31 protein-coding genes and 2 pseudogenes are annotated in these 42,945 nt (G+C 73.9%); 31 read left to right on the top strand and 2 right to left on the bottom strand.

Translation table 11 applies throughout. From position 1 onward, the window contains the following. The first annotated feature begins 164 nt into the window (after positions 1-164). The 3 genes from ACIQVD_RS07495 to ACIQVD_RS07505 all read left to right on the top strand — a co-directional run bounded on the left by ACIQVD_RS07495 (position 165) and on the right by ACIQVD_RS07505 (position 2,731). Entirely contained in the window at positions 165-1,076 is a 912-nt protein-coding gene (locus ACIQVD_RS07495; RefSeq protein ID WP_402286649.1) for a DUF6891 domain-containing protein, read from the top strand. Between the two features lie 170 nt (positions 1,077-1,246). After that, positions 1,247-2,026, top strand: coding sequence for a ferritin-like domain-containing protein (locus ACIQVD_RS07500; protein WP_400681670.1), 780 nt, complete (start codon positions 1,247-1,249; stop codon positions 2,024-2,026). Positions 2,027-2,071: 45 nt separating this feature from the next. Beyond that, the gene (locus tag ACIQVD_RS07505; RefSeq protein WP_100836273.1) at positions 2,072-2,731 is read left to right on the top strand and encodes a trimeric intracellular cation channel family protein; all 660 of its coding nucleotides are present in this window, start codon (positions 2,072-2,074) and stop codon (positions 2,729-2,731) included. On the opposite strand, the gene ACIQVD_RS07510 is transcribed toward ACIQVD_RS07505, so the two are convergent. Further along, a complete protein-coding gene (locus ACIQVD_RS07510) occupies positions 2,667-3,488 on the bottom strand; it encodes an IclR family transcriptional regulator (RefSeq protein ID WP_400681668.1) in 822 nt (273 codons plus the stop codon). The two genes, ACIQVD_RS07505 and ACIQVD_RS07510, sit on opposite strands and share 65 nt — an antisense overlap. 105 nt (positions 3,489-3,593) lie before the next feature. On the opposite strand from ACIQVD_RS07510, the gene ACIQVD_RS07515 reads away from it, so the two are divergent. The 28 genes and pseudogenes from ACIQVD_RS07515 (at position 3,594) to cimA (ending at position 42,756) form a co-directional block, all read left to right on the top strand. Then, on the top strand, positions 3,594-4,775 hold the full coding sequence (locus ACIQVD_RS07515; RefSeq protein ID WP_400681667.1) for a cysteine desulfurase family protein: 1,182 nt from the start codon (positions 3,594-3,596) through the stop codon (positions 4,773-4,775). Positions 4,776-4,914: 139 nt separating this feature from the next. Beyond that, positions 4,915-5,406, top strand: coding sequence for a MarR family winged helix-turn-helix transcriptional regulator (locus ACIQVD_RS07520; RefSeq protein WP_100836270.1), 492 nt, complete (start codon positions 4,915-4,917; stop codon positions 5,404-5,406). Positions 5,407-5,554: 148 nt separating this feature from the next. Then, entirely contained in the window at positions 5,555-6,970 is a 1,416-nt protein-coding gene (locus tag ACIQVD_RS07525) for an MFS transporter (RefSeq protein ID WP_400681666.1), read from the top strand. A 42-nt stretch (positions 6,971-7,012) separates the two neighbouring features. Further along, the gene (gene mnmA, locus ACIQVD_RS07530) at positions 7,013-8,146 is read left to right on the top strand and encodes a tRNA 2-thiouridine(34) synthase MnmA (RefSeq protein ID WP_400681664.1); all 1,134 of its coding nucleotides are present in this window, start codon (positions 7,013-7,015) and stop codon (positions 8,144-8,146) included. An 80-nt stretch (positions 8,147-8,226) separates the two neighbouring features. Beyond that, positions 8,227-8,763: a TIGR00730 family Rossman fold protein gene (locus ACIQVD_RS07535; protein WP_100836266.1), complete on the top strand. Its 537-nt coding sequence runs from the start codon at positions 8,227-8,229 to the stop codon at positions 8,761-8,763. Between the two features lie 11 nt (positions 8,764-8,774). Further along, positions 8,775-9,464, top strand: coding sequence for an SDR family oxidoreductase (locus ACIQVD_RS07540; RefSeq protein WP_400681659.1), 690 nt, complete (start codon positions 8,775-8,777; stop codon positions 9,462-9,464). 207 nt (positions 9,465-9,671) lie between these two features. Continuing rightward, positions 9,672-11,873, top strand: a complete 2,202-nt coding sequence (locus ACIQVD_RS07545) for a right-handed parallel beta-helix repeat-containing protein (protein WP_402286656.1) — start codon at positions 9,672-9,674, stop codon at positions 11,871-11,873. Between the two features lie 144 nt (positions 11,874-12,017). After that, entirely contained in the window at positions 12,018-13,001 is a 984-nt protein-coding gene (locus ACIQVD_RS07550; RefSeq protein WP_400682627.1) for a methionine synthase, read from the top strand. Further along, entirely contained in the window at positions 12,998-15,436 is a 2,439-nt protein-coding gene (gene ligA, locus ACIQVD_RS07555) for an NAD-dependent DNA ligase LigA (RefSeq protein WP_400681655.1), read from the top strand. Before ACIQVD_RS07550 ends, ligA begins: the two co-directional genes overlap by 4 nt. A 365-nt stretch (positions 15,437-15,801) precedes the next feature. Beyond that, positions 15,802-17,328: pseudogene (locus ACIQVD_RS07560) on the top strand (putative bifunctional diguanylate cyclase/phosphodiesterase); the annotation flags it as partial. A 167-nt stretch (positions 17,329-17,495) separates the two neighbouring features. Next, positions 17,496-17,792 carry an Asp-tRNA(Asn)/Glu-tRNA(Gln) amidotransferase subunit GatC gene (gene gatC / locus ACIQVD_RS07565; protein ID WP_400681653.1) on the top strand — a complete coding sequence of 99 codons (297 nt, stop codon included), beginning with the start codon at positions 17,496-17,498 and terminating at the stop codon, positions 17,790-17,792. 5 nt (positions 17,793-17,797) lie between these two features. Further along, positions 17,798-19,291 carry an Asp-tRNA(Asn)/Glu-tRNA(Gln) amidotransferase subunit GatA gene (gatA, locus tag ACIQVD_RS07570; RefSeq protein ID WP_400681651.1) on the top strand — a complete coding sequence of 498 codons (1,494 nt, stop codon included), beginning with the start codon at positions 17,798-17,800 and terminating at the stop codon, positions 19,289-19,291. After that, positions 19,288-19,527, top strand: coding sequence for a hypothetical protein (locus ACIQVD_RS07575; protein WP_100836260.1), 240 nt, complete (start codon positions 19,288-19,290; stop codon positions 19,525-19,527). The genes gatA and ACIQVD_RS07575 overlap by 4 nt, the downstream gene beginning before the upstream one ends. A 26-nt stretch (positions 19,528-19,553) precedes the next feature. Next, on the top strand, positions 19,554-21,053 hold the full coding sequence (gene gatB, locus ACIQVD_RS07580; RefSeq protein WP_402286662.1) for an Asp-tRNA(Asn)/Glu-tRNA(Gln) amidotransferase subunit GatB: 1,500 nt from the start codon (positions 19,554-19,556) through the stop codon (positions 21,051-21,053). A 191-nt stretch (positions 21,054-21,244) separates the two neighbouring features. Further along, entirely contained in the window at positions 21,245-21,478 is a 234-nt protein-coding gene (locus ACIQVD_RS07585) for a hypothetical protein (RefSeq protein ID WP_402286664.1), read from the top strand. Positions 21,479-21,552: 74 nt separating this feature from the next. Then, on the top strand, positions 21,553-24,582 hold the full coding sequence (locus ACIQVD_RS07590) for an AAA family ATPase (protein ID WP_402286666.1): 3,030 nt from the start codon (positions 21,553-21,555) through the stop codon (positions 24,580-24,582). Positions 24,583-24,881: 299 nt separating this feature from the next. Then, a complete protein-coding gene (locus tag ACIQVD_RS07595; RefSeq protein WP_402286668.1) occupies positions 24,882-27,911 on the top strand; it encodes a putative bifunctional diguanylate cyclase/phosphodiesterase in 3,030 nt (1,009 codons plus the stop codon). 272 nt (positions 27,912-28,183) lie between these two features. Further along, a complete protein-coding gene (locus ACIQVD_RS07600; RefSeq protein WP_400681634.1) occupies positions 28,184-30,034 on the top strand; it encodes an acetolactate synthase large subunit in 1,851 nt (616 codons plus the stop codon). 23 nt (positions 30,035-30,057) lie between these two features. Further along, positions 30,058-30,582 (top strand): acetolactate synthase small subunit, encoded by a 525-nt coding sequence (ilvN, locus tag ACIQVD_RS07605; protein ID WP_100838483.1) that lies wholly within the window; start codon positions 30,058-30,060, stop codon positions 30,580-30,582. A gap of 108 nt (positions 30,583-30,690) precedes the next feature. Then, positions 30,691-31,689 carry a ketol-acid reductoisomerase gene (ilvC, locus tag ACIQVD_RS07610; protein ID WP_033214860.1) on the top strand — a complete coding sequence of 333 codons (999 nt, stop codon included), beginning with the start codon at positions 30,691-30,693 and terminating at the stop codon, positions 31,687-31,689. A gap of 214 nt (positions 31,690-31,903) precedes the next feature. Further along, positions 31,904-33,484, top strand: coding sequence for a phosphoglycerate dehydrogenase (gene serA / locus ACIQVD_RS07615; protein ID WP_111556141.1), 1,581 nt, complete (start codon positions 31,904-31,906; stop codon positions 33,482-33,484). 279 nt (positions 33,485-33,763) lie between these two features. Further along, positions 33,764-33,934: a hypothetical protein gene (locus ACIQVD_RS07620; RefSeq protein WP_400681632.1), complete on the top strand. Its 171-nt coding sequence runs from the start codon at positions 33,764-33,766 to the stop codon at positions 33,932-33,934. 95 nt (positions 33,935-34,029) lie between these two features. Further along, entirely contained in the window at positions 34,030-37,158 is a 3,129-nt protein-coding gene (locus ACIQVD_RS07625) for a S8 family serine peptidase (RefSeq protein WP_402286671.1), read from the top strand. Positions 37,159-37,186: 28 nt separating this feature from the next. Further along, positions 37,187-37,768: a Uma2 family endonuclease gene (locus tag ACIQVD_RS07630; protein ID WP_402286674.1), complete on the top strand. Its 582-nt coding sequence runs from the start codon at positions 37,187-37,189 to the stop codon at positions 37,766-37,768. 63 nt (positions 37,769-37,831) lie between these two features. Beyond that, the gene (locus ACIQVD_RS07635; protein WP_111556143.1) at positions 37,832-38,869 is read left to right on the top strand and encodes a 3-isopropylmalate dehydrogenase; all 1,038 of its coding nucleotides are present in this window, start codon (positions 37,832-37,834) and stop codon (positions 38,867-38,869) included. A gap of 174 nt (positions 38,870-39,043) precedes the next feature. Further along, the gene (locus ACIQVD_RS07640; RefSeq protein ID WP_400681620.1) at positions 39,044-40,156 is read left to right on the top strand and encodes a branched-chain amino acid aminotransferase; all 1,113 of its coding nucleotides are present in this window, start codon (positions 39,044-39,046) and stop codon (positions 40,154-40,156) included. A 99-nt stretch (positions 40,157-40,255) separates the two neighbouring features. Further along, positions 40,256-40,822: a Uma2 family endonuclease gene (locus tag ACIQVD_RS07645; protein WP_400681618.1), complete on the top strand. Its 567-nt coding sequence runs from the start codon at positions 40,256-40,258 to the stop codon at positions 40,820-40,822. Between the two features lie 329 nt (positions 40,823-41,151). After that, positions 41,152-42,756, top strand: a complete 1,605-nt coding sequence (gene cimA / locus ACIQVD_RS07650) for a citramalate synthase (RefSeq protein WP_402286678.1) — start codon at positions 41,152-41,154, stop codon at positions 42,754-42,756. Positions 42,757-42,846: 90 nt separating this feature from the next. On the opposite strand, the pseudogene ACIQVD_RS07655 reads toward cimA, so the two are convergent. Then, positions 42,847-42,945, bottom strand: a pseudogene (locus ACIQVD_RS07655) (ATP-binding protein); the annotation flags it as partial.

Genomic DNA, 42,945 nt, shown 5'->3' on the forward strand with positions numbered 1-42,945 from the left:
CGGGCCCGCGGGGGCCCGCCCCGCGCCGGGCTCCCCGGGCGGGGCCCCCCCCCCCCCCCCCCCCCCCCCCCGGGGGCCCCCCGGGGGCCCCCCCCCCCCCCCCCCGGGGCCCCCCCCGCGGCCGTGCCCGGGCCCTGACAGTGGCGGGTGGCAGGGTGGGGGCCATGCTGGAGATCGCGGTCAGGGACCAGGACGACGTGGTACGGGTGCGGGTGTCGGAGGACGAACTCGCCGACCTGGTGGAGGACATGGCGCATTGGCCGGGTGCCTTCCTGGTCCTCCAGCGGGTGCCCGACCTGCCGGACACCTACGCCCAGACCTGCCCGGAGGACGAGACCCTGACGGTCGAGTACCGGGACGGCGCGCAGTCCCGGCACTACCGGACGCGGGTGGCCGAGCCGGAGCGGGTCGCCGAGCTGCTCATCGGCTGGGCCCGGCAGGACGCCGACTGGGCGGCGGGGGAGGAGTGGGAGCGGATCGACTTCGGGCCCGACCCGGAGCCCGCGCCGCTGGAGCTGTCCGGGCAGGACGAGGAGGCCCTGGTCGCCGAGGTGCGGCGGCTGCTGGTCGGCGGGTACGCGACGCTGGACCAGGCGGCCGAGGTGGCGGAGGAGTTCCTGGTGAACCGGGAGCACCGACCGGTGAGCAAGGCCCAGGCCAGGCAACTGGCCGACCGGATGTGGCTGGAGCGGGTCGCCGAGCAGCGCGCCTGGACGGGCGAGACCGACCCGGAGCGGCTGACCCGGGCGTTCGCGGCCCTGGAGGCGGCCGGGATCACCGCCCGGGAGGACTTCACCTGCTGCCGCAACTGCGGCAACGCCGAGATCGGCGCTGAGAACCCGCAGGCCCGGGGCTTCGTCTACTTCCACTCCCAGGGCACCGCGGCGGTGGCCGGCGGCGGCGACCTGACGCTGTACTACGGCGGCTTCGACGACTCCGCGGAGACCACTGCCGCCGTCGGCCGGGAGGTCGTCGCGGCGGTCCGGGCGGTCGGCCTGCGGACCGACTGGGACGGCGACCCGGGGCGGGCGATCCGGGCGACCGGCCTGGACTGGCGGCGCCGGCTGGTCGGCTAGGCCCCGTCCGGCGTCGCGCGCCCGGCAAGACCGGCCGGACAGGGCCTGGCCCCCCGCAGGGCAGGCTGTCCTTCGTCCGGCGCAGCACCCGGCCGGAGCTGTTGCCGGGGGCGGGGGCGGTGCCTTGACTGGAGCGGAACGTCCCGGCTCCCGTGCGAGGGTAGGTCACCATGCTGTCGGCCCGCAGTCTGTTCCAGGAGATCCACGACGACGACCAGGCGTTCCGGCTGTTCTGCTCGATCGCCGCGAAGGGCGAGGACCAGGGCGGCTGGGAGAACGGCCGGATCGCCCGGCTGGTGCCCGACCCGGAGCTGGCCCCCAAGGTGGCCCGGCACGGCGCGGACGAGGACAAGCACGGGCGGATCTTCAAGGCGCTGATGCACAAGCGCGGCCTGACCGAGCGGGACGTCCCGGACGACACCGACTACACGATGATCCTGGAGCGGCAGGGCATCGGCCTGGCGCACGCCCGGCTGCGCCGGGACGAGCCGCTGACCGAGCAGGACGTCATCACGTACCTGGCGCACAGCCGGGTGACCGAGCAGCGCGCCGCCGAGCAGATGCTGATGCTGAAGCGGATCTTCGGCGACCACCCGGAGCTGGGCCGGGCGGTGCGGATGATCTCCAACGACGAGGACAACCACCTGGCGTTCTGCCACGAGGAGCTGCTGCGGCTGGCGTACCACGGGCACGGGCGGGCGATCCTGGACACCCTGCAGTCCACCGCCCGGGCGGAGATCCGCACCTACCGGGACGTCAGCCTGGCCGTGATGGCGCACCTGGGGGAGCTGCTGCGCTGGCCGCGGGCGAAGTCGGCGGCGCTGGCGGCCGGCATCCACGCGGTGTACGGGTACGAACGGGCGGGCGGCTGGCGGCGGATGACCACGCTGCGGATGCCGGCCCGGCTGAACGCGCTGGGCGGGCCCGCGCCGCACGAGCAGTTCGCCTGACCGCCCGGGGGCCGGCCGCGGGGGGACGGCGTGCAGACTGACCAGGTGACGTCCGAGATCTTCCCGCACACCGTCCAGCAGGTCCTCGACCTGGTGGGCATCTTCGTGTTCGCGCTGTCCGGCGGCCTGATGGCCGTCCGCAAGAACATGGACATCTTCGGCATCTGCGTGCTGGCCGAGGCGACCGCGCTGGGCGGCGGCGTCCTGCGGGACCTGGTGATCGGGGCGCTGCCGGTGGCCGCGTTCACCAGCTTCGGGTACTTCCCGACCCCGCTGGTGGCCGGGGTGGTGGTGTTCTTCCTGCACCCCGAGGTGGAGCGGATCAACCGGGCGGTGATGGTGCTGGACGCCGCGGGCCTGGGCCTGTTCTGCGTCACCGGCACCATCAAGGCGCACGCCTACGGGCTCGGCGCGGTCGCCTCGGTGGCCTGCGGCATGCTGACCGCCGCGGGCGGCGGCGTGATCCGCGACCTGCTGGCGATGGAGCCGCCCTCGCTGCTGCGCTGGGACCGCGAGATCTACGCCGTCCCGGCGCTGGTCGGCTCCGCCGTGGTGGCGGTGCTGATCGGGATCGGGCGGCTGACCCCGCTGAACGCCTCGCTGGCCGCGGTGGTCGCGTTCACCATGCGGATGCTGGCGCTCAGGTACGGCTGGCGCGCACCGCGTGCTTGGCACCGCAACGGTTCTCGCACCAGCGAGGAGTAGGCGAGCCGCCGTACGCCAGCGAGATCGCCTCCACCGTGCACAGCAGCTCCGGCAGCAGCTTGCTCAGCTCGGTCACCGAGGCGATCCGGACCGGCGCGGAGATCGAGCAGGCGGCGATGGCGGTGCCCTCGGTGCCGGCGATCGGGGCGGCGATGCAGTTCACCGACTCCTGGTACTCGGCCTGGTCCACCGCCCAGCCGCGGCGGCGCACCTCGGACAGCTCGGCCCGGAACTCCTCCGGGCCGCGGATCGACTGCGGGGTGCGGGCCGGGAAGTCCACCTCGGCCAGGAACGCGGTCAGCTTCTCGGCCGGAAGGTCGGCCAGCAGCACCTTGCCCGCCGCGGTGGCCACCGCGGGCGCCCGTCGGCCGATCCGGCTGGCCTCGCCGAGCCAGCTGCGGCCGTGGTCCGGGTACCTGGCCTCGACCTTGTCGAGGTACAGCACCTCGTCCTCCTCCAGCACCGACAGGTGCACGGTGTGCCCGTAGCGCTCGTTGAGCACCGCCAGGTACGGGGCGGCGACCTGCCGGATGTCGATGCCCTCCAGCGCCTGGTGGGCGAGCGCGAACAGCCGGCCGCCGAGGCGGTAGCGCTGGTCGGACTGCCGGTGCACGAAACCGTGCTCCTGCAGGGTGCGCAGCAGCCGCAGCGCGGTGGACTTGTGCACGCCGATCTTCGCGGCGGCCTGCTCCAGCGACGCCGGGCCCTCACCGAGCGACGCCAGGATGGTCAGCGCGCGGTCGACCGTCTGGGACAACGGCCTCTCCCCTCTCACAGCATCGTGGCCGGAAGGGTAACGGCGCGTTGCAGAGGGTGCAATGGCCAAATCGTGACTCTGCGGCCGCCTACACTGGTTCCCGCTATGGCTTACCTCGACCACGCCGCCACCACCCCGATGCTGCCCGAGTCGGTCGCCGCGATGACGGCGCAGTTCGGCGCCGTCGGCAACGCCTCCTCGCTGCACGCCGCCGGGCGGCGCGCCCGCCGGGTGGTCGAGGAGTCCCGGGAGTCGCTCGGCGAGTCGCTGGGCGCCCGCCCCAGCGAGATCGTGTTCACCGGGGGCGGCACCGAGTCCGACAACCTGGCGGTCAAGGGCCTCTACTGGGCCCGGCGCGACGCCGACCCGGCCCGCCGCCGGGTGCTCAGCAGCCCGGTCGAGCACCACGCGGTGCTGGACGCGGTGCACTGGCTGGCCGAGCACGAGGGCGCCGAGGTCGAGTACCTGCCGGTCGACGCGCTCGGCCGGGTGCACCCCGAGGCGCTGCGGGAGGCGATCGAGCGGGCCCCGGAGACGGTCGCGCTGGTCACCGTGATGTGGGCCAACAACGAGGTCGGCACCGTCCAGCCGATCCGCGAACTCGCCGCCGTCGCCGCCGAGTTCGAAGTGCCGATGCACTCCGACGCGGTGCAGGCGCTGGGCCAGGTGCCGGTCTCCTTCGCGGACTCCGGGCTGACCGCGCTCACCGTCACCGGCCACAAGGTCGGCGGCCCGTACGGGGTCGGCGCGCTGCTGCTGGCCCGCTCCGCCAAGCCCGTCCCGCTGCTGCACGGCGGCGGCCAGGAGCGCGACGTCCGCTCCGGCACGCTGGACGTGCCCGGCGCCGCCGGGTTCGCGGTGGCCGCCGGGCTGGCCGTCGAGCGGCAGCCCGGGTACGCGGCCGCGACCGGCGCGCTGCGCGACGAGCTGCTGGCCGTGGTCCGCTCGGCCGCGCCGGACGCGGTGCTCAACGGCGACCCGGGCGCGGACGGGCGGCTGCCCGCCAACGCGCACTTCTCCTTCCCCGGCTGCGAGGGCGACGCGCTGCTGATGCTGCTGGACGCGGCCGGCGTGGAGTGCTCCACCGGCTCGGCCTGCTCGGCCGGCGTCCCCCAGCCCAGCCACGTGCTGCTGGCGATGGGCGTCGACCCGGGCCTGGCCCGCGCCTCGCTGCGCTTCTCGCTCGGGCACACCTCCACCGCCGCGGACGTGGCGGCGCTGGCCGCCGCGCTGCCCGGCGCGGTGGAGCGGGCCCGGCGGGCCGGGCTGGTGCGCGCCGCGCGCTGAGCGGGCCGTCCGCCGGGCGGGTCGTCCGCCGGGCGGGTCTTCTGCTGGGCGCGTTGCCCGGGCGGGCCGTCCGGGCGGGTCGCCCGGGTGGGGTTCCGTTTGCGACGGGACCTTCTGCTTCGGGACGTACGCTGGGGGCATGAACGCACCCCTGCCCGAGCGCACCGTCCGTGACCTCACCGGGCTGCTGGCCCAGGCCGCGCACGCCATGAACACCCGCCTGTCGCTGGCCCTGGCCGAGATCGACAGCTCCCCGCGCAAGCACTGCGTACTGCTGCACGCCATGGAGGCCGAGCGCACCCAGTCGCAGCTGGCCGCGATCGCCGGGCTGGACAAGACCACCATGGTGGTCACCGCCGACGAGCTGGAGCGGGACGGCCTGGCCGAGCGCCACCCGTCCGCGACCGACCGGCGGGTGAAGGTCATCCGGGTCACCCCCGCGGGCGCGGAGCTGGTGCGGCGCGGCGAGGTGATCGTCGACCGGGTGCACGGGGAGGCGCTGGGCGAGCTGTCGGCGGGGGAGCGGCAGGTCTTCGTGGACGCGCTGGACCGGCTGCAGCAGGCGGCGGAGTTCCCGATGGTCGGCGAGGGGGGCGTGGTGCGCCGACCGCGGCGGTCCCGCCAGGGATAGGCCGGGGGCGGGTCGGGGACGGGCCGGGGGGAGGCCGGGGAGTCGCCCGCGAGTACGTTCCGTTCTGGATCGTCTATTACGAAACTATCTGCTACGGTCTCTCTTATCGGGGGAGCGCGCCCGCGCGTCCCCGGGAGGGAGAAGACCCATGTCCGAGAACTCGTCCCGCGCCCGCTGGCTGGCCCTCGCGGTGGTGTGCGCCGGGATGCTGATGGTGATCCTGGACGGGTCGATCACCACCGTCGCGCTGCCCGCCATCCAGGCCGACCTGCACATCGGACCGGCCGGACTGGCCTGGGTGGTGGATGCCTACGTGGTCGCCTTCGGCGGACTGCTGCTGCTCGCCGGACGGCTCGGCGACCTGCTCGGCCGTCGCCGGACCTACCTCGCCGGGATCGCCGGCTTCACCGCCGCCTCCGTGCTGTGCGGCCTCGCGGCGAACCCCGGGACACTGATCGCCGCCCGCTTCCTCCAGGGCGCCGGCGGGGCGCTGGCCTCCGCCGTCGGCCTCGGCATGGTGGTCGCGCTCTTCCCCGACCCCGCCGAGCGGGCCAAGGCGTTCGGCGCGGTCGGCTTCACCGGCGCGACCGGCGCCTCGATCGGCCAGGTGCTCGGCGGCGTCCTCACCCAGGGCCTCGGCTGGCACTGGATCTTCTTCATCAACCTGCCGATCGGCGCCGCCGCCCTGCTCGCGGGCCTGCGCCTGCTGGCCGACGACCGCGGCCCCGGTCTGCGGGCGGGCGCCGACGCCCCCGGCGCCGTCCTGGTCACCGGCGGACTGATGCTCGGCGTCTACACCATCGTCGAGGGCGGCCCGGCCGGCTGGACCTCCGCCCGCACCCTGGCCACCGGCGCCGCCGCGCTCGTCCTGCTCGCCGCCTTCCTGCTCCGGCAGACCCGCACCGCGACCCCGCTGCTCCCGCTGCGGGTCCTCGCCCGGCGCACCACCGCGCTCGCCAACCTGATCCAACTCCTCATGCTGGCCGCACTGTTCGGCTTCCAGATCCTGCTCGCCCTGTACCTCCAGCAGGTCCAGCACTACGGCGCCCTGGCCACCGGACTGGCCATGCTGCCCGCCGCCCTCACCATCGGCGCGGTCTCCCTGCTGCTCGCCGCCCGCACCATCGCCCGGCTCGGCGAACGCCGCACCCTGCTGCTCGGCCTGGCCCTGCTCACCGTCGGCATCGGCCTGCTCACCCGGCTCCCGGCCGGCCGCCTCGACTACGCCGCCGACGTCCTGCCCACCCTGCTCAGCGCGGCCGGGTTCGGCCTCGCCACCACCGCCCTCACCGCCCTCGGCATGGCCGAGGCCGGCCCCGCCGACGCCGGACTGCTCTCCGGCCTGCTCACCACCACCCAGCAGGTCGGCGCCGCGCTCGGCGTCGCCGTCCTCAGCGCACTGGCCGCCGACCGCGGCGTCGGCGGGTTCCACCTCGCCTTCGGCACCGGCGCCGGGCTCCTGCTCGCCGCCCTGCTGCTGGCCCTCGCGCTGCCCCGGCACCGCCGCCCGGCCGCCCCCGCCGGACCGGCCGCCGCCGATTCCCCCGCCCTGGTCCGGCACTGACCGTCGAGGGCGCCGGGCACCCCCGTTACGCTTGGAGGCACCATGACTGACTTCCCCGGCGCCCCGACCACCCCGTCCACCGGCCGCCTGCGCGTGCTCGCCGCGATGTCCGGCGGCGTCGACTCCGCCGTCGCCGCCGCCCGGGCCGTCGAGGCCGGCCACGAGGTGACCGGCGTCCACCTGGCGCTCGCCAGCAACCCGCAGTCCTTCCGCACCGGCGCCCGCGGCTGCTGCACCCTGGAGGACTCCCGGGACGCCCGCCGCGCCGCCGACGTGATCGGCATCCCGTTCTACGTCTGGGACCTGGCCGAGCGCTTCCGCGAGGACGTGATCGAGGACTTCGTCGCCGAGTACGCCGCCGGGCGCACCCCCAACCCGTGCCTGCGCTGCAACGAGAAGATCAAGTTCGCCGCGCTGCTCGACAAGGCGGTCGCGCTCGGCTTCGACGCCGTCTGCACCGGCCACTACGCCCGGATCGTCGACCACCCCGACGGCACCCGCGAACTGCACCGCGCCGTCGACGCCGCCAAGGACCAGTCCTACGTGCTCGGCGTGCTCGACGCCGAACAGCTCGCCCACTCGCTCTTCCCGCTCGGCGACACCACCAAGGACGTCATCCGCGAAGAGGCCGGACGGCGCGGCCTCGCCGTCGCCAAGAAGCCCGACAGCCACGACATCTGCTTCATCGCCGACGGCGACACCCAGGGCTTCCTCGCCGAGCGCCTCGGCACCGCCCCCGGCGACATCCTCGACACCGACGGCACCAAGCTCGGCGAGCACGACGGCGCCTACGGCTTCACCATCGGCCAGCGCAAGGGCCTGCGCCTGGGCCGCCCCGCCGCCGACGGCAAGCCCCGCTACGTCCTCGACATCTCCCCGGTGAACAACACCGTCACCGTCGGCCCCGCCGACGGCCTCGACGTCCACGCCCTCACCGCCATCCGCCCCCGCTGGTGCGGCACCCCGGCCACCGGCGAGGGCCGCTACACCGCCCAGCTCCGCGCCCACGGCGAGGAGGTCCCGGTCACCGCCGTCCTCACCGACGACCGACTGCACGTCCGCCTCGACACCCCCGCCCGCGGCATCGCCCCCGGCCAGGCCGTGGTCCTCTACGACGGCACCCGGGTGGTCGGCTCGGCCACCATCGCCGCCACCGAACGCGCCGTCGCGGTCTGACGACCCGGCGGGCCGGGGGTTTTCCGGCCGGTTATCGGTTTGACCCGGGCGGGCCGGGCGGTGATAGGACTGGGAGCACTATGAACATCACGGTCTTCTGCTCCGCCAACTCCCTCGACGCCAAGTACACCGACCCGGCGGCCGAGTTCGCCCGGCTGCTCGGGGAGGCCGGGCACACGCTGGTGTGGGGCGGGTCGCACGCCGGGCTGATGGGGCAGCTCGCGGACGGGGTCAAGGAGGCCGGCGGGCGGCTGGTGGGGATCTCGGTGGAGTTCCTGCGGCACAAGGCGTACGAGGGGGCGGACGAGCTGGTGACCATGCCGGACCTGCCGACCCGGAAGGCCGAGCTGCTGGCCCACGGGGACGCGCTGGTGGTGCTGGTCGGCGGGATCGGCACGCTGGACGAGATCACCGAGGTGCTGGAGCTCAAGAAGCACGGCCTGCACGACAAGCCGGTGGTCGTCCTGGACACCGAGGGCTTCTACACCGGCCTGCGCCTCCAGCTGGAGCGGATGGACGCCGAGGGCTTCCTGCCCCGCCCGCTCGCCGAGCTGGTGGCCTTCGCCCGGACGCCCGCCGAGGCGCTCGCCCACCTGTCCGCCCACCAGCCCCAATAAGGAAGACCACCATGGGTGTCCACCTGATCACCGGAGCCGGTTCCGGCATCGGCGCCGCCGTCACCGACCGGCTCGCCGCCCGCGGCGAGGAGCTGTGGCTGCTCGCCCGGGACGCCCGCCGCGCCGCCCAGCTGCGCGAGCGCCACCCGGACGCGCGGACCCTGGTCGGGGACCTGGACGACCCGGCCAAGCTGTCCTGGGCGTTCGGCCACCAGGCGCTGCCGGTGGAGCTCGACTCGCTGCTGCACGTCGCGGGCGTGGTCGAGCTCGGCACGATCGGGGAGACCCCGGTCAAGGCGTGGCAGCACCAGCTCAACGTCAACGCGGTCGCGCCCGCCGAACTCACCCGCCTGCTGCTGCCCTCGCTCCGGCAGGCCCGCGGCCACGTGGTGTTCGTCAACTCCGGCGCCGGCCTGCGCGCCGACCCGACCTGGGGCTCGTACGCTGCCAGCAAGTTCGCGGTCCGCGCGCTGGCGGACGCGCTGCGGCAGGAGGAGCACGCCAACGGCGTCCGGGTGACCACCGTCTACCCCGGGCGGACCGCCACCCCGATGCAGGTGAAGGTGCACCAGCAGGAGGGCAAGGAGTACGACCCGGACCGCTGGATCGCCCCGGACTCGGTCGCCACCGCCGTCCTCACCGCGCTCGACCTGCCGCGCGACGCGGAGATCACCGAGATCACCGTCCGCCCCGGCCGGTAGGCGACACCGGGGGGCGCCGCGGTAATTCCTTGCGGTGTACGTACGAATCTGGAACCATCCCCCCGTTCGGATCTGCCGAACTTCTGCTCTGGGGGGTAAGTCATCAACAGGCGCATAGCAGCGGCTGCGGGCGTTCTGGTGCTCGGCTCGGTGGCCGTTCCGGCCATCGGGGCGGGTGCCGCGTCAGCGGCCGCGGGCACGCTCCACGTGAACAACACGGTGTCCTGCTCCGACGGGGCGGGCGCCGGGACACCGGCGCTCCCGTTCTGCCACGTGGCGGCCGCGGCCGCGGTGGTGAACGCGGGGCAGACCGTCGAGATCGCCGACGGCGACTACAACGAGACCGATCTGACGTTCACCCGCTCGGGCACGGCCGACGCGCCGATCACCTTCCGCGGGACCGAGAACGAGAACTCGATCGGCGGCAGCCGCATCCACGCGGACTCGGACTCCGCGCACCCGAGCAACGGACTGCTCGTCGCGGGCGCGCAGCACCTGGTGTTCCAGAACCTGACGGTCACCGCGTCGTACACCAAGAAGGCGCTGCTGGTTGACCACGGCAACGACATCAAGGTCCGCGGCGTCACCTTCTTCGGCACGGGCGTCCAGGTCACCAACGGGTCCACCGACGTGGTCGTGGCCGGCTCGGACCTGGAGGGCAAGGGCCCGGTGGCCCTCGTCGACGGCGGCTCGCAGAACACCGTGATCAGCACCAACCAGGTGTACGGCAACAACGTCGACAACATGACCGGCATCCAGGTCACCGACGCGCCGGGCACCGTCGTGGTCAGCAACACCGTCCGGAGCTCCTGCTTCCCGGGCATCGTGCTCGGCGGCGCCTCCACCGGGGCGACCATCGAGAACAACGTGGTGGAGGCCCAGACCGGCTACGGGCCGCCGGCCTGCGCCAACCCCGGCCGGGCCACCGGGATCACGGTCGCCGCGACCGCGACCACCGGCACCAAGCTGGACTACGACCTGGTCAGCTCGCTGAGCGGCGGCGCGGCCTACAACTGGGGCGGCACCACCTACAGCACCCAGCAGGCCCTCACCGCCGCCACCGGCCAGGGCGCGCACGAGATCGTCGCGGACCCGGACTGGCTCTGGCAGCGGGACCCGAGCCACAAGCCGTCGCCGGTCATCGACTCGGCGGACGAGAACGCGCCGGGCATGCTCGACCGGGACGCCTACGGCCAGCCGGCCGCGGACCACCCGACCGTGCCCAACACCGGTACCGGCAGCGGCACCCGTGACCGGGGCGCGCAGGAGTACATGGACTTCGGCAGCCTGTTCACCCCCGCCGGCCCGTCCCGGCTGCTGGACACCCGGGCGCACATCGGGGTGCCGACCACCACGCCGGTCGCGGCGTGGGGCACCGTCGACCTGCCGGTGGCCGGTCTCGCCGGGGTGCCGGCCCAGGGCGTCACCGCAGTCACGCTGAACGTCACCGTCACCGACCCGGCGGCCGAGGGGCACCTCACCGTGTACCCGCACGGCGGGGACCGCCCGACCTCCTCGAACCTCAACTGGACGGCCGGGAAGACGATTCCGAACCTGGTGACCGTCCCGGTGGTCGACGGCAAGGTGTCGTTCTACAACGCCTCGCCCGGCACCGTGCACGTGATCGCCGATCTGGCGGGCTACTACAGCGGCAAGGGCAGCGTCTTCACCTCGAAGTCCCCGTCCCGGCTGCTGGACACCCGGGCGCACATCGGGGTGCCGACCACCACGCCGGTCGCGGCGCGGGGCACCGTCGACCTGCCGGTGACCGGTCTCGCCGGGGTGCCGGCCCAGGGCGTCACCGCGGTCACGCTGAACGTCACCGTCACCGAGCCCGGCCAGGAGGGGCACCTCACCGTCTACCCGCACGGCGGTGCCGCCCCGAACGCGTCCAACCTCAACTGGACGGCCGGGAAGACGATCCCGAACCTGGTGACCGTCCCGGTGATCGACGGCAAGGTGTCGTTCTACAACGCCTCCGACAGCACCGTGCACGTGATCGCCGACCTGGCCGGCTACTACAGCGCGAACGGGTACGAGACGTACCGCCCGGTCGGCCCCTGGCGCCTCATGGACACCCGGGAGGACTGGGGCTTCGGCTCCGGCACCAACATGCGCCACGCCGGCCCGGTGCCCGCCCGGGGCACGCTCGACCTCGACCTGGACATGCCGGTGACGGACTCGGTGACCCTCAACGTCACCGTGACCGAGCCCGGCACGGACGGGCACCTGACGGTCTACCCGCACGGCGGCACCGCCCCGAACGTGTCCAACCTCAACTGGGTCAAGGGCGAGACCATCCCGAACCAGGTGGTGGTCAAGGTCCAGGACGGCAAGGTGTCGTTCTACAACGCCAGCGACGCTCCGGTGCACCTGGTGGTCGACACCCCCGGCTACAACTCGCGCTGACCGGGCGCGGGACGGCCGACGGCGGAACAGCAGGACGGCAAAGCAGCAGGACGCAGGGCGCGAGGGAATCCTCCCCGCGCCCTGCGCGCGTCCCGGGACCCCTTAGGCTCGGTGCCCGTGACCAGTGAGCACTCCTTCCCCGAGATGTACGGCGCCGCGACGGCGATCGGATCGATGCCCGGCCGGGACGTGCGGGAGATGGCCCGGGGGGTGACGGCCGAGCTGGAGCAGTTGCCGCACCTGCCCGAACTGCCCGCGCGCGGGCCCGGGGCGGACATGATCGGGCGCGGCGCCGGGCTGCTGACCGAGCTGTTCGTGCAGACCGAGCCCAGCGGCTGGCGGTTCACCGACCGCCCCGGGCGGGACACCAGGCGGGCGGTGTCCTGGCTCGGCGAGGACCTGGACGCGCTGGAGGAGTACACCCAGGGCTACACCGGCCCGCTCAAGGTGCAGGCGGTCGGGCCGTGGACGCTGGCCGGCTCGATCGAGCTGCGGCACGGGGAGAAGGCGCTCAGCGATCCCGGCGCCTGCCGGGACCTGGCCGGCTCGCTCGCCGAGGGCCTGCGCCGCCACCTCGCCGACGTCCGCCGCCGGGTCCCCGGCGCGACGGTGGTGCTGCAACTGGACGAGCCGCTGCTGCCCGCCGTGCTGGCCGGGTCGGTGAAGACCGCCAGCGGCTTCCAGCGGCTGCGCGCCGTTGACCGCCAACGCGCCGAGCAGGCCCTGCGCGAGCTGATCGGCGGCCTCGACGCGCCCGTCCTGGTGCACAGTTGCGCGCCCGGGGTGCCGATCCCGCTGCTGCGCCGGGCCGGGGCCGCCGGGATCAGCCTGGACTTCGGCCTGCTGACCGAACGTGACGACGACGACCTCGGCGAGGCGGTCGAGGGCGGCACGCTGCTGCTGGCCGGTGTGGTGCCGTCCGCCGACGTCGAAACGTCGGACCCGGCCGGTAGTGTCCAGGGGGTCAGGACGTTGTGGCGCAGGCTCGGGCTGGCCCCCGAGCTGCTGGGCCGCCGCGTGGTGGTGACGCCGACGTGCGGGCTGGCGGGGGCGTCCCCGGCGTACGCGCGGCGGGCACTGGCCGCGGCGGTGCGGGCGGCCCGGAGCCTGGTGGACAACCCGGAGTGACGAGCGAGGAGGACGGCGCGGTGGCGGCTGTGGAGGGCTGGGAGGAGATCCCGGCGGAGGTGCGGACGCGGCACGCCGAGCTGGCGACCGAGATCGAGGAGCACCGGGCCCGGTACTACGACCAGGACGCCCCGGTCATCAGCGACGCCGAGTTCGACGCCCTGATGCGGGAATTGGAGTCGCTGGAGGCCGCCCACCCGGCGCTGGTCACGCCCGACTCGCCGAGCCAGAAGGTCGGCGGCGGGTCGACCGAGCAGTTCGCCCCCGTGGTGCACCGGGAGCGGCTGCTCAGCCTCGACAACGCGATGGACGAGGAGGAGCTGGCCGCCTGGGCCGAGCGGGTCGCCACCGAGCTGTCCGGCATCGACTACCACTACCTGTGCGAGCTCAAGGTCGACGGCCTGGCCGTCAACCTGACGTACGAGCGCGGCGAACTGGTGCTGGCCGCCACCCGCGGCACCGGCGTGGTCGGCGACGACATCACCGCCAACGTCCGCACCATCAAGGGCATCCCGCACCGGCTGCGCGGCGAGAACGTCCCGGAGCTGGTCGAGATCCGCGGCGAGGTGTACTTCCCCACCGAGGAGTTCGACGCGCTGAACGCCTCCTTCGCGGCGGAGAACGAGCGCCGCCGGCAGGAGAACGAGGAGCGCGCCAAGGAGGGCAAGCGGCCCCGGGCGATGATCCGGCTGTTCATGAACCCGCGCAACGCCGCCGCCGGCTCGCTGCGCCAGAAGGACCCGCACGTCACCGCCTCCCGCCCGCTGCGGATGGTGGTGCACGGCATCGGCGCCCGGACCGGCTTCGACATCGACTGCCAGTCGCACGCGTACCGGCTGCTGCACGACTGGGGCCTGCCCACCGCCCGGCACAACGAGGTGGTCGGCACGCTGGACGAGGTGCGGGCGTTCATCAAGCGCTTCGGCGAGCAGCGGCACTCCGTCGAGCACGAGATCGACGGCGTGGTGGTCAAGGTCGACGAGATCGCCCTCCAGGGCCGGCTCGGCTCCACCTCCAAGTCGCCGCGCTGGGCGATCGCCTGGAAGTACCCGCCGGAGGAGGTCACCGGCAAGCTCGCCGACATCAAGATCGGCATCGGCCGCACCGGCCGGGCCACCCCGTACGCGGTGCTGGCCGCGCCGGTGAAGGTGGCCGGCTCGATGGTGCAGTACGCCACCCTGCACAACCAGCAGGTGGTCAAGGCCAAGGACGTGCTGCTCGGCGACACCGTCGTGCTGCGCAAGGCCGGCGACGTCATCCCGGAGATCCTCGGCCCGGTCTACGACCTGCGCGACGGCGGCGAGCGCGAGTTCGTGATGCCCGAGCGGTGCCCGGAGTGCGGCACCCCGCTGCGCCCGATGTCCGAGGGCGACATCGACCTGCGCTGCCCCAACGCCCAGCGCTGCCCGGCCCAGATCCGCGAGCGGATCGCCTTCCTCGGCGGCCGCCAGTGCCTGGACGTCGAGGGCCTCGGCTACGTCGCCGCCACCGCGCTGACCCAGCCGCTGGAGCCCGCCGACCCGCCGGTGCGGGACGAGGGCGACATCTTCGGCCTGACCGAGGAGCAGCTGCTGCCGATCAAGGTGCTGGTGCGCGACCCGAAGACCGGCATGCCCAAGCTGGACGACAAGACCGGCGAGGAGAAGAAGGTCTCCTTCTTCGCCACCACCACGGGCGCGCCGAAGAAGAACACCGGCCTCCTGCTGGAGAACCTGGCCGCCGCCAAGGACCGCCCGCTGTGGCGTTTCCTGAACGGCCTGTCGATCCGGCACGTCGGCCCGGTCGCCGCCCAGCAGCTGGCCCGCGAGTTCCGCGACCTGGACCGGGTCTTCGCCGCCGACGAGACCGAACTGGCCGCGGTCGAGGGCGTCGGGCCGACCATCGCCCGCGCCGTCAAGGAGTGGTACGCCGAGGACTGGCACCGCGAGCTGCTGGAGAAGTGGCGCGCCGCCGGCGTGGCCTTCACCGAGGAGGGCGGGCCGGAGCAGGGCGAACGCCCGCTGGAGGGCCTGACCGTGGTGGTCACCGGCACCCTCGCCGGGCACACCCGGGACGGCGCCAAGGAGGCGCTGACCTCGCGCGGCGCCAAGGTCACCGGCGCGGTCTCGAAGAAGACGCATTTCGTGGTGGTCGGCGACAACCCCGGCTCCAAGTACGACAAAGCGGTGCAGCTGGGCGTCCCGGTGCTGGACGACGCGGGCTTCGCGGTGCTGCTCGACCAGGGCGCGGACGCGGCCCGGGCGCACCTCGGCCTGGAGCCGCTGACCGGCCCGGAAACCGCCGGGAGCGCCCCGGCGGACGGCCCGCGGGAGGGCGTGGAAGCGGGCGCGGACGGGGCTCCGGGCGCGGACGCGGCGGCCGTCGAAGGCGATACGAACGAAGCGGACGCGGTGGGGGAAAATGTCGGGGAAGGGAGGGACGAGAAGGTTTCCTGACGCGTCGTTATCGTCCTGATGCCGCGTCAGCGGGGTGTTCGAGAAGGAAATCGGGCATTGTGTCACTGGACAACGCGCGGATATGACGTTGCGCTCAGAGGTGGCCCGAAAGTGCGCCCAGGTGGTGCGCCCCGGCTTACCCTGGGCGCTACGAACTGTCAGCAGGAGTGTGTGGCACCGGTTTTCCCGCCGGCGCCCCGGGGACACGCCCTCGTCTGACGTCCACCGGCACCTCTGAGGAGAGGGGTGCCTCACCGTGAGGCGGCCCCGCCGGGGGGCGGGCCCGACGGAGGACTGGGCTTATGGATCGTACGACCGGCGGCGCGCCCACACGCCCGCCGCAGGGGGTGGCAGGGGCGGTCCTGCTGCTCGGCGTGCTGCTGGCCGGGGCCGCGCCGCTCATCCCGCTGGCCGTCCTGGTGTACCGCTACGAACCCGAGCTGCTCCCGCTGTTCGCGGTTCCCCTGGCCGTGCTGGTCGCCGCCTGGCGGATCGCCCGCGACCGGGCGCGGGACCAGCTCACCGACCCGCTCACCGACCTGCCCAACCGGCAGGCCCTGCTGATCGCCACCCAGGAGGCACTGGCCCGGCACGAGGCCGAACCCGGCTACAGCGTCGGCCTGATCCTGCTCGACCTGGACCGCTTCCGCTCGCTCAACGACGCCCTCGGCCACACCGCGGGCGACCGGCTGCTGGTGCACATCGCCCGCCGGCTGCACCGCGCCCTGCGCACCGGCGCCGGCCACCCCCGGGACGGCGAGGACGGCACCGCGCTGCCCCCGCCGGTCCGCCGCGGCGAGCGCCCGGTGGTGGCCCGGATGGGCGGCGACGAGTTCGCCGTGCTGCTGCCGGGGGTGGGCAGCCCCGACCTGCTGGAGCGCACCGCGAAGGCGCTGATCGCCGAACTCGCCGCGCCGATCCGGCTGGACGGCCTGCTGCTGGTCCTGGAGGCCAGCGCCGGGGTGTGCGTCTACCCGACCCACGCCCAGGACGCGGAGTCGCTGCTGCGGCGCGCCGACGTCGCGATGGGCCACGCCCAGCACAGCCGCAGCGGCGTCGAGCGCTACGACGAGGCCCGCGACCTGGACACCCCGTACCGGATCGGCCTGCTCGGCGACCTGCGGCGGGCCATCGAGATGAACGAGGTGCAGCTGCACTACCAGCCGAAGGTGGCCTTCGACGGCAGCGTGGTCGGCCTGGAGGCGCTGGTGCGCTGGGAGCGGCCCGGGCAGGGGAGGGTCGCGCCGGACGAGTTCATCGCCCTCGCCGAGTCCTCCGGGCTGATGCCCCGGCTCACCGACTACGTGCTGGAGAGCGCCGTCGGGCAGATCGCCCGCTGGCGCAACCAGGGCCTGATGGTGCCCGTCGCGGTCAACGTCTCGCCGCGCGACGTCCTCAACCCCGGCTTCGCCGCCAGGGTCGCCGGACACCTCACCCGGCACCAGGTGCCCGCGGTGGCGCTCCAACTGGAGATCACCGAACGGCTGCTGCTGGATGACAGCCGGCGGGCCGCCGACACCCTGGCCGAACTGCGCCGCTACGGCGTGCGGATGTCGCTGGACGACTTCGGCACCGGGCACTCCTCGATGGTGCGGCTGCGCAGCCTGCCGGTCGGCGAACTCAAGATCGACCGCTCCTTCGTCTCCCGGATGGTCGCCGACGACCACGACGCGGCCGTGGTGCGCTGCTCGGTGGAGCTCGCCCACTCGCTGGGGCTCACCGTGGTCGCCGAGGGCGTCGAGGACGACGAGACCTGGGAGCGGCTCCAGGACATGGGCGTCGACGCCGTCCAGGGCTGGCTGGTCTCGGCGGCGCTGCCCGTCGACCAGGCCACCGCCTGGCTGCTGGTGCGGCGCAACGACGCGCCGCCGGTGGAGTCGCTGCCGCGCTGACCGCACGCTTCGAGGGCCGCCCGGCAACGTCCCGGGCGGCCCTCGAAGCGTGCGCCCGGTCGGCCGTCCCCCTTCTGCCCATAGGATGGCCCCTTAGGACCGAAAGGACCGGCCTGCCCCGCGGGGCGGGGACCGGCCCACCAGAACTCACCCTTGAGGATCGCTGCATGCCTGGCATCACGCGCGAGGAGGTCGCCCACCTCGCCCGGCTGTCGCGTCTGGAGTTGCAGGCGGAGGAGTTGGACCACTTCGCCGAGCAGCTCGACGTGATCATCGGCGCGGTCGCCCGCGTTTCCGAGGTCGCGGGGCAGGACGTCCCGCCGACCTCCCACCCGCTCCCGCTCACCAACGTGATGCGGACGGACGAGGTGCGGCCGTCGCTGACCCCGCAGCAGGCGCTCTCCGGCGCCCCGGCCAGCGAGGACCAGCGTTTCCGCGTGCCGCAGATCCTCGGGGAGGACTGACCGAGATGACCGAGCTGATCAAGTACACGGCGGCCGAGACGGCCGCCGCGATCGCCAAGGGCGAGGTCTCGGCGGTCGAGGTCGCCCAGGCCCACCTGGACCGGATCGACGCCGTCGACAAGAAGGTCAACGCCTTCCTGCACGTCGACCGCGAGGGCGCGCTGGCCGCGGCCCGCGCCGTCGACGAGAAGCGCGCGGCCGGCGCCGGGTTGGGCCCGCTGGCGGGCGTGCCGCTGGCGCTGAAGGACGTGTTCACCACCGCGGGCATCCCGACCACCTGCGGGTCGAAGATGCTCGAGGGCTGGATCCCGCCCTACGACGCCACCCTGACGAAGCGGCTCAAGGACGCCGACGTCGTCATCCTCGGCAAGACCAACATGGACGAGTTCGCGATGGGCTCCTCCACCGAGAACTCCGCCTACGGCCCGACCGGCAACCCGTGGGACCTCACCCGGATCCCCGGCGGCTCCGGCGGCGGCTCGGCCGCCGCGCTGGCCGCCTTCGAGGCGCCGCTGGCGATCGGCACCGACACCGGCGGCTCGATCCGCCAGCCCGGCGCCGTCACCGGCACCGTCGGCGTCAAGCCGACCTACGGCTCGGTGTCCCGCTACGGCCTGGTCGCCTTCTCCTCCTCGCTCGACCAGGGCGGCCCGTGCGCCCGCACCGTGCTGGACACGGCGCTGCTGCACGAGGCGATCGCCGGGCACGACCCGCTCGACTCCACCTCCATCGACGCCCCCGTCCCGGACGTGGTCGCCGCCGCGAAGCTGCGCGACGTGCGCGGCATGCGGATCGGCGTGGTCAAGGAGTTCGCCGGCGAGGGCTACCAGGCCGGCGTCATGCAGCGCTTCCAGGAGTCCGTCGAGCTGCTGCGCGACCTGGGCGCCGAGGTCGTCGAGGTCTCCTGCCCGTCGTTCACGCTGGCGCTGCCCGCGTACTACCTGATCGCCCCGTCCGAGTGCTCCTCGAACCTCGCCCGGTTCGACGCCATGCGCTACGGCCTGCGGGTCGGCGACGACGGCACCCGCTCCGCCGAGCAGGTCACCGCGCTCACCCGCGAGGCCGGCTTCGGCTCCGAGGTCAAGCGCCGCATCATCCTCGGCACCTACGCGCTGTCCTCCGGCTACTACGACGCCTACTACGGCTCCGCGCAGAAGGTCCGCACCCTGATCTCCCGGGACTTCGACGCCGCCTTCGCCGGCGTGGACGTGCTGGTCTCCCCGACCACCCCGACCACGGCATTCCCGATCGGCGAGCGGGCAGACGACCCGATGGCGATGTACCTCGCCGACCTGTGCACCATTCCCTCGAACCTGGCGGGCAACGCGGCCATGTCGCTGCCCTGCGGGCTCGCCCCGGAGGACAATCTCCCGGTCGGCCTGCAGATCATCGCCCCCGCGATGGCGGACGACCGCCTCTACCGCGTGGGCGGCGCCGTCGAGGCCGCGCTCAACGACAAGTGGGGCCACGCCCTGCTGGAGGAGGCACCGGCACTATGAGCAAGATCGAGAAGGCCAAGGGCTGGAAGCACTCGAAGCCCGGACTGTGGCTGTCCATCGGCACCAGCGCCTTCGGCGCGATCTCCATCGTCAAGGAGGCCCGCACCGCGCGCTCCGACAACGACACCCTCAAGCTGGTCAACGCCCTGGTCGGCGCCGCCGCCCTGATCACCGGCACCGCGCTCCTCGTCCGCGAGCTCAAGCGTCTCGGCGACGACGACGTCCTGCTCGGCTGAACCTCCATGACTGAAGAAGGGACGCTGTGAGCGTCATGAGCCTGGTCTCCTACGAGGAGGCTCTCGCCTCGTACGACCCGGTGATGGGCCTTGAGGTCCACGTCGAGCTGGGTACCAAGACCAAGATGTTCTGCGGCTGCTCCACCGAGCTGGGCGCGGAGCCGAACTCGCAGACCTGTCCGACCTGCCTCGGCCTGCCCGGTTCGCTGCCGGTGGTCAACGCGGTCGGGGTGGAGTCGGCGGTCCGGATCGGTCTCGCGCTGAACTGCGAGATCGCCGAGTGGTGCCGGTTCGCCCGGAAGAACTACTTCTACCCGGACATGCCGAAGAACTTCCAGACCAGCCAGTACGACGAGCCGATCGCCTTCAACGGCTACCTCGACGTGCAGCTGGAGGACGGCGAGGTCTTCCGGGTGGAGATCGAGCGCGCCCACATGGAGGAGGACACCGGCAAGTCGACCCACGTCGGCGGCGCCACCGGGCGGATCCACGGCGCGGAGTACTCGCTGCTGGACTACAACCGAGCCGGCATCCCGCTGATCGAGATCGTCACCAAGCCGATCGAGGGCGCGGGCGCGCGCGCCCCCGAGGTGGCGAAGGCGTACGTCGCCGAGCTGCGCGAGCTGATCAAGGCGCTGGGCGTCTCCGAGGCCCGGATGGACAAGGGCCAGATGCGCTGCGACGTGAACCTGTCGCTGCGGCCCAACGGCACCGAGGCGTTCGGCACCCGCAGCGAGACCAAGAACGTCAACTCGCTGCGCAGCGTGGAGCGGGCCGCCCGGTTCGAGATCCAGCGGCACGCCACCGTGCTGACCGACGGCGGGACGATCGTCCAGGAGACCCGGCACTTCCACGAGGAGGACGGCTCCACCACGGCCGGCCGGATCAAGGACAACGCCGAGGACTACCGGTACTTCCCGGAGCCCGACCTGGTGCCGGTCGCCCCGGCCCGGGAGTGGGTCGAGGAGCTGCGGGCCTCCCTGCCGGAGCTGCCCCGGGTCCGCCGGGCCCGGCTGCAGGCCGAGTGGGGCCTGACCGACAAGGACATGCAGTCGGTGCTCAACGCCGGTGCGGTGGAGCCGATCTCGGAGACCGTCGCGGCCGGCGCCCCCGCCGACCAGGCCCGCAAGTGGTGGATGGGCGAGCTGGCGCGGCGCGCCAACGAGACCGGCACCGAGCTGTCCGAGCAGCCGATCACCCCGGCCCAGGTGGCCCGGGTGTGCGCGCTGGTCGCCGAGGGCAAGCTCAACGACAAGCTGGCCCGCCAGGTCATCGAGGGCGTCCTCGCCGGCGAGGGCGAGCCGGACGACGTGGTGGCCGGGCGCGGCCTGGCCGTGGTCTCGGACGACTCCGCGCTCGGCGCGGCCGTCGACCAGGCGATCGCCGACAACCCGGACGTCGCCGCCAAGATCCGCGACGGCAAGGTGCAGGCGGTGGGCGCGCTGGTCGGCGCGGTCATGAAGACCACCCGCGGCCAGGCCGACGCGGCCCGGGTCAAGGACCTCATCCTGGCGAAGCTGGCCTGAGGTGCCTACGGCGTGACGGCGGTGCCTAAGGAGCCCCTTAGGCGGTTCCGCCCGCGGTGCCCGTCCCCGACCGGGGGCGGGCACCGGTGTTCTCCGGGCCGGCGGCCCGCCCGGATCGGGCAGGCTCCCCATGCGGCGCACCCCCCTGGGAGCGGAGGCTGGACACCAGCACGCAACGAGGGGAAGACACCGTGTACGAGTACGAGTTGTTCAAGTCGAGGGAACGCGAACTGCACGGCCGGGCCGCCGCCCGGCGGCTGGCCCGCGAGGCGGCCGCCGCCGGCCGCGGCGGGGAGCGCACCGGGCTGGTGGCCCGGGCGGCTAGGGCGGTACGGGCGGGGCGCCGGGGCGCCGCCGCGCCGCAGCGGGCCAAGTCCGGTGCGGAGCAGGGCCGTTCGGGCGCCGTGGCGGGCTGCGCGGGATGACCGGCGGGCCCGGCCGGTCCGACGGCCGGGATAACCGCTCGGCCGCGTCCGAGGGCTGTGGCATGCTCACCGGCATGGAGCAGACAGTCAGCCCGGTCTTCGTCGGACGCGGCCGGGAGAGCGGCCTGCTCGGTGCCGGGCTGGACCGGGCGGGGGCGGGGGAGCCGCAGGCCGTGCTGGTCGGCGGCGAGGCGGGGGTCGGCAAGACCCGGCTGCTGGAGGAGTTCCTGGCCCGGGCCGAGGTGGACGGCGCGGTCACCGCGCTCGGCGCCTGCCTGGAGGTCGGCGCCGAGGGCCTGCCGTACGGCCCGCTCTCGGCGGCGCTGCGCCGCCTGCACCGGCGGCTCGGGCCGGAGCTGGACGCCGCCGCCGCCGGGCTGGAGGGCCACCTCGCCCGGCTGCTGCCGGACTTCGGGGAGACCGACGGGGAGGGCAACGACGAGTACGGCCGGGCCCGGCTGTTCGAGCACACCGCCCGGCTGTTCGAGCGGCTGGCCGGGGACCGGACGCTGGTGCTGGCCATCGAGGACCTGCACTGGTCGGACCGCTCCACCCGGGAGCTGCTCGCCTACCTGGTCCGCACCCTGCACCGCTCCCGGGTGCTGATCGTCGCCACCTACCGCACCGACGACCTGCACCGCCGCCACCCGCTGCGGCCGTTCCTGGCCGAACTGGAGCGGCTGCGCACCGTCCAGCGGATCGAACTGGAGCGCCTGGACCGGCCCGAGGTGGCCGCCCAGCTGGCCGGCATCCTCGGCCCCGAGACCCCCGGCCGGGACGTGGTGGACCGGATCCACCGCCGCTCCGAGGGCAACCCGTTCTTCGTCGAGGAGCTCGCCGCCGCCTACCGCGACGGCTGCCTGGCCTGCGTCACCGAATCGCTGCGCGACATCCTGCTGGTCCGGGTCGAGGCGCTGCCCGAGGAGGCCCAGCGGGTCGTCCGGATCGCCGCCGAGGGCGGCTCCCGGATCGAGCACGCGCTGCTCGCCGCCGTGGTCGCCGAGAGCGGCCCCGGCGGCCCCCGCACCGGCGAGGACGCGCTGATCGCCGCCCTGCGCACCGCCGTCGGCGCCAACATCCTGCGCCCCGACACCGACGGCGAGGGCTACCGGTTCCGGCACGCGCTGGTCCGCGAGGCGGTCTCCGACGACCTGCTGCCCGGCGAACGGCAGGCCGTCAACCGGCGGTTCGCCACCGTCCTGGAGGCCGACCCGGAACTCGTCCGGGCCGAACAGCGCACCGCCCGGCTCGCCGACTACTGGTACCACGCCCACCAGCCCGCCCGGGCGTTGCCCGCCGCCCTCGACGCCGCCCGGGCCGCCCGCCGCCGCAACGCCTTCGCCGAACAGCTCACCATGCTCGAACGGGCCGTCGAACTCTGGGACACCGTCTCCGAACAGACCCTCGCCACCACCCTGCGCCCCTACGACTGGGCCGAGACCTACCCGCCCTGCGCCTGCGACGACGGCGAGCACGAGGACTGCGAGCGGCTGCAACTCGTCGACGTCCTGGCCGAAGCGGTGGTCGCCGCCCGCCGGGCCGGCGACCGCGACCGCGGCCAGGGCCTGGCCCGCCGCGCCCTCGCCCTGGTCGACGAGGCCGGCAACCCGCTGCGCGCCGCCTGGTTCCGGCTCCAGCGCGCCAAGATGCTCGACCAGCTCAAGCGCAGCGGCGGCCTGGAGGAGATCCAGTACGCCCAGCGGCTGGTCCAGGACCTCGGCCCGTCCGCCGTGCAGGCCGAGGCGCTCGCCCTGGAGGCCGCCCACGCCCTGCTCCGCAACCCCGGCCCCGCCGCCGTCGCCACCGCCGAACGGGCCGTGGACGTCGCCCGCCAGGCCGACGCGCCCTCCGTCGAGGTGCACGCCCGGGTCACCCTGGCCGGACTGCTCGGCGACTCCGCGGACGCCGAACGGGCCGTCGCCCTGCTCGCCGCCGCCGTCGAACAGGCCCGCCCGCTCGGCAACGCCGACGTGCACACCCGCGGCCTGAACAACCTGGCCAGCCTGCTGCTCTCGGTCGGCCGCGCCGAGGAGGCCGCCACCGCCGCCCGGCAGGGCCTGGAGGCCGCCCGCCGCAGCGGGCTGATGCTCAACACCGGCCCGATCCTCACCGGCAACCTCGCCGAGGCGCTGCTCGCCGCCGGCCGCACCGAGGAGGCCGCCGCCGTCCTCGCCGACTGGGACGACAAGCCGGAGGCCGACACCCACGGCGAGTTCATGGACCGGCTGCGCGGCGAACTCGCCCTGCTCCGCGGCGACCTGGCCGAGGCCGAGACCCACTGGGCCGCCGCCCACGCCAGCGGCGGCGGCGGCGCCCAGCCCCAGCACGTCCTGCCCACCGCCACCCTCGGGGTCCGGCTCGCCGTCCGGCTCGGCCGCCCCGAACAGGCCCGCGACCGGCTCGCCGAGGCACTCGACGGCACCGTGCTGACCCGGCAGGGCGGCCACCTGTTCCCGCTGCTCACCCACGCCGCCGAGGCCGAGGCCGACCAGCACCCGCGCACCCCCGAGGGCGAGGCCGCCCTCGCCCGGATCGCCGCCGAGGCCGCCCGGCTCACCCCGCGCTGCGCCCTCGACCGCGGCTGGGCCGCCCTGCTGGCCGGCGAACTCGCCCGCGCCGCCGGCCGCCCCACCGCCGACCACCGGCAGCGCGCCGTCACCGAACTGCGCGCCGCCGCCCTGCCCGGCCCGCTCGCGCTGGCCCTGCTGCGCGCCGCCGAGGACGCCGCCGCCGGCGGCGACCGGGAGGCCGCCGCCGACCTGCTGCACGAGGCCGCCGAACTCGCCCGCCACCGCGGCGACCTGACCACCCGCCGGGACGCCGAACTGCTGGCCGGCCGGCTCGGCCTGGCCCGCCGGGCCGCCGCCGGCACCGACCCGGGCCTCGGCCTCACCCCGCGCGAGCGGGACGTGCTGCGCCAGCTCACCCTGGGCCGGAGCAACCGGCAGATCGCCGAAGAACTGTTCATCTCGCCGAAGACCGCCAGCGTGCACGTCTCCAACATCCTGGCCAAGCTCGCCGTCGGCGGCCGCGGCGAGGCCGCCGCGCTGGCCCACCGGCTGCGGCTCTTCCCGGAGGAGGAGCCCGCCACCAGCGGCTCCTGAACCCCCGTCACGCACCCTCCCGGCCCCGTTCCGGCCCCGTTCCGACCCCGCCCCGAGGCCGTCCCCAGGCCGCCCCGGGCCTGCCGCGTGCCCGCCGGGCACCGCTCCGGGCACCGCCCCCGGCACCGCCGCCGCCCCGGTCCGCCTGAGCCGAACGGGCGATCCCGCCGCCAACCGGCTCCGCGCCACCTGCGGTTCATTACTCTAAGTTGAGCGGACGTGCCAGTGCGTGACCGCAGTGGTGTAGGGTCCGAAGCGGGAACACCGGTACGGCCGCGGGCCGGAGGGGGAGATGTCGATTGAACTCCACCGAGTCGGCGCCGCCTGCCCGTCCCCCGCTCCGCCGCCTGACGGCCGGGCTGCTCGCGGTGCTCTGCGCCGGGTACGCCGCCGGCGCCGCCGTCGGCTGGGGATCGAGTGAACTCGCGCTGGTGATGGGGGACTTCGGTCTCGCCGGGGCGGCCCTCGTGGCCGCCCTGTCCTGTCTGGCGCACGGCGTCGCGGTGGGCGGCCACACCCGGCCGGCCTGGCTGCTGTTCGGGCTCTCCTCGGCGATGGTCGCGCTCGGCAACGGCGCCTGGGGCTGGTACGAGGTGGTGCTCCGCCGGCCGCTGCCGCCGGACTCGCTGGCCGACTACACCTTCCTGCTGTTCGCCCCGCTGGCCATCATCGGCCTGCTGGTGCTGGCCCAGCGCCCGCGCACCCCGGCCGGCTGGCTCTGCCTGGTGCTGGACGGCTGGCTGGTGGCCGGCTCGCTGTTCACGCTCAGCTGGAGCCTGGCGCTGGGCCGGGTCGCGGCCGGCGACGGCGACGACCCGCTGAAGCTGGCCCTCGGCCTGGGCTACCCGGTGCTGGACATCCTGCTGGTCAGCCTGGTGGTCGGGCTGCGCTTCCGGGGCCGGGACGGCAACCGGACGGCGGTGCACACCGCGATGCTCGGCCTGGCGCTGACCGTGGTCTGCGACGCGCTGTTCACCACCCCGCAGTTCCACAGCGACTACCACTCCGGCGAACTGCTGGACGCGGGCTGGTTCGCCGGCTCGCTGCTGCTGGCCTGGGCCCCCTGGCAGCACCGCCGCCGCCCGTCCCGCGAGCACCCGTCCGCCCAGGGCCTGCCGCGCCGCCGGGTGTCCTCCACCTTCAGCGCGCTCACCCCGTACGCGGCGGCGGCGGTGTGCACCGCGGGCATCCTCTACAACGCGCTCGGCGGCCGCCCGCTGGACCGGGTGATGCTGGCCGCCGCCAGCACCGTCGGCCTGGCGCTGATCGTCCGGCAGGGCGTGATGCTGCTGGACAACCTCTCGCTGGCGCAGGAACTCGCCACCAAGGAGGCGCACTTCCGCTCCCTGGTGCAGGGCTCCAGCGACGTCATCATGATCGCCGGGCCGTCCGGTGCGCTGTCCTACGTCAGCCCCGCCGCGCTGCGGGTCTACAACCGGGACCCGGAGGACCTGGTCGGCGGCAACCTGCTCAACCTGGTCCACCCCGAGGACGTCGACCGGGTGCTGGCCGAGGTCCGCCGCATCCTGGCCCGCACCAGGGGGGCCAGGTTCAGCAACGGCGAGCCCTCCGCCCGGGTCGAGTGCCGGATCCGCTCCGGCGAGGGGGAGTGGCTGCACGTGGAGTCCACCGTCAACCCGTACCGGGACGGCCTGATCCTGAACAGCCGCGACATCACCGAGCGGGTCCGGCTGCAGGCCCAGCTCCAGCACAACGCCTTCCACGACCCGCTCACCGACCTGCCCAACCGGGCCCTGTTCGCCCAGCGGGTCCGGGCCGCGCTCTCCGCGCAGGGCCCGGTCGGCACCACCGTCGCGGTGCTCTTCCTCGACCTGGACGGCTTCAAGGCGGTCAACGACAGCGCCGGGCACCAGGTCGGCGACGAACTGCTGGTGCAGGCCGCCCGCCGGCTGCAGTCCGCCGTCCGCGGCGAGGACACCGTGGCCCGGTTCGGCGGCGACGAGTTCGCGGTGCTGGTGCGCGGCCGGCTCGGCCACCCGCAGGTCCGCGACCTGGCCGAGCGGATCCGCGGCGCGCTCTCCGAGCCGTACTGGATCGGCGGGGCCGAACTCGGCGTCGCCGCCTCGATCGGCATCGCCTTCGGCCCCGACGCCCCGCTGCCGGTGCCCGAACCCGCGCCCGCCTCGGCCCGCCCGGACGCGGGGAACGAGGACGCCGGTGCCAGGGAGCCCGGCGGCCGGAACGCCGCCCGCCGGGGCCGGGACGGCGCCGAGGGGCCCGCCGCGGCCGCCGCCGACGAGCTGCTGCGCAACGCCGACCTGGCGATGTACCAGGCCAAGTCCCGCGGCAAGGGCCGGGTGGTGCTCTACACCCCCGCGATGCGCGCCGAGCTCGACCGCCGCGGCGAGCTGGAGGAGCGGCTGCGGGCCGCCGTCCGGGAGGGCTCCTTCACCCTGCTCCACCAGCCGGTGGTCGAACTCGCGGGCGGCCGGCTCACCGGCGTCGAGGCGCAGGCCCGCTGGCGCTCGGCCGGCGGACTGCTGCTCACCCCCGCCGAGTTCCTGCGCACCGCCGAATCCGGCGACGCCGCCACCCGGTTCACCCGCTGGCTGCTCACCGAGGCGGTCGCCGCCGCCGCCCGCCGCCGCACCGACGGCCCGGCCGCCCCGCCCGTCCCGGTCACCGTCCGGCTCGCCGCCGAGCGGATCTGCGCCCCCGGCCTGTACGAGACGCTGGCCGCCGCGCTGCGCGACACCGGGCTGCCGCCCGAGCTGCTGGTGCTGGAGGTGGCCCGGACCGGGCCGGACGCGACGGCCGACGAACTCGGCCGCCGGCTGGCCGCGCTGCGCCGCCTCGGGGTGTCCACCGCGCTGGCCGGGTTCGGCGCCGGCGGCGGCTCGCTGGGCGCGCTGGCCCGGCTCCCGTTCGACGCGCTCAAGCTCGACCGCAGCCTGGTGCAGGACATCGCCGAGTCCACCCTGACCCGCGCGCTGGCCGGCCACGCGCTGCGGCTGGCCCGCGACCTCGGCCTGGCCACCGGCGCCGACGGGGTGGACCACCCCCGGCAGGTGGCCGTCCTGCAGGAGCTGGGCTGCCGCCGCGGCCAGGGCCTGGCCTTCGACCGGCCGCTGGACGAACTGCGTCTGCGCCGCGCCCTGCTGCGCCGCGGCTACCCGGTGCCGCGGCAGCCCCAGGGCGGGACGGGCCGCCGTCCGCTGCTCACCCCCGACCCGCGGACGGGTGGTCTGGCCGAGGCCGCCACCGTCCGCCCGGGCTCCCCGCACACCGGCCTCGACCTGCCACAACGGCATCCGGTGGGCGGTCCGAGCGGCGGCCCGCATGGTGAGACGGCGGTCCCACCGGCTTGACACCCGCCACCGCGTGGGAGGAAGGTCGGTGCCATGACCACCCGAATTCTCGTACTTGGCGGGCGCGTCGGCTGAACCAGCCTGACGCGCCTCCCCCTCGCATGCCCTTGGCACGAGGGGTTTTTTGTTGCACGAATGCTGGTTGGCCCTCGCCCCGCACCTGGCCTCAACCACCTGAAATCCGGACGATTGAGGCAGCGCCGGAGACCGGCCGGGACCGTTCGCCGCCCGGACCGTCGCCCCCCGAGCAGAACCCGAGAAGAGACAGGCAGATGACTGAGCACGCCGCAACCCCCCGCCGCGGGGACCACCCGGCCGCGCACGCTCCGGGTCCCCAGACCACCGAGACCATGACCGGCGCGCAGTCGCTCATCCGCTCGCTCGAAGCCGTGGGCGCCGACACCGTGTTCGGCATCCCGGGTGGGGCGATCCTCCCCGCGTACGACCCGCTGATGGACTCCACCAAGGTCCGCCACATCCTGGTCCGCCACGAGCAGGGCGCCGGCCACGCCGCGACCGGCTACGCGCAGGCCACCGGCCGGGTCGGCGTCTGCATGGCCACCTCCGGCCCCGGCGCGACCAACCTGGTCACCCCGATCGCCGACGCGTACATGGACTCGGTGCCGATCGTCGCGATCACCGGCCAGGTCGCCTCCAAGGCGATCGGCACGGACGCCTTCCAGGAGGCGGACATCTGCGGCATCACCATGCCGATCACCAAGCACAACTACCTGGTGACCGACCCGGCCGAGATCCCCCGGGTCATCGCCGAGGCGTTCCACATCGCCGCCACCGGCCGCCCCGGCCCGGTCCTGGTCGACATCGCCAAGGACGCCCTCCAGTCGCAGACCGTCTTCCGCTGGCCGGTCGAGACCGCGCTGCCCGGCTACCGCCCCGTCACCAAGCCGCACGCCAAGCAGATCCGCGAGGCCGCCAAGCTGCTGGTCAACGCCAAGCGCCCGGTGCTGTACGTCGGCGGCGGCGTGCTCAAGGCCAACGCGGGCGCCGAGCTGCGCATCCTGGCCGAGCTGACCGGCGCGCCGGTGATCACCACCCTGATGGCGATCGGCGTCTTCCCGGACAGCCACCCGCAGCACCTGGGCATGCCCGGCATGCACGGCTCGGTCCCCGCCGTCACCGCGCTGCAGAAGAGCGACCTGCTGTTCGCCCTGGGCGCCCGCTTCGACGACCGGGTCACCGGCAGGCTCGACTCCTTCGCCCCGCACGCCAAGGTCGTGCACGCGGACATCGACCCCGCCGAGATCGGCAAGAACCGCGCGGCGGACGTCCCGATCGTCGGCGACGCCCGCGAGGTGCTGGCCGACCTGATCGTCGCCGTCCAGGCCGAGTTCGACGCCGGCCGCCGGGGCGACTACACCGAGTGGTGGGTCCGGCTGAACGAGTGGAAGAAGACCTACCCGCTGGGCTACGAGCCGGCCCCCGAGGGCGAGCTCTCCCCGCAGCAGGTGATCGAGCGGATCGGCCAGCTGGTCGGCCCGGACGCGATCTACGCCGCGGGCGTCGGCCAGCACCAGATGTGGGCCAGCCAGTTCATCCGGTTCGAGAAGCCCGCCACCTGGCTGAACTCCGGCGGCGCCGGGACGATGGGCTACGCCGTCCCGGCCGCGATGGGCGCCAAGGCCGGCCGGCCCGACGTCCCGGTCTGGGCGATCGACGGCGACGGCTGCTTCCAGATGACCAACCAGGAACTGACCACCTGCACCCTGAACAACCTCCCGATCAAGGTCGCGGTGATCAACAACGGCTCGCTGGGCATGGTCCGCCAGTGGCAGACGCTGTTCTACAACCAGCGCTACTCCAACACCGTGCTGCACGCGGGCCCGGACCACGACGGCATCGAGCCGCCCGCCCAGGGCACCCGCGTCCCGGACTTCGTGCTGCTCTCCGAGGCGATGGGCGCGGTCGGCCTGCGCTGCGAGCGCCCGGAGGACCTGGACGCCGTGATCAAGCAGGCGATGGAGATCAACGACCGCCCGGTGGTCATCGACTTCATCGTCCACCAGGACGCGATGGTCTGGCCGATGGTCGCGGCCGGCACCAGCAACGACGAGATCCAGTTCGCCCGGGGCGTGCGCCCCGACTTCGGCGACGACCTGGACTGACGGACTAGAAAGCGATGACCACCATGTCCAAGCACACCCTGTCCGTCCTGGTCGAGAACAAGCCCGGCGTGCTCGCCCGGATCGCCGCGCTGTTCTCCCGCCGCGGGTTCAACATCGACTCGCTCGCGGTCGGCCCGACCGAGCACCCCGACATCTCCCGGATGACCATCGTGGTCAACGTGGAGGAGCTGCCGCTGGAGCAGGTCACCAAGCAGCTCAACAAGCTGGTCAACGTGATCAAGATCGTCGAGCTGGACCAGTCCCAGGCGGTCCAGCGCGAGCTGGTCCTGGTCAAGGTCCGGGCCGACGCGGAGACCCGCTCCCAGGTCACCGAGATCGTCCAGCTGTTCCGCGCCAAGACCGTCGACGTGTCGCCCGACGCGGTGACCATCGAGGCCACCGGCTCCTCGGACAAGCTGGAGGCCATGCTGCGGATGCTGGAGCCGTACGGCGTCAAGGAGTTGGTGCAGTCCGGCCTGGTCGCGATCGGCCGGGGCGCCCGCTCCATCACGGACCGCTCGCTGCGCGCCCTCGACCGCTCCGCCTGACCCGCCCGCCACCACCGTCTTACCAACTGAGCACTGCCGTCGAAGTCCGCCGGGTGGGCCTACGGTAGGAACCCCCGGCACCACCACCACGCAAGGAGATGTGCCCCCGTGGCCGAGCTGTTCTACGAAGACGACGCCGACCTGTCCATCATCCAGGGCCGCAAGGTCGCGGTCATCGGCTACGGCAGCCAGGGCCACGCCCACGCGCTGTCGCTGCGCGACTCGGGCGTGGACGTCCGGGTCGGTCTGCTGGAGGGCTCCAAGTCCCGCGCCGCCGCCCAGGAGGCGGGCCTGCGCGTGGTGACCCCGTCCGAGGCCGCGGCCGAGGCCGACGTCATCATGATCCTGGTGCCGGACCCGATCCAGGCCGACGTCTACAAGGACGCGATCGAGCCGAACCTGAAGGCGGGCGACGCGCTGTTCTTCGGCCACGGCCTGAACATCCGCTTCGGCTTCATCCAGCCGCCGGCCGACGTCGACGTCTGCATGGTCGCCCCGAAGGGCCCGGGCCACCTGGTCCGCCGCCAGTACCAGGAGGGCCGCGGCGTCCCCTGCATCGTGGCCGTCGAGCAGGACGCCACCGGCAAGGCCTTCGACCTGGCGCTGTCGTACGCCAAGGGCATCGGCGGCACCAAGGCCGGCGTCATCAAGACCACCTTCACCGAGGAGACCGAGACCGACCTGTTCGGTGAGCAGGCCGTCCTCTGCGGTGGCACCGCCGCCCTGGTCAAGGCCGGTTTCGAGACCCTGGTCGAGGCGGGCTACCAGCCCGAGATCGCCTACTTCGAGTGCCTGCACGAGCTGAAGCTCATCGTCGACCTGATGTACGAGGGCGGCCTGGAGAAGATGCGCTGGTCGGTCTCCGAGACCGCCGAGTGGGGCGACTACGTGACCGGCCCCCGCATCATCACCGCCGACACCAAGGCCGAGATGAAGAAGGTCCTCGCCGAGATCCAGGACGGCACCTTCGCCAACACCTGGATCGCCGAGTACAAGGCGGGCCTGCCGAAGTACAACGAGTACAAGAACGCGGACAGCGAGCACCTGCTGGAGACCACCGGCAAGAAGCTCCGCAAGCTGATGAGCTGGGTGGACCAGGAGGCCTGATCCCGCCTCCTCCCGGTTGTACAACAAGGCTGTTCCCGTCCGGGTGATTTCGCCGGACGGGAGCAGTCCCCGTACCACCCCGCCGATAGACTCCGAACCACGCGTCAGGCCCACAGCGTCGTGCGTCTAGCTACGCGACATGCCACCTTCCCCCCGCCCTGTGCGCGCCACCTCCGTGCGGCGGGGTGAACCGGACAGTTAAGGACACACTGTCGTGAGCAAATCTGTCGTACTGATCGCCGAAGAGCTGTCGCCCGCCACCGTCGACGCGCTGGGCCCCGACTTCGAGATCCGGCACTGCAACGGCGCCGACCGCACCGAGCTGCTGACCGCGATCGCCGACGTCGACGCCGTCCTGATCCGCTCCGCCACCAAGGTGGACGCCGAGGCGCTGGCCGCCGCCAAGAAGCTGAAGGTCGTCGCCCGGGCCGGCGTCGGCCTGGACAACGTGGACGTGGCCGCCTCCACCAAGGCCGGCGTGATGGTCGTCAACGCGCCGACCTCGAACATCGTCACCGCCGCCGAGCTGGCCTGCGGCCTGCTGATCTCGGTCGCCCGCAACATCGCGCCCGCCAACGCCGCGCTCAAGGGCGGCGAGTGGAAGCGCAACAAGTACACCGGCGTCGAGCTGAGCGAGAAGGTGCTCGGCGTGGTCGGCCTCGGCCGGATCGGCGTGCTGGTCGCGCAGCGGATGTCCGCGTTCGGCATGAAGATCGTCGCGTACGACCCCTACATCCAGGCCGCCCGCGCGGCCCAGATGGGCGTCAAGCTGCTCTCCCTGGAGGAGCTGCTGGAGGTCGCGGACTTCATCACCGTCCACCTCCCGAAGACCCCGGAGACCATCGGCCTGATCGGCGACGAGGCGCTGCACAAGGTCAAGCCGAGCGTGCGGATCGTCAACGCGGCCCGCGGCGGCATCGTCGACGAGGACGCGCTGCTGCGCGCGCTCCAGGAGGGCCGGGTCGCCGGCGCCGGCCTGGACGTGTACGCCAAGGAGCCGTGCACCGACTCGCCGCTGTTCGCCTTCGACAACGTGGTCGCCACCCCGCACCTGGGCGCCTCCACCGACGAGGCGCAGGAGAAGGCCGGCATCGCGGTCGCCAGGTCGGTGCGCCTGGCGCTGGCCGGCGAGCTGGTGCCGGACGCGGTCAACGTCCAGGGCGGCGTGATCGCCGAGGACGTCCGCCCGGGCCTGCCGCTGGCCGAGAAGCTCGGCCGGATCTTCACCGCGCTGGCCGGCGAGGTCGCCGTCCGGCTGGACGTCGAGGTCCGCGGCGAGATCACCCAGCACGACGTCAAGGTGCTCGAACTCTCGGCGCTCAAGGGCGTGTTCGAGGACGTGGTGGCCGAGACGGTGTCCTACGTCAACGCCCCGCTGTTCGCCCAGGAGCGCGGCGTCGAGGTCCGGCTGACCACCTCCAGCGAGTCGCCCGAGCACCGCAACGTGATCACCGTGCGCGGCACCCTGGCCGACGGCGGCGAGGTGTCGATCTCCGGCACCCTGTCCGGCCCGAAGCAGGCCCAGAAGATCGTCGGCGTGGACGGCTTCGACGTCGACGTGGCGCTCACCGACCACATGGCGTTCTTCCACTACCAGGACCGCCCCGGCGTGGTCGGCACCCTGGGCCGCATCCTCGGCGACGCGGGCATCAACATCGCCGGCATGCAGGTCGCCCGGGACGGCGACAGCGCGCTGGCCTCGATCACCGTGGACAGCGAGGTCTCCCCGGAGGTCCTGTCCGAGATCGCGACCGCGATCGGCGCGAAGTTCGCCCGCTCGGTGAACCTGGGCTGACGCCCCGGCAGCTCCGAACGGCCCTTCCGACCTTGAGACGGAAGGGCCGTTCGCATACCCGGGAGTGAACTCCGTCTCAGATACTAGGAAATCCAAGTAAATCTGCTGACCTCGCGGCCCCGCCGTCGTACCGTGGAGTAGTCCTACGGTGAGCCACCCCCGCAACGACGGGGCGAGCGGCCCGTACGGCCCGTACGCGGTGCGGCAGGCGATCCCTGCTCGGCGTACCCCCCTCACCCCGCCAGCGCGCCGTCGCGCCCCCGCACCAAGGAGCCCGGTATGCCGTTCGTCGCAGACCGCACCACCGCCCCCGCCGCCGCCGAGACCGCCACCGCCGCCCGCCCCGCGGCCCGGCGCCGCCGCCGCGCCGTCCCGGCCGACCCGCGCACCGCGGCCGCCCTGCAGCGCGCCCTCGACCGCCGCGACAACGGCGCCCAGGTGACCGACTGACCGCCAACCCCACTGCTGCGCCGGACGGGTGACGGACCGTCACCCGTGCGGTGAACCTCCCCGCCCGGCCCGGCGGCGGCTCCTACCTTGGGGCCGTGCGCACCCCTCTCGGCCTCCTCGCCGCCCTCGCCCTGCTCGCCCCGGCCGCCGTCGTCCCCGCCTCGGCCGCCCAGGCCGCCGGCCCGGACGGACCCCGCACCACCGTGTTCGTGGAGCTCGACACCGAGCCCGCCGCCACCGCCTGGCAGCGGGCCCGGGACGACGCCCGCCGCGAGCTGCGCACCCCCGACCAGACCCGGCGCGCCGCCGCCACCGCCGGACAGGCCCAACGGGCCGCCGCGGAACGCTCGTTGGACACGCTCACCGCGGCCCTGCGGCGCGCCGTCCCGGACGCCCGCCCGCTCTACCGCACCCGCACCCTGGTCAGCGGCCTCGCCCTGCGGCTGCCCGCCGCCGCGCTGCCGCGGCTGGCCGCCCTGCCCGGGGTCCGCGCGGTGCGCCCCGTCACGCCCAAGCGGCGCGCCAACGGGTACTCGGTGCCGCTCACCGGCGCCCCGCAGGTCTGGGACGGCCCCGAGGGCCGCACCGGCGAGGGCGTCCGGATCGGCGTCGTCGACTCCGGCATCGACTACACCCACGCCGACTTCGGCGGCCCCGGCACCGCCGAGGCGTACCGCGCGGTGGACGGCGCCGCGCCCGCGCCCGCCGGGCTGTTCCCCAACGCCAAGGTGGTCGGCGGCAAGGACCTGGTCGGCGACGACTACGACCCCGACCCGGCCGCCGCCCACTACCAGCCCGACCCGCACCCCGACGACAACCCGCTCGACTGCGCCGCCAACGGCCACGGCACCCACGTGGCCGGCACCGCCGCCGGGTACGGCGTCACCGCCGACGGCGGGACCTACCGCGGCCCCTACCGGCCCGGCCTGGACCCGGCCGGCTTCCGGGTCGCCCCCGGCGCGGCCCCCGGCGCCCGGCTCTACGCGATCAAGGTGTTCGGCTGCGAGGGCTCCACCGACCAGCTCGCCGCCGCCCTCGACCTGGCCGCCGACCCGGACGGCGACGGCGACCCGTCCGACCGCCTCGACGTGGTCAACCTCTCGCTCGGCAGCCCCTACGGCCGCCCCGGCGACGCCGACGCGCTGGCCGCCGACCGGCTCGCCGCACTCGGCACCGTCGTGGTCGCCGCCGCCGGCAACGAGGGCGACGTGTACGGCGTCGGCGGCAGCCCCGGCACCGCCGCCCGGGTGCTCACCGCCGCCGCCTCGGTCGACCCGCACGGCGACGCCGACGGCGTCACCGTGCTCGCCCCCGCCGCCCTGGCCGGGAACGTCCCCGCGCACTGGAGCAGCAAGTACACGCACTGGGACGACACCGAGGTCAGCGGCCGACTCGCCGTCCCCGCCGACCAGTCGGACGGCTGCGCGCCCTTCTCGCCCGCCGACGCCGACCGGCTGCGCGGCAAGGTCGCCGTCCTGCGCTGGACCACCAAGGACCCGGACCGGGCCTGCGGCTCCGCCCCGCGCGCCGACCACGCCGCCGACGCCGGAGCCGTCGGCGCGCTCTACGCCGCCGACGGCGACAACCTCGGCGAGATCGCCGGCGACGACCGCATCCCCGCCGCGATCCTGGCCCGCGCCGACGGGCAGCGGCTGCTCGACGCCGCCGCGCACGGCCCGGTCACCGTCCGCCTCGCCACCCCCGGCAACCCGCTGCACGGCGCCGTCCCGCAGGACCAGCCGCAGCGCACCGACACCCTGACCTCCTTCACCTCCCGCGGCATCGGCGTCGACGGCGTCGTCAAGCCCGACCTGGCCGCCCCCGGCGAGACCATCTGGTCCGCCAAGGCGGGCACCGGCACCGGCGGCATGCGCGAGGACGGCACCTCGATGGCCACCCCGCACCTGGCCGGCCTGGCCGCGCTGGTCCGCTCCGCGCACCCCGACTACGACGCGTCCCAGGTCAAGGCCGCGCTGATGGACACCGCCACCGACACCTACCCGCACGACGGCCGCACCGGCCCGGTGTACGGCCCCGAGCGCACCGGCAGCGGCCGGGTCCGGGTCGACGCCGCGGTCCGCACCCCCGTGCTCGCGTACGGCGCGCAGACCGACGGCGCGGTCGGCGTCTCCTTCGGCGTGGTCGAGGCCACCGGCGCCGCCACCGCCACCCGCGCGGTGACCGTCCGCAACCTCGGTGACCGCCCGCTCGCGTACGCCACCGGTTACGCGCCCGCCACCGCGCTGCCCGGCGCGTCCTTCGGGATCTCGCCCGCCCGGGTCGACCTGCCGCCGCACGGCAGCGCCACCGTCACCGTCACCCTCCGGCTCGGCCCCGACCTCGGCCGGGCCCCCGACCCCACCCTCGACCTGCTCCAGGCCGGACACGCCCGCAGCTACCGCGGCGAACTCTCCGGCCGGCTCACCCTCACCCCCGCCGACGACACCCTCCCGCCGCTGCGCGTCCCGCTGTTCGCCGCCCCGCGCGCCGCCTCCGGCACCACCGTGCTCGGCACCGCCGCCACCTTCGCCGTCTCCGGCGCCCCGCGCCCCGGCCTGCTCAGCGTCCTGCAGCCCGGCGGCGAAGGACCGCGCTGGCCGGACTGCCCCGCCGCCGGCACCGACACCTGCGTCGACGACCCCGCCGAGCGCTCCGCGAACCTGCGCCGCGCCGCCGCCGCCGTCGACGGCCGCGGCACCCTCTACCTCGCCGCCGTCCTGTGGGCCCCCGCCGCCACCCCCGCCGGCGCCCTCGGCGTGCGCGCCTCGCTGGACGCCGACGGCGACGGCACCCCCGACGCCACCGTGGTCGCCGACCGCCTCCCCGGCAGCGACGTCCTGGTCGCCCGCACCCTGGACGCCCGCACCGGCGCCGAACTCGACGTCCAGCCGCTCAACGGCCGCTGGGGCGACACCGACACCGCCCTGCTCGACTCCGACACCCTCCTGCTCCCCGTCCGCCTCACCGCCCTCCCCCCGCTCACCCACCCCCGCTACACCCTCTGGACCGCCCCCTCCGAAGACCCCGCCGACGCCCTCACCACCCTCGGCCCCTACCCCCTCGACCCCGCCCTCCCCACCCCCGTCCTCACCCCCGTCCACCCCGGCCAGGTCCTGCACACCCCCCTGCCCGCCGCCCTGGTCCTCCACCACCTCAACCCGACCGGCCGCCGCGTCCAGCTCCTCACCCCAGAGGGTGACCCCGGGCGGGAAGGGGCCCGGTAGCCTGGTCGCACAGGCCGGAATCCCCACCATGGGAGCACTGATGAGCGTCGACCCGGACCCGTACCCGGACTGGCTCCGCCCGCCCGTGGGCGGCTACACGGCCGACGACCTGGACCGGCTGCCGGACCTCCCGCCGCACACGGAGTTGATCGACGGGGGCCTGGTTTTCGTGAGTCCGCAGGCGAAGTTCCACATCCGAGTCATCCTCGCCCTGTACGGCGCGCTGGCGGCGGCGGTGCCCGACGGCTGGGAGGTCTGGCCTGAGATGACGGTCGAGCTGGATGGCCGGAACCGGCCGGAACCCGACCTCGTGGTGGTGGACAGCGGCTCGGACACCGGGCAGGAGCAGACCTACTTCCTGGCCGAGGACGTTCTCCTCGCTGTGGAGGTCGTCTCGCCCGGATCGCGGACGCGCGATCGCGAGATCAAGCCCCGCAAGTACGCCGCCGCCGGCATCCGGTACTTCTGGCGGGTGGAGAACGTCGACGGCCGTCCGGTCGTCTACGCCTACGAGCTGGACCCGGCGAGCAATCACTACACGCCCACCGGCATCTTCCACGACCGCCTCAAGGTCGAGCACCCGTTCCCGGTCGAGGTCGAGCTGGTCTGACCGTCCGTCCGGATGGTGGACGGTGCGTGCTCAGGCCGTGGGACGGGTTGTAGTGTCCGATTTATGTCTCGCACCATTCGTCTCGCAGTGATCCCGGGTGACGGCATCGGCCAGGAGGTCGTGGCCGAGGGCCTCAAGGTGCTCCGCACCGCCCTGCCCTCCGACGTCAAGCTGGAGACCACCGAGTACGACCTCGGCGCACGGCTCTACCACCGGACGGGGGAGACCCTTCCCGACGCGGTGCTGGAGGAGATCAAGGGGCAGGACGCGATCCTGCTCGGCGCCATCGGCGACCCCAGCGTGCCGTCCGGCGTGCTGGAGCGCGGGCTGCTGCTGAAGCTGCGCTTCGCCTTCAACCAGTACATCAACCTGCGTCCGGGCAAGCTGTTCCCGAACGTGAAGTCGCCGCTGGCCGGCGACCCGGAGATCGACTTCGTGGTGGTCCGCGAGGGCACCGAGGGCCCGTACGTCGGCAACGGCGGCACGCTGCGCACCGGCACCCCGCAGGAGGTCGCCACCGAGGTCTCGCTGAACACCGCGTACGGCATCGAGCGAGTGGTCCGGGACGCCTACCGCCGGGCCCAGGGCCGGCCGCGCAAGAAGCTCACGCTGGTCCACAAGAACAACGTGCTGGTGCACGCCGGCCACCTGTGGACCCGGATCTTCCAGCAGGTCGGCCAGGAGTTCCCCGAGGTCACCACCGACTACCTGCACGTGGACGCGGCGACGATCTTCTTCGTCACCCAGCCCGAGCGCTTCGACGTGATCGTCACCGACAACCTGTTCGGCGACATCATCACCGACCTCGCCGCGGCCGTCACCGGCGGCATCGGCCTGGCCGCGTCCGGCAACATCAACCCGGACGGCGAGTTCCCGTCGATGTTCGAGCCGGTGCACGGCTCCGCCCCGGACATCGCCGGCCAGGGCAAGGCCGACCCGACCGCCACGGTCCTCTCGGTCGCCATGCTGCTGGAGCACCTCGGCTTCGCCGCCGAGGCCGCCCGGGTCGAGGACGCGGTCGCCGCGGACCTCGCCGCCCGCTCCGGCGCCCGCTCCACCTCCGAGGTCGGCGACGCGCTCGCCGCCCGAGTATCCGGCTGACCGGCCGGAAGACAGTCTCCGGCCGGTGGGCCGGTTCATAGCGCGAGCACAGCCGCCCGGCTGTTCGGCACGGCCCTCTGGATGCGAGTATCGACAGTGGGCCGTGCCGTCATGCGTTCCCCCGCCCTGACGGTTGGAGGCCCAGCCCAACCCCACGGTGAAGGACAGACAGCCATGAGCACGCCCACCCCGGCGCCCATCACGTTCGACCTCAAGCCCTCCGCACGCCCCCTGTCCGACGAGGAGCGCGAGGCCCGACTGGCCAGCCCCGGTTTCGGCCGCGTCTTCACCGACCACATGGTGACCGTCCGCTGGACCGAGGGACTGGGCTGGCACGACGCCCAGCTGACGCCGTACGCGCCGCTGGAGATCGACCCGGCCAACATGACGCTGCACTACGGCCAGTCGATCTTCGAGGGGCTCAAGGCGTACCGGCAGGCCGACGGCTCGATCGCCACCTTCCGCCCGGAGGCCAACGCCGCCCGCTTCCAGGCCTCCGCCCGCCGGCTGGCGATGCCCGAGCTGCCGATCGAGACCTTCGTCGAGGCCGTCGAACTGCTCGTCCAGCAGGACCGCGACTGGGTGCCGAACCAGCCCGAGCAGAGCCTCTACCTGCGGCCGTTCATGTTCGCCACCGAGGTCGGCCTGGGCGTGCGGCCCGCCAACTCCTACCTCTTCATGATCATCGCCTCGCCGGCCGGCGCGTACTTCTCCGGCGGGGTCAAGCCGGTCTCGGTCTGGCTCTCCGAGGACTACGTCCGCGCCGCGCCCGGCGGCACCGGCGCCGCCAAGTGCGCCGGCAACTACGCGGCCTCGCTGGTCGCCCAGGCCGAGGCCGCCGCCAAGGGCTGCGACCAGGTGGTCTGGCTCGACGCCACCGAGCACAAGTGGGTCGAGGAGATGGGCGGCATGAACCTCTACTTCGTGCTCGGCGAGGGCGAGGACGCCACCGTCGTCACCCCCGAGCTCTCCGGCTCCCTGCTCCCCGGCATCACCCGCGACTCGCTGCTCGCCCTGGCCGCCGACCTCGGCCACCGCACCGAGGAGCGGCGGATCTCCACCGACGAGTGGAAGCGCGGCAACGCCGACGGCACCATCACCGAGGTCTTCGCCTGCGGCACCGCCGCCGTCATCACCCCCGTCGGCCACGTCAAGTCCGCCACCGCCGACTGGACCGTCGCCACCGGCGAGCCCGGCCCCGTCACCCTCAAGCTCCGCGAGGCCCTGCTCGCCATCCAGGGCGGCCAGGCCCCCGACACCCACGGCTGGATGCACACCATCGCCTGACCCCGGACCTCGGGTCCGGGCATTCCATGGCGGAATGCCCGGGCCCGGTAGCCTCGGAACGCCCCACTCGTTGAGCAGCCCGGATCGGAGGGAGTGACGATGAGCGCCGCGACGTACGACACCGCCGACGTCCACCGCAGCCCGGAGGACGACCTCCTCAAGGCATTCCTCGCCCTGGACACCCCGGAGGGGTTCAAGGCCGAGCTCTTCGAGGGAGGGATCGTCGTGACGCCACCGCCGGACGGTGACCACGAGGGCGCCATCGGCCGGATCGTCCGCCAGGTGTTCCGGCTGTGCGACGCGGACATCACGTTCGCCGGGAACAAGGGACTGATCGTTCCCGGCGGCAGGTTCATCCCCGACGGGACGTTCGCCCACGAGGGGGCGTTCGACGGCCGGCCCGCGTGGATGAAGCCGGACGGGATCGTCATGGTTCTGGAGGTCACCTCCAGCAACCCCGCGAAGGACCGCTGGGACAAGCGGAAGGGCTACGCCGCGGCGGGGATTCCGCTGTACCTGCTGGTGGACCGCAAGGCCGGCAAGGTGGTGCTGCACAGCCACCCGGAGAGCGGGGAGTACGCCGCCACCACCACCGTGCCGTTCGGGGACCCGTTGCCGCTGCCGAAGCCGTTCGGGTTCGACCTGGCGACGGACCGGTTGGCCTGACCCGTTCCGGATGGCGAGACGGGCCTTCCGTTCCCCGGGGCGTGTGCAAGACTGCGAGGGTGTCCTCGCTTTCGCTGATGATTAGCAGCAGGCGCGCCGGTCCGCAGTGACCGCTCCACGGCTACACCCAGATCGCGGAGCGACCACGAGCGTCCAGACCCGCGCGCAGACCTCTCGCACCCGCGAGGGGTCTTTTGTTTTGCCTCCCGGACCGGCCCGGGCCCTCACGAGGGGGCCGGAGACACCGGGGACGCGCGCGGGATGCTGGACAGTGGAGCCGGATTCCGATCCCGGCAGCAGTAACTCCACCGAACGGAGAACCCAGGGCCATGACCGAGGCCAACAGCCGCCCCAGCGACGGCTTCCACGTCTTCGACACCACGCTCCGCGACGGCGCCCAGCGCGAGGGCATCAACCTCACGGTGGCGGACAAGCTGGCCATCGCGCGCCACCTGGACGAGTTCGGTGTCGGTTTCATCGAGGGCGGCTGGCCCGGCGCCAACCCCCGGGACACCGAGTTCTTCGCCCGCGCCCAGGCCGAGCTGGAGTTCCGCAATGCCCGGTTGGTGGCGTTCGGCGCGACCCGCCGGGCCGGCGGGAAGGCCGCCGAGGACCCGCAGCTGGCCGCGCTGGTGGCCTCCGGCGCGCCGGTGGTGACGCTGGTGGCGAAGTCGCACGACCGGCACGTGGAGCTGGCGCTGCGCACCACGCTGGAGGAGAACCTGGAGATGGTCCGGGACAGCGTGGAGTTCCTGCGCGCCCGGGGCCGCCGGGTGTTCATCGACTGCGAGCACTTCTTCGACGGCTACCGGGCGAACCCGCAGTACGCACTGGCGGTCGTCCGGACCGCGCACGAGGCGGGCGCGGACGTGGTGGTGCTGTGCGACACCAACGGCGGCATGCTGCCCTCCGGCGTGCGCGAGATCGTCGCCACCGTGCTGGCCGAGACCGGGGCCCGCCTCGGCATCCACGCCCAGGACGACACCGGCTGCGCGGTCGCCAACACGCTGGCCGCCGTCGACGCCGGGGCCACCCACGTGCAGTGCACCGCCAACGGCTACGGCGAGCGGGTCGGCAACGCCAACCTGTTCCCGGTCGCGGCGGCGCTGGAGCTCAAGTACGACCGCCGGGTGCTGCCGGCCGGGGCGCTGGCCGAGATGACCCGGATCTCGCACGCCATCGCCGAGGTGGTGAACCTGACTCCGTCCACCCACCAGCCGTACGTCGGCTTCTCGGCGTTCGCGCACAAGGCGGGCCTGCACGCCTCCGCGATCAAGGTCGACCCGGACCTGTACCAGCACATCGACCCCGCGCTGGTCGGCAACACCATGCGGATGCTGGTGTCCGACATGGCCGGCCGGGCGTCGATCGAGCTGAAGGGCAAGGAGCTGGGCTACGACCTGACCGGCGACCGCGACCTGGCGGGCCGGGTGGTGGCCCGGGTGAAGGCGCAGGAGAACCTCGGCTACACCTACGAGGCGGCGGACGCCTCCTTCGAGCTGCTGCTGCGCGACGAGGTGAACGGCGGCGAGCGGCAGCGGTTCTTCGCGCTGGAGTCCTGGCGGTCCATCAGCGAGCAGGGACCGAACGGCTTCGCGGGCAACGAGGCCACCGTGAAGCTGTGGGCCAAGGGCGAGCGGAAGGTGGCCACCGGCGAGGGCAACGGCCCGGTGGACGCGCTGGACAAGGCGCTGCGCGCGGCGCTGGAGCCGATCTACCCGCCGCTGGCGAAGCTGGAGCTGGTGGACTACAAGGTCCGCATCCTGGAGGGCCAGCACGGCACCGGGTCCAAGACCCGGGTGCTGATCGAGTCCACCGACGGCACCGGGACCTGGTCGACGGTCGGCGTCGCGGACAACGTGATCGCCGCGTCCTGGGTGGCGCTGGAGGACGCGTACACCTACGGGCTGCTGAGGGCCGATCAGCAGCCGTAGCACCGGTCGGTGCGCGGAAGTGCCCAGGGGGCGTGCGGAAGGCTCCGCACGCCCCCTGCTGGCGTGTCCACTACCACCCTTGACGGGCCTTCACCGGAGTCGGGCGAGGAGGGCGTGTTCGACGAGTGTGATGAGGGCGCTCTTGGCGCTGTCGCGGCGTCGGGCGTCGAGGGTGATGATGGGGATCTC

The organism is Kitasatospora sp. NPDC090308 (genome assembly GCF_044769485.1).
Taxonomy (GTDB): domain Bacteria; phylum Actinomycetota; class Actinomycetes; order Streptomycetales; family Streptomycetaceae; genus Kitasatospora; species Kitasatospora fiedleri.

What these genes read in the sequence shown, in the direction of transcription:
- ACIQVD_RS07495 (WP_402286649.1), top strand. Translation starts at nt 165, where the DNA reads ATGCTGGAGATCGCGGTCAGGGACCAGGACGACGTGGTACGGGTGCGG.
- ACIQVD_RS07500 (WP_400681670.1), top strand. Translation starts at nt 1,247, where the DNA reads ATGCTGTCGGCCCGCAGTCTGTTCCAGGAGATCCACGACGACGACCAG.
- ACIQVD_RS07515 (WP_400681667.1), top strand. Translation starts at nt 3,594, where the DNA reads ATGGCTTACCTCGACCACGCCGCCACCACCCCGATGCTGCCCGAGTCG.
- ACIQVD_RS07520 (WP_100836270.1), top strand. Translation starts at nt 4,915, where the DNA reads ATGAACGCACCCCTGCCCGAGCGCACCGTCCGTGACCTCACCGGGCTG.
- ACIQVD_RS07525 (WP_400681666.1), top strand. Translation starts at nt 5,555, where the DNA reads ATGTCCGAGAACTCGTCCCGCGCCCGCTGGCTGGCCCTCGCGGTGGTG.
- mnmA (WP_400681664.1), top strand. Translation starts at nt 7,013, where the DNA reads ATGACTGACTTCCCCGGCGCCCCGACCACCCCGTCCACCGGCCGCCTG.
- ACIQVD_RS07535 (WP_100836266.1), top strand. Translation starts at nt 8,227, where the DNA reads ATGAACATCACGGTCTTCTGCTCCGCCAACTCCCTCGACGCCAAGTAC.
- ACIQVD_RS07540 (WP_400681659.1), top strand. Translation starts at nt 8,775, where the DNA reads ATGGGTGTCCACCTGATCACCGGAGCCGGTTCCGGCATCGGCGCCGCC.
- ACIQVD_RS07550 (WP_400682627.1), top strand. Translation starts at nt 12,018, where the DNA reads ATGTACGGCGCCGCGACGGCGATCGGATCGATGCCCGGCCGGGACGTG.
- gatC (WP_400681653.1), top strand. Translation starts at nt 17,496, where the DNA reads ATGCCTGGCATCACGCGCGAGGAGGTCGCCCACCTCGCCCGGCTGTCG.
- gatA (WP_400681651.1), top strand. Translation starts at nt 17,798, where the DNA reads ATGACCGAGCTGATCAAGTACACGGCGGCCGAGACGGCCGCCGCGATC.
- ACIQVD_RS07575 (WP_100836260.1), top strand. Translation starts at nt 19,288, where the DNA reads ATGAGCAAGATCGAGAAGGCCAAGGGCTGGAAGCACTCGAAGCCCGGA.
- ACIQVD_RS07590 (WP_402286666.1), top strand. Translation starts at nt 21,553, where the DNA reads ATGGAGCAGACAGTCAGCCCGGTCTTCGTCGGACGCGGCCGGGAGAGC.
- ACIQVD_RS07600 (WP_400681634.1), top strand. Translation starts at nt 28,184, where the DNA reads ATGACTGAGCACGCCGCAACCCCCCGCCGCGGGGACCACCCGGCCGCG.
- ilvN (WP_100838483.1), top strand. Translation starts at nt 30,058, where the DNA reads ATGTCCAAGCACACCCTGTCCGTCCTGGTCGAGAACAAGCCCGGCGTG.
- ACIQVD_RS07620 (WP_400681632.1), top strand. Translation starts at nt 33,764, where the DNA reads ATGCCGTTCGTCGCAGACCGCACCACCGCCCCCGCCGCCGCCGAGACC.
- ACIQVD_RS07630 (WP_402286674.1), top strand. Translation starts at nt 37,187, where the DNA reads ATGGGAGCACTGATGAGCGTCGACCCGGACCCGTACCCGGACTGGCTC.
- ACIQVD_RS07635 (WP_111556143.1), top strand. Translation starts at nt 37,832, where the DNA reads ATGTCTCGCACCATTCGTCTCGCAGTGATCCCGGGTGACGGCATCGGC.
- ACIQVD_RS07640 (WP_400681620.1), top strand. Translation starts at nt 39,044, where the DNA reads ATGAGCACGCCCACCCCGGCGCCCATCACGTTCGACCTCAAGCCCTCC.
- ACIQVD_RS07645 (WP_400681618.1), top strand. Translation starts at nt 40,256, where the DNA reads ATGAGCGCCGCGACGTACGACACCGCCGACGTCCACCGCAGCCCGGAG.
- cimA (WP_402286678.1), top strand. Translation starts at nt 41,152, where the DNA reads ATGACCGAGGCCAACAGCCGCCCCAGCGACGGCTTCCACGTCTTCGAC.